We start from the raw sequence: 55,654 nt of genomic DNA, 5'->3' as shown, positions 1-55,654 counted from the left end.
TTGCGGCTGCTGACGCCCAGCTTCGGATAGACCAGGTAGAGGTGGGAACTGACGGTGCGGGGCGACAGTCTCAGCCGCTCGGCGATCTCCTTGTTGCGCAGTCCCTGGGCCGCCAACCGCACGATCTCGCGTTGCTGGCGGCCAACTCCGTCAGCGGGCAGGCCTGGGCAGGCCCGCTGGGCGCGCCGCTGGCCCGCAGCTCCACTTGGGTCTCCTCCGCCAGCGCCGCCGCGCCGAGCCGGGTGAACGACTCCAGCGCTGTGGTCAGGAGAGGACGGGCCTCCCGAGGACGCCGCTTCCTGCGCAGCCACTGCGCGTAGTGCAGCCTGGCCTGCGCCCTGGCCAGCGGCCACTGGTCGGCCGCGGGATTGACGGTGGCGAGCCGGAAGTGGTGCTCGGTCTCCTGGGGGTCGCCGACCAGCGCGTCGGCGTGGTGCAGCAGCAACGTCATACGGGTCGTCGGCCGCGGTCCCGCCGCCGTCCACACCGCTTCGACGACGTGTACGGTCTCCTCCTGTCGGCCCGTCCGCTGGGCGGCCGCGCAGGGCAGCCAGGATTGCCCGGAGCGCCGCGACGTCGATCTCGATGTGTCTCAGTTTGCAGACGGCCGCCAGGGTCGCGGCCTCGTCCAGCTGCTCCTCGGTCTCCGCCCACCGTCCGGAGTCCATCAGCGCCGAGGCCAGCGCGGCCCGCAAGACCCTGGTGGTGCCCACGGAGCCGTACGCGGTGAGCACGGCGCAGGCGCGCTGGTAGTACTTCCACGCAGTGCTCCGACTCGTCCGCGTACCAGGCGAGCCCGCCCATCGCGAGCATGAGAAGCGTGTCTCCCGCCTGTGCGGAGGAGCCATGGGCGGTCGGCCACCGGCTCATCCGCTGCCGCAGCAGTTCGGCTGCCTTGGTCGGGTCCGCCCCGGCCAGGGTCCCGGCCCGCACGGCATCGACCGCGCTGGTCGTCTTCCGTTCGGTGCAGGTCGTGTCACCCGCACAGGTGCCGATCAGATCGGCGAGGGCGACAAGGGGACGTCTGGCCTCGGGCACGCCCGACTGGAAGGCGACGGCGTGGAGCATGGACGTCAACGCCAGCACGGTCGCCGGGTCCTTGGGCGGCTCCGGCTCGAGAGCACTCATCAGCACCTGGAGGCCCTGCCGCTGGTGGCCGAGGAGCGACAGGGCCATACCTGCGCCTTGGGCCACCATGCCCAGCACCTCGCGATTCTCCGTCAGACCGCTGACCATTTCGTACAGCTCCCCGACCCACAGGGGGCCACCGGCGTTGTTCGCGGCGCGCAGCGCCTTCGCGTACCGCCCCGTGCCCGGTCCTCGGCCTCCGGGCTGCACTCAGCGGAGCGCTGCAGCGCTTGTCCGGCGGCGAAGAAGCCACCACGCTGCTCGGCGAGCTCCGCGGTCTCCTCCAGTGCCGCCGCGACGGACTCGTCCTGTCCCAGGCACACGGCGGCCATGTGCCACGCCCGGCGGGCCGGGTCGTCGGCGAGCACCGCCGCCAGGTCACGGTGGGCCCGCTGGCGGAGGTGTGCGGGCGCGCCGTGATAGGAACCCGCGCGGACCAACGGATGCTGGAAGGCCACTCGTCCGTCCACGAGCGTGATGAGACCGGCCTGCTCGGCCGGGGCCCACGCACCGAGATCCGTTCCCACGCCGGCGGCGGCCATGACCGTGGCGACGTCTTCGTACTCCGCTGCCGCCGCGTACAGAACCAGACGGCGGGTCATCTCCGGCAGGTGCCGCAACTGGGAGGCGTACAGCTCCTGAAGCCGTTCGCTCTGCGGCCGGCCACTGCCGGGGAGCACACCCGCACCGCCAGCTCCGGCCGCGCGGCACAGCTCGATGACGGCGAGCGGATTTCCCTCGGCCTGGCGCAACAGCTCGATGCGCGACTGGCCGGTGGGGGATGCGGTTGTGCGTCCAGCAGTTCGGCCGCTGCCTGCGGGGGCAGTGGACCGAGGTGCACGGTCGGCAGGTCCGTCGGAACTCCGTGGGGAGGTGTCCGGCCGCGTGCCGCCCTGGGTCTCCAGGACAAGTGCTCCGCTGTCCCGCGCGTGGCCGACCGCGAGCGACAGCAGCCTCGACTGGCCGGTTCCCTCATCTCCGACCGGCCCTGCGGACGCATGATCGACCAGTCAGCATATCCGGCCAGAACAGCCCATATTTCGCCGCTGAGCGGTCCACTGCCCGGCGGACGGCGGCGGACGGCGGAGGCGGACGGTGCCGCAGGCCCCAACCCCTACGCCTGCGTGTCCGCGCTCCGCCACGGAAGGGGCCGGGCCGGGCCGCCGCGCCGGTGGGACGCAAAAGCGCCCCGCGAGGCCGGACGGTCTTGCGGGGCTCTGTCCGCCGCTCGGGCGACGGCGTCGGAGCGGGGAGAGGCGGCGGTCGGGTCAGTGATCGAAGCGAACGGACCGGGCGGCGCGCAGGATCAGGTCGGCGACCGGCCCGGGATCGCTGACGGACACCGCGTGCGGGGCGCGGACGGTGACGGTGCGGGCGCGGGCACGCTCCGCCATCCACCGCTCGGCGGCCGGCGGGATGTTCCGGTCCTCGCTCGCGACGAGGTACCAGCTCGGGATCTTCTTCCACGCTGCGGCCTTGGCGGGCTCCTGGAGCGCGGCAAGGGTGAGCGGTCGCTGCCCCGCGGCCATGACCTGCGCGGTTCGGACGGGGACGCCGGCCGCGAACTGCTTGCGGAACAGGTCCTTCTTGATGACCAGTTCCTCACCCTGCCCGCCGTCGGGCAGCGGGTAGTACCGGGTGGCAGTGGCCTGTCCCAGAGTGCTGCCGGGGAACATGCCCGTGAGCTGCAGGGCGCTCTCGCCGACCTCGGGCACGAAGGCGGCGATGTAGACCAGGGCCTTGACGTGAGGAGCGTCGGCCGCGGCCTGGCTGATGACCGCCCCGCCATAGGAGTGCCCGACCAGGACGATCGGGCCGGCGACGCTGTCCAGGACGCTGCGGATGTAGGCGGCGTCGCTCGTCAGTCCGCGCAGGGGCAGAGCCGGTGCCAGCACGCGTAGGCCGTGCCTCTGGAGGCGCTCGACCACACCGCTCCAACTGGAGGCGTCGGCGAACGCGCCGTGGATCAGGACGACGGTGGGGCTCTCCGGGTGGTGGTGCGGTCCGCGGGGACGGCCGGCCGCCGTCGCCGGCGCGGGGTTGGTGAGTCCCGTGGCACCCAGTGTGGCGACGCCGGCCAGGAGGGTCGCCGTCACGGCACGGCGTGAGACAAGTGAGTTCATCGTTCGTTCTCTGCGGAGGGGAAGGCCGCCAAGGGACGGCGGGGTGGGCGGGCGTGGTCCGTGGCGGGTGCGTCAGGCGGAGGTGGCCCGGATGGCGTCCTCGATCAGCTCGACGACGCTCTCGGGCCGGGAGAGCATGACCAGGTGCGAGGAGTCGACCTCGACGGTGGTCATGCCGGCGCGCTGGTAGCCGTAGCGCTGAACGTCCGGGTTGATGGTGTGGTCGGAAGAGGCGACCAGTCCCCAGGAGGGCTTCGTCTTCCAGGCGGCGGCCGGGGCGGTGTCCGCGAACGCCTGGGCGGCGAGCGGGCGCTGGGAGACGGCGAGGATCTCGGTCAGGCGGCGGTCGACGTCGGCCGCGAAGATCGGCGGGAACTTGTCGGGCTGAACCGACACGTCGGTGCCGGTCCCCACCGAGCCTTCGAGCGGGAAGGGGGTGTAGACGAGTGCGGCGGCGAGGTCGGAGTCCGGGAAACGACCCTGCAGTTCACCGAGACTCTCGCCCTTCTCCAGGGCGTAACCGGCGAGGTAGACCAGCGCCTGAACGTTGTCCTCGGTGCCGGCGACCGTGATGACGGCGCCTCCGTACGAGTGGCCCACCAGGACGACGGGGCCGGGGATCTGCCGGACGACGGAGGCGATGTAGGCGGCGTCGCCGATCAGGCTCCGGTTGGGAACGGCCGGCGCGACCACGTCCAGGCCGCGGGCGATGAGCCGCGGGATCACCTGCGCGTAGCTGGAGGCGTCGGCGAACGCGCCGTGGACGAGGACGACGGTCGGCTTGGGGGAACGGGACATGGGCGAACTCCTCTTGATGTCATGGTCGGTGTGCGGGGCGGCGGACTTCCGCTTCAGGAGGTGCCGCGCGGGCGCCGGTGCGCCGCGACGACGGGCATGACCGGTCCACGGCCGCCCCGCCGGGGGTACGCGGTCCGCTGCATTTCGTTCGCGGAACACGTAAAGCGATATGCCGCCGGCACACGAGGAACGGTAATGCCGGATGGCAAGGGGCACTTGTCTGTCAGCGCCCTGATCGTGTTCTGTCCGCGCCCGTCAGCCGCGTACAGGGCGGTCGTGTCCGGTCGTGTTTACGGCACAAGTACCCGGCTCTCCGGCGTACGTCGGACAGAAGTGCTTTCCTGGGCAAAGACCCATGCACGCCTCGACAAACCCCCTTGCCACCGCGGCCCTAGGCTCACGATCGGAATACGCGTCCGTACTGTTTCGGGGGGCCATCATGGAACAGAGTCTCAGCGCGGTCGCATGCGCGGTCACGGCATACGTCAGTACCCCGAACGGGCCACGGCTGCCCCTTCCTGCGGAGCTCCACTACGGGGTCTTCGACCCCTATGCCGTCCGGCTTTCCCTCATGCCGCCCGTGCAGCCGCCCGTCACATGGGTCTTCGCCCGTGAACTGCTCACCGAAGGGACCATGCGTCCCACCGGGTCCGGCGATGTCCTCGTGGTTCCCGGGGATGGGCACCATTCCCGCTCCTTGCGCGTCATCCTCAGGAATTCGACCGGAACCGCGCTGATCGATCTGGAGGCCGCGAGGGTTGCCCTATTTCTTCAGCAGACGTTCGCTCTGGTTCCCGTCGGGACGGAGAACAATCATCTGGATCTCGACGGGGCCATTCATGCGCTCACGGGAAGAACCCACTGACCGTCGTTCCGGCCATAGGGCCGGAAAGACCGGCCGCGGCAGGGACGGCTCGGTCTTCCAGGAGTGGTCGCGTGCGTTCCGATGCTCCCGGTCGGCCGCTTTCTCGCTTCCCGAGCCCGACGGCCTCCCCCGGACATCCGTCACCGAGTCCCACCCAGTCCCCTGTCGAAAGGCAGTTCCGTCATGAACCCGCACCCGCTCCCGGAGGACGGCGCCCGAGAACCGGGGGGCGCCATGGCCGTCACCGTCACGGCCAGCTCGGTGATCAGCCGTACCGAGACGGAGCCTGTCGCCCTGCGTTTCTCCTATGACCGCCGACAGCCCTTCACCGTGGTCCTGGACATGCCCGATCCCGCGGATGCGGGCACCGCACGATGGTCCTTCGCCCGGGAGCTCCTCTAGTCGGGCCTGCACCTGCCGTCCGGAGAGGGCGACGTACGCGTCTGGCCGCCGTGCCGCTGCAACAACAGGCCCGACGTACGGCTCCTCCTCGGGGCCGGTACCGGCACGGTTCTGCTGGACGTCCCCGTTCGGCCGCTGAGCGAGTGGCTGATACGCACATGGGAGGCCGTCCCGCCCGGGAAGGAGAGCGCGTGGATCGACTGGGACGCCATCCTGAAGAAGCTCCTCGACGACCGCTGATCTCTCTCCCCTCACCCCCCCGCAGGCAGATCCTGTCGGCCGTACGGATGGATCGACCGAGGTCCCGCTCCGCCAGTGCGCCCCTTGCGGCGCGCAGCGGGCGGGACCTTCGTGGTGCACCATGCCGGCCGCCGGCCCGGCCGGAGACCGTCCACTGCCCCCGCTCGGGGGACGGTGTCCCCCGACGGCTGGAACGGGGAGGCCGCGGCGCCCGTCGAAAGAGGCGCCATCGGGGCCAACGGGCAGAAACTTCTGCCTGTACTTCTGCCTGGGCCCCCTGCCCAAGGGCTGTTTGACTGTTCCTGCGAGCGATAAACCGCAGGTCAGAGCAGCAATACACGACCCGCGTCGTCGACACGGTGCCGACCGGCCCTGTCGGCATCTGCCCCGCTTCTTGGAGAAGCACTGCCCCTCGAGCCTCCTCGCAGACGTCCTCATGACCTGTCCCGAAGGGAGGCCCACGTGAGCGTGGTGCTGTCGACCGACTCCGTGCCCGACGGGGAGAAGGTGGCGTACTGGAACGAGGTGGTGAGCAGGACGCTCGTGCCGATGTCCGTGACTCCTCGGAGCGCCGGACCGTTCGACGGCAGAATCGCCACCCACCGCATCGGATACCTCCAGGTCTCGACCGTGGAAGCCGACGCGAAGCGGGTCAGCCGCACACCGGCGCTCATCACCCCGTCGTCCGAGGCACTGGTGGCGGTGGGAGTCCAGGTGTCGGGCACGGCCACCTTCATGCAGGACGGCCGGATGGCGGAAGTGAGCGAAGGCGACCTGGTGGTGTACGAGACGGCACGGCCGTACTCCTTCGACTACCCGCAGCGGTTCGCCACGCACGTCTTCCAGTTTCCCCGGCGCAGCTTGGCCGTTCCGGACAGCGACATCCGCCGGGTCACGGGCAGCCCCATCGCTACGAGCGGCGGCGTCGGGGCGATGCTCTTCCTCTTCTTGTCCGCGCTGGCCTCATTGGCCGGCGGCCACCCCCCACTCCTCGGGCACAGGCTGGCCGACGATTTCGTCGACCTGCTCAGCACCTTGATCACCGAACAGACGCGACCGAACGGCACGGATCCGAACAGCGGCGGCGAGGCCCTGCTGTCGCGCGTCCGCGAGCACATCGAGCGCAACCTGGGTGACCCTGATCTGTCGCCGGAGAGCATCGCCCAGGCGCACGGCATGTCGGTGCGCTACCTCCACCGCCTCTTCGAATGCGAAGAGGCCACCGTCTGCCGACTCATCCAGCGACGACGCCTGGAGGAATGCAGCCGGGAACTGGCCCGCCGCGGCAGGGCGACCCCCACCGTGGCGGCGGTCGCCCACCGGTGGGGCTTCACCAGCCCCGCCCACTTCAGCCGGGTCTTCCGCGCCGCCTACGGCGTCCCCCCTCGTGAGTGGCGCGCACTGCACACCCCCCAGCGCCAGGGCTTCACGGCGCCGGCCCCGGTGACCGACCGCACGGGACACCTCAGCGGTTCCCAGCTGGAGAGCAAGTGAACGCCCCCTCGCCTCGCCCCCGTCCGGTCCTCGACCGTCCCACCCAGGAGTTCGTGGATCGGTGCTCCCTCTCTTTGGCGCCGTACCCTCTCGAACCGCCGCCTGAGCGGGCGGACTCCGATCTCGACGAGAACGGCACGTTCACAGAGTGGTTCGCGCTGCCTGGCGGCGCCACCGGTCACGTAGAGGTAGAGGTGATCAGGCCCGTGGGTGTCACGGGGCCGATGCCCGTCGTCCTGTTCCTGCACGGCCTGGGCGGCGTCCTGGAGGATGCCGGTGCCCGTACGTCGCCTCGGGCGCCCCACACCGGGCGCCTGGTGCACGCGTTCACGCTGGGCACGGACGCGGCCGTCGTCCTGGTCCACCACGCGAGCGCACCCCAGGCTCCGTACCCGGTCGCCCTCGAGCAGTGCTACGCCGTCGCGAGATGGCTCGCGGAGCGGGGTGGCGAGATCGGGCTGGACGGAAGCCGGATGGCCGCCGTGGGCTATTCGACGGGCGGCAATCTGGTGGCGGCGCTGACCCTCCTCGCGAAGGAACGGGGCGAGGTGCGGCTGGTACAGCAGGTGCTGCTGTGTCCCGTCACGGATGCCGGACTCGACACGCCCTCCCACCGGGAGTTCGCCGAGGGTTACGGCGTCGGTCGCGACGCCCTGCTCCGGTTCTGGGACCGGTACGTCCCCGATGTGCGGCGGCGCGGCCTGGCCACCGCCTCGCCGTTACGGGCGACGCCGGAGCAACTCGCCGGCCTCCCGCCCGCTCTGGTGGTCACCGGTGAAGCCGACGTCGTCCGGGACGAGGGCGAGGCGTACGCGGCCAAGCTCCGCGCGGCAGGCGTGGAGGTGGTCGCGGTGCGGTACCTGGGCACGATCCACGGTTTCATGGTCCTCGACCAGCTCCATCACACGAACTCCGCCCGGGCCGCGCTCACCCAGACACTCGACATCGTGCACACGGCTCTGCACAGCCGTCGCGGCCGGCCCCGCTGAAGCCGTCGCCCGGCCCGAGCGGGTCGCGCGCACCCGTTGCACCACGACCAGCGTCACCCACGTCGACGGCTGAGCGTCAAGCGCCGTCTCTCGCTCGGAAGGGGCTCATTCGGGGCACTGACGCCTTGCCCGTGTTGGAGACCCGGCCACCGGTCCAGGGGACCGAGATCCATTCCGTCTCGTCGGGCGGTGTGACGCGCAGAGCTTCGGGGGTCACGGTGGTGACACCGGTGAGGGCCGGGTTGGCGTACGTCAACGCCGACCAGGCGCTGGCACCAGGAGCGAGCGTCACGATCTGCCGCTCCTCACCGGCAGCCCGTTCAGGATCCGGTGTGACCGCCTCGCCTTCGCCGTTGACGAACGCCACACCGGGGAAGCCGTGGATCGTGCAGGGCCGGCGGGAGGCATTGGTCAGCACGAGGGCGAAGTTCGACTGACCGGCTCCAGGGCGGTCGGGGCCGAGGGACGCCTTCAGTTCGGAGGTGTGGCAGCGGTGCCCTGTCGCAGGTGAGGCAGGGCTCGCCGACGCCGTACCGGCTCCATGGGACGGAATCGAGGCCGGTTCCCCGGATGCGCCGGAGCCGCCGTCGTGGGCAGCCCCGGGAACGGTGGGGCTCGCATGGGGCGACGAAGTGCCGACCGGGGGCGGGCTGCCCGCCGCCGCGCCGTCGGTGTTCCGACCGACGCAGCCGGCCAGCAAGGCGCATCCGAGAAGGACGCCGGGGAGGAGCGGTCTGTGGGTCATATCGCTTTCCAAGGGGAATGGTGCCGCAGCGCGCGTACGCGCGCTGCGGGGGGGGCGTCAGTCGAACCGGAGGTCGGAGAGCTGACGCTCCAGCGCGGTCACTTCGTCCTCGGGCGCCTCCGCCTCCGCGGGCGGACGGGCGGCCATCAGCACGGCGAGCTCGGCGCCCGCCCTCCGTATGCGGGCGGGCAGGCCGTCGGTGTACTCGTCGCCGCCGGCCCCCCAGTCCTCCGAGGCCGCGTAGACCGCGGTGGGCACCACGGCCGCCCTCAGGTAGGCGAAGAGCGGCCGCAGGGCGTGCTCCAGGACCAGCGAGTGGCGGGCCGTGCCGCCGGTCGCCGCGACGAGGACCGGCTTGCCCGTCAGGGCGGCCGGATCGATCAGGTCGAAGAAGGACTTGAACAGCCCGCTGTAGGAGGCGGTGAACACGGGGGTCACGGCGATCAGGCCGTCCGCTCCCGTCACCGTGTCGATGGCGGAGGCGAGTTGCGACGCGGGAAACCCGGTCACGAGGTTGTTGGCGACAGCCAGGGCGAGCTCACGGAGCTCGATGACCTCCACCTCCACCTCGTGCCCCTGGGTGCCGAGGTCGTCGCGGACGGACTCGGCGAGACGGTCGGCGAGCAGACGGGTGGAGGACGGGGTGCTCAGCCCCGCGGACACGGCGACCAGCTTCATGCCACGGCCCCTTCCCGGGCTGCGCGCAGGGACTCGTGGGTGGGGGCGTCCGGCACGTCGGCCGGGCGTCCGACGGCGAACTCCTTCCGCAGCACGGGCACGACTTCCTCACCGAGGATGTCGAGCTGTTCCAGAACGGTCTTCAGCGACAGGCCGGCGTGGTCCATCAGGAACAGCTGCCGCTGGTAGTCGCCGACCGTCTCCCTGAAGGACAGCGTCCGCTCGATCACCTGCTGGGGGGAGCCGACCGTCAGCGGGGTCTGCTCGGTGAACTCCTCCAGCGACGGGCCGTGCCCGTAGACCGGCGCGTTGTCGAAGTACGGGCGGAACTCCCGTACCGCGTCCTGGGAGTTCTTCCGCATGAAGACCTGCCCCCCGAGGCCGACGATGGCGTCCTCCGCCCGACCGTGGCCGTGGAACGCGTACCGCCGCCGGTACAGCTGGACCATCCGTCTGGTGTGGTCGGCCGGCCAGAAGATGTTGTTGTGGAAGAAGCCGTCGCCGTAGAAGGCGGCCTGCTCGGCGATCTCCGGAGACCGGATCGAGCCGTGCCAGACGAACGGCGGGACCCCGTCCAGCGGACGCGGCGTGGACGTGAACCCCTGCAGCGGAGTGCGGAACTTGCCCTCCCAGTCCACGACGTCCTCGCGCCACAGCCGGCGCAACAGCGCGTAGTTCTCCCTCGCGAGGTTGACGCCCTGCCGGATGTCCTGCCCGAACCAGGGGTAGACCGGCCCAGTGTTGCCGCGGCCCATCATCAGGTCCACACGCCCGTCGGCCACGTGCTGGAGCATCCCGTAGTCCTCGGCGATCTTCACCGGGTCGTTGGTGGTGATCAGCGTCGTGGCGGTGGACAGGATCAGCTTCTCGGTGCGGGCGGCGATGTACCCGAGCATCGTGGTGGGCGAGGATGGCACGAACGGTGGATTGTGGTGCTCGCCGGTCGCGAACACGTCGAGTCCGACCTCCTCCGCCTTCAGCGCGATGGCGATCATCGCCTTGATGCGCTCCCGCTCCGAAGGGGTACGACCGTTGGTCGGGTCGGGGGTCGCGTCCCCCACGGAAAAGACTCCGAACTGCATATACGCCTCTTTACTCGTAAACAGGTACTGGTTCCCGAAATCTAGGCTCTTCCAGGTGGCCGTCATGCTCCCGCGCGCAAGGGGTCTTGTCCCTCAGCGCCCGGCCCGGACCTCGGTGGGGACCGCCCGCGGAAAAGGCAACTGCCCGTCCGGACGACCGGACGGGCAGGGGCGCATGCGGGCCCTCCCTCTCGTTGGAAAGGGCGACGGACCGATGGTGGCTACTTCCGCAGGAAGGCCAGGAGAGCCTCGTTGACCTCTTCCGCGTGGGTCCACAGCAGGCCGTGCGGGGCGCCCTCGATCTCGACGTAGTCGGCGGAGGGGAGCGCCTTGTGGAAGGGGCGCGCGGTGCCCTCGGCGGGCAGGATGCGGTCGGCCGTGCCGTGCAGGATCAGGGCGGGTACGTCGACGGCCGGGATGTCGGCGCGGAAGTCGGTGTACCAGGTCGAAGGGGCGGCGGACGCGGCGAAGAAGCCGCCGCCGGCCGCGGTGTTCCAGCTGTTGCGGACGGCCTCCTCACTGATCCGGGAGCCCAGGTTCTCGTCGAGGTTGTAGAAGTCGTTGAAGAAGGCCGTGTAGTAGGCGTAGCGGTCGGCCTTGACGGCGGCGACGATTCCGTCGAAGAACTCCTTCGGGGCGACGCCGGCCGGGTTGTCCTCGGACTTGAGCAGGCAGGGCTCCAGGGAGGCCAGGAAGGCGACCTTGGCGACGCGGGCGGAGCCGTACGTGGACACGTAGCGGGCGACCTCTCCGGTGCCCATGGAGAAGCCGACGAGAACGACGTCGTTCAGGTCGAGGGTCTCCAGCACGGTGTTCAGGTCGGCCGCGAAGGTGTCGTAGTCGTAGCCGGTCGTCGGCTGGGAGGACTGCCCGAAGCCGCGGCGGTCGTACGTGATCACGCGGTAGCCGGCGTCGAGCAGAGCGGCGCTCTGGCGCTCCCAGGAGTGCCCGTCGAGCGGGAAGCCGTGGATGAGGACGACCGGCTGCCCGGCGCCGTGGTCCTCGTAGTAGAGGTCGATGGCGGTGGTGTTCTCCTGGCCCACGCTGATGTACGGCATGGCTTGTCTCCTCGATGCGAATCGCTGCGAAATGGCTGGTCCGCACCTCGGTGCGGTACGGAACGCCTTCACGCTACGGCCGGGGAAGCGCCTCCTCTTGTCGCGCCACGCACTGCGTCTTGCGCATGAGTGCAGCGTTCCGCCGCATGCTGGGCGTGCCGGACAGCGACTGCTCTCCATGTGCTGCCACGGGACGATCCACGGCTTCATGGTGCTCGATCCGCTCCGCGACACGGTCGCCGCCCACGCCGCTCTCGTCCGGGCCCTGGACACCGTGCGCGTCGCCTGCACCGGCACCGCGGCGGAGTCTCCGGCGCCCCGGTGGGCCGTTCACTCGGCGGGGAGCGTGTCCAGGAGCTTCTGTGCGGCCTTCAGCTCCTTGTCGTCGGCCGCGTCGCCGAGAGCGAGGGCCTGGTGCAGGCAGTAGCGGGCTTCCTCGGTCTCTCCTAGTTCGATCAGGGCCTCAGCCAGATGGAGGAGCTGCTCGGCCTCCCTGTGGAATATGCCGATGCGACTCGACTCCGCCTGGGCACGGCGAAAATGGTCGGCGGCCTCCCGCCACTGCCCCAGCGCGGCGTAGTCGAGACCGAGTGCCTGGGTCGCGTGGGTACGGAATATGTCGGCGACGTGCCCGCTCACCGGACAGTCGGGCGCATCGAGGAAGGTGATGATGCGCTGGTGCTGGGTCAGGGCTTCCTCGGCGCGGCCGAGGAGGCGCAAGGAGGTTCCGTAGAGGCGCGTGGCTTGGGGCCAGACCTCGTGATGACCGGTGTCTTCCGACAGGCGGACGGAGGCGAGAGATCTGTCCGCGACCGCCTGGGCCTCCCCGAGTTGAAAGTGCGCGCTTGCCCCGAGCATGAGTGCCGAGGTCTGCTGGTGGACGTCCTGTGCGCGGCGGGCGTGTTCCAGCGCCTCGTCGGCCCATTCGATGGCCTCGCGGAAACGGCGCTCGCACGTGTTCAGGGCCCAGGAGTAGCAGTTGAGATGGAAGGCCCGCATGTACGGGTCGTCAAGTGCGGCAGCGGACTCGGCGGCCAACCAGAAGACTTCGGGCCAGTGCCCCCAGTAGACCCACAGGTCACAGAACCACTCCATGGCATGGGCGGTCTCCACGACCTGGGTGTGCTCACCCCGGTGGGCGGCGCCGCGCAGCGCCGCGAGCCAGGAGGGGGCTTCGATCTGAAGCCAGGAACGGGCCTCTTCGGCGCTCTCCAGCGGGACCAGGGCCTGCCAGGACACCGGACGCGCCTCGTGCTTGGGCTTGTACCAGCGGCCGGCGACCACCGCCGTCTCCAGCAGCCAGGCGCGCAGCCGGTCGTCGGCCGCTTCCCGCTCGCCGGGTTCCTCCTCGCGGGAGAGCCGGGCGCGGGCGAACAGCCGCAGCAGGTCGTGCAACTGGTAGCGGCCGGTGAAGGTGGCCTGCAGCAGCCCGGCCTCGACCAGCTCCTCCATCACGTCCTCGGCCTCGAAGATGTCTGTCGCGGTCAGAGCGGCGCCATAGGCAGCGGTCATGTCCGGGCCTGGCACCAGACTCAGCAGCCGCAGCATCCGCGCGGCCTGGCCGGTCAGCTGACGGTAGGACAGTTCGAAGGCCGCCTCTACCCGCACGTCGCCGGCGGCGAGCGCGCCCAGTCGGCGTTCTTCGTCGGCAAGGCGCCGGACCAGGTGGTCAACGGTCCATCCAGAACGGACTGTCAGCCAGTTTCCCGCCACCCGCAAGGCCAACGGCAGTCGCCCGCACAGCTCCGCCACCTGCGCCACGGCCTCGGCTTCCGCATCCGCCCGCTCCTCGCCCAGGATCCGGCGCAGCAGATCGACTGCCTCGTCCTGCGGCATCTCCGACAGCGCCAGTCGGTCGACGTCCTCAAGGCCGGTCAAGGGCCGTCGGCTGGTGACCAGCACCAGACTCCGCCCGCCCTCGGGCAGCAGCGCACGGACCTGCCCCTCGTCGCGGGCGTTGTCCAAGACCACCAGGCACCGGCGGTCACCCAGCAGCGCCCGCAGCAGCCCCGCGCGGCCCTGTGCGTCCTCGCACACCAGCCTGCGGTCCGACACGCCAAGGGCCTTCAGTAGCTTCAGCAGCGCCTCGCCCGTATCCACGGGGCCATCCACCCCGTGCAGGTCCACCACGAATCGCCCGTCGGGGAACTCCTCCGCCAGATCCGCCGCCGCCTTCAGCGCCAGCGTCGTCTTCCCGCACCCCGGAGGACCCGAGACGACCCACACCGACAGCTCCCCGCCGGCACGGGCCCGCTTCGCGGCCTCCCGCAACAGGGCCAACTCCGGTTCACGCCCCGTGAAGTCCCCCACCGATCGCGGCGGCACTACCGTCCCCGCCACCGCGACCGCGCGCGTCGGACGCGCCGCCCGCCCCGCGGCCAGCAGCGCCTCCCGTTCCGCGTCCGCGAGCCCAAGACCCTCCGCCAGCGCCACGACCGTGCGCCGCTGCGGAACCCGACTGCGCCCCCGCTCCATGTCGCCGATGGCGCGGACACTCACACCCGATGCCTCGGCCAGCTCCTCCATCGTCAAACGGCCTTGCTGCCGCAGACCACGCAGAACGGCCCCGAACGACCTTTCCTCGAACACAACTCCTCTTTCCTCCCACCCCGAGGAAAGAATACGTCGTGTCAATTCGGGCAAAGCCGCAGGTCGGCGGCGTCAAACGCCGTGCCGGGCCCACCCTGAAGGGTGGACCCGGCACGGGCTGTGGGTCAGTGGGCGGTGGACCGGACCGCCTCCTGGATCAGTTCGGCCACGGCCTTGGGCTGGGAGAGCATGACCAGGTGCGAGGAGTCGACCTCGACGGTGGTCATGCCGGCCCGCTCGTAGCCGTAGCGCTCCACGTCGGGGTTGATGGTCCGGTCGGAGGTGGCGACCAGGCCCCACGAGGGCTTGTTCTTCCACGCCGCGACCGGCGCCACCTCCGCGAAGGCCCGTGCGGCCAGGGGGCGCTGGGAGACGGCGAGCACGGCGGCGAGCTCGGGGTCGACGTCCGCCGCGAAGAGAGCGGGGAACTTCTCGACCTCCACCGAGACGTCCGTGCCGGTCTCGGTGGAGCCCGCCACGGGGAACGGGGTGTAGACGAGCGCGTCGGCGAGGCCGGAGTCGGGGAAGCGACCCTGCAGCTCGCCCAGGCTCTCGCCCTCCTCCAGCGCGTATCCCGCGAGGTACACCAGTGCGCGGACGTTGTCCTCCGCGCCGGCGAGGGTGATGACGGCGCCGCCGTAGGAGTGCCCCACCAGGATCACGGGGCCGTCGACGGCACGGATCACCGAGGCGATGTACGCGGCGTCGTCGACCAGGCTGCGGTTGGGCACCGCCGGAGCCACCACCTTCAGGCCGGCAGCGGTCAGTTCGGGGATGACACGGGCGTAGCTGGAGGCATCGGCGAAAGCGCCGTGGACCAGCACGACGGTGGGACGGGCGTGTCGGGACATCGGAGAACTCCTCGGTGGACGGGGCGTGGCGGGGGTGATGAAGGCGGAATCGTGGTGCTTCAGAGCCCGAAGCGGGCGCGGCGCGCCTCGGGCACCAGGTCGGCGTACTCCGGGTGCTTGCCGATCCATCCCCGGATGAAGGGGCAGTACGGCAGGACGCGCAGCCCGCGGGCGCGGGCGTCGTCGAGGGCCCCGCGGGCGAGCAGTCCGCCCAGGCCCTGGCCGGCGAACCGGCTGTCGATCTCGGTGTGGATGAAGGCGATCTCGCCCTCCGAGAGGTGGTACTCGGCGAAGCCCGCGGTCTCGGTGCCGTCGTCGCCGGCGAGGATCTCGTACCGGGACTTTTCAGGCCGGTCCGTCACCTGCGGTTCCATGGGTGCTCCTGTGCGGTCGTGGTGTGACGGGATCGGTGGACGTGATCAGAGCGTGCGGCGCACGCCTGCCTGGCGTTCCAGGTTGCGGAGCTGGACGGCCAGGTCGCCTTCCACGGCGAGGTGGGCGGGGCCGCTGCGGCCGATGGGCAGGACCTGCTCGCTGCGCATGTCCTCCAGCATCAGGGCGAACGCCGTGTACATCGCGACGAGCGCCACCGCGAGGCCGAGCGCACCGGACGTGCGCGTCAGCCATTCGGCTCCGGTGATGCCCGCGAGTCCGGTGGCGGCCCAGCGGGGCAGGGAGACCGCGAGGACGAGCCACAGCGCGCGCTTGGGCCGGGTCACCGCGGTCATCAGCGCTCCGAAGCAGAGGAGCGCCAGGTTGAACACACCGAGGACCTGAAGGCCGTCGGCGGCGCCGCTGAGCATGACGAGCGAGTAGGGCAGCCAGCTGCCGGCGAACACCGCCATCAGCGTCGCCGCGATCACGTCCCGGGCGCCGAAGGCCAGGATGCTCACCAGGAGTTGGAGGACGAAGGCCGGCAGCACGCAGAAGGCGACGGCGGCGCGGGCCTCCTCCCCGAAGATCCCGAGCTGGAGGCAGCCCGTCATCACAGAGGCGATGGCTATCGTGAAGAAGCCGAGCGGCATGGGTGAGGCGATGGGGCGCAGGTTGATCCGGGTCATCGACCGGAGGTCCGGTTCGAAGCGGCGTCCCGGGGGAACGTCCGGCGGCGTTGCCGGGGTGTCACCGCCGTCGGCGGCAGGGGAGGCTGCGGTCATCGGGTGGTTCTCTCTTTCAGTGCTCGAAGCAGGGGTCGACGAAGGACGGCGTCGTCTCGGGAACAGAGCCGCGCGCGACGCGCCACCGGCGGTGCTGCTCGGACTCGGCGACGGCCTCGGCCACGAGCGACGCCTGGCGGGCACCCGACTGGTAGCCGCCGAAGTGGGCCACCGGGCTCCATAGGGGGCTGACCGGTGGGACGGCCTCGTCGAGTCCCTCGTACTCCGCGCTCGCGTAGACGACGCGGCCGCCGACGGCAGTGAGGACGGACTCGATGTCGGGGATGGCGTCCTCGGGCACGGTGAGGTAGTCGTCGGACAGGATCGCGAGGTCGCCGTAAGAGCCTTCTCGCAGGGTTCCCTTGACGTCCTGCTCCCCGGTGAGCCGTGCTCCGCCCCGGGTGTAGAGGCCGAGGGCGGTCTCCCTGTCGATCAGGTTCCCCGCCGGGGTGAGCGCGGTGCCGCCGACGGTGCGTCCGGTCACCAGCCAGTGGAGTGCGACCCACGGGTTGTACGAGGAGACGCGGGTGGCGTCGGTTCCGGCGGCGACGGTCAGGCCCCGGTCGAGCATGGCGCGGACCGGCGGGGCGTGGGCGGCGGCCTCGGCGCCGTAGCGGTCACGGAAAGCGGTGCCCTGGAAGGACATGCGGTTCTGGACGGATACGGCGCCTCCGAGGGCGGCGATCCGGTCCAGGCTGTCGGCCGAGACGGTCTCGGCGTGGTCGAAGAGCCAGCGGTTGCCGCCGGGGAAGAGTCCTTCCGCCGCGAGCTTCTCGAAGACGGTCAGGTCGCGGCGGATCGTCTCGTCGTAGGTCGCGTGGAGCCGGAAGCCCCAGCCGTTCTCCATCAGGAGCCGGACGGCCTGCTCGAACTCGGCCTCGTACCCGGCGGCGAGCTCGGGGCGGGGCTCGGAGAAGTTCTCGAAGTCGGCGGCGGCCCAGGTCAGGTTCTCACCCGCGCCGTTCAGCCGGAGCCACTCGTCGCCGTCCCCGGGCTTGACCATCTCGGTCCAGCGCTTGAGGTCGGCGAGCTCCTGCCCGGCCGTCTGCGGGAAGAGGTGGTAGGCGATCCGCAGGGTCAGCTCCCCCGCCCTGGCGAGGTCGACGACCGTGGCGTAGTTGTCGGGGAAGTTCTGGAACCCGCCGGCGGCGTCGACCGCGGACGTCAGGCCGAAGCGGTTCAGCTCGCGCAGGAAGTGCCGCGTCGACGTCCGCTTGTCGGCCTCGTCGAGGGCCGGTGCCTTGGCCAGGGTCGAGTAGAGGACGAGAGCGCTCGGCGCCGCGAGGAGGACCCCGTTGGGTTCGCCGTCCCTGCCCCGTACGATCTGGCCGCCCCGCGGATCGGGGGTGTCGCGGGTGAATCCGGCGGCCCGTACCGCGGCCCGGTTCATCAGGGCGGACTGGTACAGGTGCAGGACGAACACCGGGGTGTCGGGGGCGGCGGCGTTCAGCTCGGCGACGGTCGGCATCCTGCGTTCGGCGAACTGTTCGGCGGTCCAGCCGCCCACGACCCGGATCCACTGCCCCTTGGGCGTACGGCCGGCCTGCTCGCGCAGCATGGCGAGCGCGTGGCGGAGGCTGCGCACGCCGTCCCAGCGCAGCTCCAGGACATAGTTCAGGCCGCCCCTGATGACGTGCAGGTGCGAGTCGTTCAGGCCGGGGATGACCCGGCGGCCGAGGGCGTCGACGACCTTGGTCCCCGGCCCGACGAGGTGGGCGAGGTCGTGGTCGTCGCCGAGGGCCGCGACCCGGCCGTCGCGGATCGCGACGGCGCGGGCCTCGGGACGGACGGGGTCGCCGGTGAACACCTTCGCGTTGCGGACGAGGAGGTCGGCCTGTATGTGTTCCTGCCGCGGTGCGGGAACGATGCCCGCCACGGGCATGCTCGTCGACGGCCCGGTCATGCGAGGGCCTTGCGCAGGGTGTCGACGGCGAGACCGATGGCGAGTTCCGCGCCCTGCGTCTCGCGCAGCGCGTTCAGCATGACGAAGTCGTGAATGACGCCCTGCACGCGAAGGGCGGTGACGGGGACTCCGGAAGCGCGGAGCTTCGCTGCGTACGCCTCGCCCTCGTCGCGCAGGACGTCGGCCTCCGCGGTGATGACCAGGGCGGGCGGCAAGCCCGTGAGCTGCGCGGTGGTGGCACGCAGCGGCGAGGCGGTGATCTGCGCACGCTCGGCCTCCTCGGTCGTGTACTGGTCCCAGAACCACTTCATGGCTTCGCGGCGCAGGAAGTAGCCCTCGGCGAAGGCGTGGTACGAGTCCGTGTCGAAGCTCGCGTCGGTGACCGGGTAGAAGAGGACCTGGTGGGTGAGGCGGACGTCGCCGCGCTGCTTGGCCATGAGGGTGAGGGCGGCGGTCATGTTGCCGCCGACCGAATCGCCCGCGACGGCGATCCGGGTGCCGTCGAGGTCCTTGTGGTGTCCCTCGCGGGCGATCCACTGGGCGACGCTGTAGTTCTGCTCGATGGCGACGGGGTAGCGGGCCTCGGGCGAGAGGTCGTACTCGGGGAAGACGACGGCCGCACGGGTGCCGACGGCGAGTTCCCGGACGAGCCGGTCGTGGGTATGGGCGTTGCCGAAGACCCAGCCTGCGCCGTGGATGTAGAGGATGACGGGGAGCGGGCCGGTGGCGCCGCGCGGGCGGACGATGCGGGCGCGGACGTCACCGGTCGGGCCGCCGTGGACGGTGACCCATTCTTCGTCGACGGCGGGCAGGGGGACGCCTTCACCGCTCTGAACGCCGTCCACGGCCTTGCGGCCGTCCGCGACGGGGATCTGGTACAGGTACGGCGGCTGGGCGGTGGCGTCGGCGAAGGCCTGGGCGGCGGGTTCGAGAGTCGGTGTGTTCGGCATGAGGGTTCTCCTTCGTAGGACGTACGGGTGGGTGCTCAGCGGATGGCGCGCGCGGCCGCGAGAATCACGTCGGTGACCACCGCCGGGCGGGAGACAGCGACGGCGTGCGACGCGTCCACCTCGGTGGTGCGGGAGCCGGCGCGCCGGGCCATCCATCGCTCGGCGGCCGGCGGGATGTTCTTGTCGGCGGTGGCGATGAGCGCCCAGGACGGGATCGTCTTCCACGCCGCTTCCCCGGCCTGCTCGTCCAGCGCGAGGGTGGAGACCGGGCGCTGGGTCGCGGCCATGACCGCCGCGTCGGCGGCGGGGACGTCGGCGGCGAACTGACGGTGGTACTTGGCCTGGTCGATGACGAGTTCGGTGCCGGTGCCACCGCCGGGCAGCGGGTACGGCTGCGGGTTCACCGTCCCGCCGAGGGTGGAGCCGGGGAACTTCGGGCCAGCTGGGCAGCGCTCTCGCCCTTGTCCGGGGTGAACGCGGCGATGTAGACGAGGGCCTTCACTCGGCTGTCGCCCACGGCGGCACCGCTGATGACGGCGCCACCGTAGGAGTGGCCGACCAGGACGACGGGCCCGTCGACGCCGGCCAGTACGCCACGGAGGTAGGCCGTGTCGTCGGCGAGACCGCGCAGCGGGTTGGCGATGGCGACGACGGGGTAGCCCGCACGGCGCAGACGCTTGATCGTGCCACTCCAGCTGGATGCGTCGGCGAACGCCCCGTGGACGAGGACGATGGTGGGCTTGGGAGCGTGCCGGTCGCTGCCGGCCGCGGGCGAGCTGCTGGTGGGTGCGGCACCGATCAGGGAGGCCAGCGTCGCGGGCAGGGCGAGGGCGAGCGTGAGGGTGCGCTTCGTGGGAAGCATGTGCGGTTCCTTGTCGGGTACTTGTGCCAGTGCGGAGGGACGGGCGGTGGACGCCTCAGAGGCCGTACGCCTCAAGCAGCCGCAGCCAGACCTCGCTGACCGTCGGGAAGGCGGGGACGGCGTGCAACAGACGTTCGAGCGGGACTTCTCCCACGATGGCGACGGTGGCCGTGTGGATGAGTTCGGTCGCCATCGGGCCGGTGAGCGTGCAGCCGACGACGACTCCCCGCGTCTCGTCGACGACGAGCTTGGCGTGACCGCGGTAGTCGTCGGCGTACAGCGCGGCTCCCGCGACGTCGTCGATGCGGTACTCCACCGCGCGTACCGCGATACCCGCTTCGCGTGCGGCGCGTTCGGTGAGACCGACGCTCGCGATCTCGGGATGGGTGAACACGGCCTGCGGGACGGCGACGTGGTCGGCCTCCGCGCTCCAAGCCTGCCAACCGCCGGTGTCGACCGGACGGCCCACGGCCCGCTCGGCGATCGCCGCGGCGCAGGCGCGGGCCTGGTACTTGGCCATGTGGGTGAGCGGCGCACGGTGGTTCACGTCGCCCGCGGCGTAGAGCCAGTCCCCGTCGAGGGCGGTGACGCGGCAGGTGTCGTCGACCGGGAGCCAGTCACCGGCAGGCAGTCCCACGGTCTCCAGGCCGAGGTCCGCGGTGCGCGGACGGCGGCCGACCGCGGCAAGCACCTCGTCGCAGACGAGGGTGGCTCCGTCGTCGGTCTCCACGGTCACGGCGCGGGTGGTCCCGTCACGGGCGACCCGGGTCGCCGAGACCCCGAAGCGGATCGTGACCCCCAGACCGGTCAGACCGCGCGTGACCTCTTCGCCGGCACACGGCTCCCAGCCGGTCAGCAGTGCCTGGTCACGGACCAGCAGAGTGACGGAGGAGCCGAGCGAGCACCACGCGGTGGCCATCTCGCAGGCCACCACTCCCCCACCGATGACGACGAGCCGCTCCGGCACCGCATCGGCCGTGGTGGCCTGCCGGCTGGTCCACACACCGATCCGGTCGATCCCTTCGACCGGCGGCAGAGCGGGTTCCGTGCCGGGGCTGAGAACGACCGCGAGCCGGGCCCGAAGGGTGTGGACCGCACCGTCGGCCCCGGTCACCTCCACCCGGCGCTCTCCGGCGAGGCGTCCATGCCCTCGTACGAGAGGGATGCCGGCGCCGCTCAGCCAGTCGGCCTGACCGGTGTCGTCACCGCGGCCGGTGAACCGGTCGCGGCGGGCCAGGACGCGCGCCGGGTCGAGCGCCCCGGTCACCGACTGCCGTGCCCCGTCGACCGACCGCGCGGCCTCCCGGGCCGCGCCGGGTCGCAACAGGGCCTTGCTCGGCACGCACGCACGGTAGGAACACTCGCCGCCGACCGCCTCGGCCTCGACGACGACGGCAGTCAGTCCTGACCGGACGACCCGGTCGGCGACGACCTCGCCGCCCGGACCGCCACCGACCACGACGACGTCGTACGTGTCCATCAGCCGCGCACCAGAGGGGTGTCCACGAGGTGCTCGGCCAGGAACCACACCTGCGCCTCGCCGGTGCGGATGACATCGGAGACGAGCAGGTCGGCGCTGCCCTCGTCGCCCTCCCCAGAGAGCCGGGCGGCGGCGTCCCGGGCGTCGATCAGGATCCGCTCGTGCGCGTCGAGGAGCCGCGACAGCATGACGGGCACCGGCTCCACACCGTCCGGCGGCCGGGGTATCGCGGTCAGTTCCGCAACGTGGCGCGGGTCTCCGACGGCGACGCCGCCGAGGCTCTGGACCCGCTCGGCCAGCGCGTCAACGATGGCCAGTTGGGCTTCCGCGTGCTTGTCCAGCATCAGGTGGAGCGAGTAGAAGGTCGCCCCGCGCATGAGCCAGTGGTGCTTCTTGTAGAGGGAGTACAGGATCTGCGTGTCGGCGAGTACGCGGTTCAGCCGCTGGCACGCGTACATGCGGGTGTCGTGGCCGAGACCGATCGGCAGCTGCTTGAGCGTGCCGAACGCCTGGGTCTCGGCGCCCTTCTGATGCAGCAGCGGCTGACCGCCGCCGTGCGGGGTCGTGAGGGTGTCCATCGGGTGCTCCTGTTTGAGAGAGAGGGTGGGAAGGGCCCGGCCGCCCGGTCCGGGGTACGCAGGCGGCCGGACTGGTCTGCGCAGCTCGCGCTCAGCGCTCGGCGACCGTCGGGGCGGCGCGCCGGTGTAGGACGAGCCGGGTGAGGAGCCCGCTGCCGAGACCGGCCACGAGCGCGAGGGCGGCCCACCACAGCGGGTACGGCGTGAGGCCGAGGGCCGCGTCGAGGGACCAGGTGCCGGGGCCGGTGGCGGCGAGGGCGGCGGCGGTGCCGATGAGGACGAGCGGGTACTCATATCCGTCGTTCTGCACCCAGAGCCCGTGGCGCCATTTCACGGTGAGCGCGACCGTCATGACCCCGATGGCGCCGGTCGCGGCGAGCGGGGTCAGGAGGCCGACGGCGAGCAGCAGGCCCGATCCGATCTGACCACCGCCCGCCGCCAGGGCGGTGAGGGCACCGCCGCGGAAGCCGTCGGCGCGGAACTCCTCGGTACCGCCCTCGAGTCCCTTGCCGCCCAGGTGCGAACTGATCTTCTGCACCCCGTGGCCGGCGACGAGCAGTCCCACCAGCAGACGCAGGATCAGAATGCCGGTGTCCACAGGGGTCAGCCGGCGGCGTGCGCGCCGATGACGCTCTGCGCGTACACGACACCCAGGCCGTACGCGCCCGCGTGCGCCTTGACGATCTCCATGACCGCGCCGTACGTCTCCTGACGCGCCCAGTCGCGCTGCAGCTCCAGGAGCACCTGGACCCAGGTCACCGGGACGGCGCCGGCGGCGATCATCCGCTGCAGCGCGTGCTCGTGGGCGGCCGGGCTGACGCCACCGGAGGCGTCGGAGACCACGTACACCTCGTAACCCTGCTCCAGGGCGGAGAGCGCGGGCAGCACCAGGCAGACCTCGGTCCACAGGCCGGACAGGATGATCTTCTTGCGGCCGGTCGCCTTGACCGCCGCCACGAGCGCCTCGTCCTCCCAGGCGTTCATGGTCGTACGGTCGATGACCTCCTGCTTGGGGAACACCTCGGCAAGCTGCGGCAGCAGGGGCCCGGAGAACGACTCGGCGGCCACCGTGGTCAGGACGGCCGGCACATCGAACGCCTGCGCCGCCTTGGCGAGACCCACGGTGCTGTTGATGATCGCGGCGCGATCGCCGCTCCCGGTGCCGAAGAACATCTGCGGCTGGTGGTCCACGAAGAGCATGACCGCGTTGTCGGGGGTGAGCAGATCCTTGCTCGGGGCGGCCTGCACCTTGGTGATGTCGAACATGAGGGGTCCTTTCGGAGCGATCGGTATCGCGCCCGCAGCGTTCACGGCCGGGCACACCTCGAAAGTACGACCGGCACAACCGGCCGACTTTGCTCCCTGTGCCCGGGAGTTGGCACGACAGCGCACTACCCCCACAGTCCTACTCGATCGCACCAAGGCCTCGATCACCTCGCAGAGCAAGATCCGGACCATTCTCGGACCAGGCCGCAAGCCCGAAGCCCAACAGATTGTTTCTGCTGGTCAACGGCTTGCCGTTCTTGTACCACCAGCAGACGGAGAACCTGCTGGCCAGCTACTCGCCGAAGAAGCTCGGATGTGAACCGCCGCGGCCCACCCCGGCCATGTGGCCGCCGTCGCCGCGTTCCACGGCCCCATGGGGGTCGACGGCCCCGACCTCTTCACCGGACTCACCGCCCAGGTCCACCTCGGCCATGCCGAAGGAGACTTGACGTCCGAGCCACATCTGACCTACGCAGCCCCTCCGGGCCCGCCGACCGGCGACGGGTTCCAGGCCCGGCACATCGGCCCTGGAACGTACGCCCCTCTCCTGCCTGTCCACCGCGTGAGCACGTGCCGACCACATGTGCGTCAACCTGGCGGCTCATGATTCAACCTTCCAGGTGGCGTGTGAACGCCAGAGAGCCATGTCATCCGGTCAGTGCGGGAGGTACGCGCGAGAGCGGTGGGCCCGAGGTGTCCGACGGGGTCACCGGTGGGGCCGAACAAGGGTCGGCGAGGCCGTCAGGCGCGCGAGGGGGCGGGTAAACCCTCGGTTCGGTGCTGGCCGGGACACCTCCGCCACGGCTGTACCCGGGGCGGAGGGGGCGCTGAGCTACGGGGTGTTCCGACCCCCTCGCCCCGTGTCCGGGGGCTGCGGGGTCTCTCGCGCACCGTCGAACGATCGGAGATGGCACCATGAGCACACCTCCTTCCGTCCCGCTGCGGGTCGCTCTCGTGAACGGGAGTTTCGAACAGCCGGCCGTGACCGACATGGCGTTTCTGCCGGACGCGTCGCAGACGCAGGCGCCGCGGCATGTTCCGGGCTGGCTGACCACAGCCACGGACCACATGGTCGAGCTGTGGCATTCGGGATTCAACGGCGTGCCGTCCGCGGAGGGCGAGCAGTTCGCCGAGCTGAACGCCAATCAGGTGTCCACGCTCTACCAGGACCTGCCGACCACGCCGGGCACGAAGCTGTACTGGCGGCTCTACCACCGGGGCCGGCAGGGGCAGGACACGATGGCGCTGGACATCGGGGCGCCGGGGAGCCTGGTCGAGCAGCGCTCCTTCACGGACGGGAACACGGCGTGGGGGTACTACACGGGCACGTACACGGTGCCGGCCGGGCAGGGCACCACGCGTTTCGCGTTCCGGTCGGTGTCGGCGGCCGGGGGCAACCGGGGGATCGGCAACTTCCTGGACGGCGTGTTCTTCGGTACGGCTCCGCTCGTGGTGCTCACCAAGACCGCGGTGCCGGAAGGGCCGTTGGACGTCGGTGATGTCGTGACGTACCGAATCACGGCCAGGAACGAGGGGGGTGGGGCCGCCGAGCGGCTGACGCTGACGGACGTGCTGCCGCCGGGGACGACGTACGTGCCCGATTCCCTCCGGGTCGTCGACGGGCCGAACGCCGGCGTGAAGACCGATCGTGCGGGTGACGACCAGGCCGCGTACGACTCCGAGAGCGACACGGTCGTCTTCCGGCTCGGGACCGGAGCCTCCGCGTCCCAGGGTGGCAGTCTGGCCAACACGGCCGCGCTGCCGGAGGGGACCACCGTCGAGTACCGGGTGGTCCTCGGCCTGGAGACGGCGGGCACGCGGGTGGTCAACACCGCCGTCGCCGCGTACGAGAACCGGCTCGGCACCACCCCCGAGCCGCTGACGTCCACGTCCGACGAGGCCGTGACCGAGGTCAGGCCGGCGGCCGACCTGGACGTGGTCAAGGCGGCCGACGCAACCACCGTGACCGTCGGGCAGACCGTGACCTACCGGCTGACCGTCCACAACGCCGGTCCCAGCCCGGCGACCGGTGTGACCGTCGCCGACCGGCTCCCGAACGGGCTCGTCTTCCTGTCCGCCGACGCGAGCGCCGGTGCCCACGTTCCGGAGACCGGGCAGTGGTCCGTCGGCGAACTGGCCGTCGGGGCCCGCGCCACCCTCGTCCTGCGGGCGAAGGCCACCAGGGCCGCCCGTCTGACCAACACGGCCACCGTCACGGCCGTCGAGAAGGACCCTGACCCGTCCGACAACACCGATTCCGTCGTCGTCTGCGTCGAGCCCGCACCGGCCTGCTGCGCCCCCTGCGTGCCCCGTTCCTGAGGAGACGGGGGGGGAGGAGACCGGCGTACAGCACGGGAAGCGGCGGCCGTGCCGGCCTTGCGGCACGGCCGTCGCCACTCATCCGCGTACCTCCCCGCCGCGGCGGGGAGGTACGTATACGGGAGAGCGGGGCCGCGGCGTCCGCGTGCGGTTCCGTCAGGCTCGGGGCGGAGCCGCGTCGGGCGTGCCGGACGCCTCGGCAGGGGCCGTCGAGAGGGGCTCGGCGATGTCCTCCAGGGAGCGGCGTTCCGCCTTGACCGCGAGGAAGGCCGCCACGATTCCGGCCGCGCACATGAGGCCGGCGCCGATCTGGAAGGCTAGGACGGTCTCCGACGGGATGCCGGACTCGGTGAGCTTGGCGAAGATCAGCGGGCCGCTGATGCCGCCGGCCGCGGTGCCGATCGCGTAGAAGAAGGCGATGGCCATGGCGCGGGTCTCCATCGGGAAGACCTCGGAGACGGTGAGGTAGGCGCTGGACGCGCCGGCGGACGCGAAGAACAGCACGACGCACCAGCAGGCCGTGAGCGTGGTGGCGCTGAGGACGCCGCTGCCGAACAGCCATGCCGTGCCGAAGAGCAGGAGACCGGACAGGAGGTAGGTGGACGAGATCATGACGCGGCGTCCGACCGTGTCGAAGAGCCTGCCGAGGAATAGCGGGCCGAGGAAGTTGCCCGCGGCGATGACGGCGAAGTAGTAGCCCGTCCGGCCCGTGGGGACGTCGAAGAAGGTGGAGAGGATGGTGCCGAAACCGAAGGTGATGGCGTTGTAGAGGAACGCCTGGCCGATGAAGAGGGAGAGGCCGAGGACGGCGCGGCGCGGGTAGCGGCGGAAGACGGTCTTCGCGATGAGTCCGAAGCCGATGCCGCGTCGCTGGTGGATGGTGATCTCGCCGGCGGGCTCCGGCAGCGGGCGGCCGTGTTCCTCCTCGACCTCGCGCTCGACGGTGGAGACCAGTTCCTCGGCCTCCTCTCCGCGTCCGTGGATGAACTGCCATCGTGGACTCTCGGGGACGTGCCGTCGGACCAGGAGGATCACCAGACCGAGGACGACGCCGAGGGCGAAGCTGAGCCGCCAGCCCATGTCGAGGGCGAAGATGTCGGTGTCCAGCATGACGATGGAGAGCAGGGCTCCGCCGATGGCTCCGAGCCAGTAGCTGCCGTTGATGATGAGGTCGACGCGGCCCCGGTAGAGGGAGGGGATCAGTTCGTCGATCGCCGAGTTGATGGCCGCGTACTCGCCGCCGATCCCGAAGCCCGTCAAGAAGCGGAAGAGGAAGAACCACCAGGATTCCATCGACAGGGCGGTGAGGGCGGTGGCTCCCAGGTAGACGGCCAGCGTCACCATGAAGAGCTTCTTGCGGCCGTAGCGGTCGGTCAGCCGGCCGAAGAAGAGTGCTCCGGAGCAGGCGCCGGCGACGTACAGCGCGGCGGCCGTTCCGGTCACCTGGGCGGCGGTGATGTCCAGGCCGCTGCCGCTCTCGGCGAGACGGCCGGCGATGTTGCCGACGATGGTGACTTCGAGGCCGTCCAGGATCCAGACGGTCCCGAGGCCGATCACGATCATCCAGTGCCAGCGCGACCAGGGCAGGCGGTCCAGTCGGGCCGGTACGGCCGTGGTCACGGTTCCTGTGGCTGCGGGTACGGACGTGCCCCGCCTCGTGTCTTCGGTCATGACTCCCTCTCTTCGGGCGCCTTCCTCCGGGTGCCCCGCTCCGGAGGGGTCATGCCTGCGGGATCCGGACGCCTTCTCCGGTACGGGGGCGCGCGGGGCAGCGGTCCACGGGAACACCCGTGATCCGGGAGGCCCCGCGCCCGGAATCGGGCCCTGGTGAGGGCTGTCCGGATGACGGACGGCCGGTTGTAGGGTGTCCGCCATGCCCTGCGTACTCGTGGTCGAAGACGACCCCAGCATCCGTGCCTCGCTGATGGAGATCCTCGCGGAGCACGGCCATGCGGTGCGCAGCACGGGCGACGGGTTCGGCGCGCTGCGCGAGGTCACGCAGGGCTCGCTGGACGCGGTGGTGCTGGACCTCGGCCTGCCCGATCTCGACGGCGGCGACGCGCTGCGCATGATCCGCGGGATATCGAACGTGCCCGTGGTGGTCGCGACCGCCCGCGACGACGAGAGCGAGATCGTCAAGCTCCTGAACGCGGGCGCCGACGACTACCTCGTCAAGCCGTTCTCCGGGGCACAGCTCCTGGCCCGGCTCTCGGCGGTGCTGCGGCGCACCGCGGTGCCCGCCGCAGTCGCCGGACAGGCCCCGCCCGCCGATCCGTCGAGTCTGGTGACGGTCGGTGAGCTGACCGTGGATCCGCCGGCGCGTTCGGCCTATCTGGCGGGGCGTGAACTGGTTCTCACGCGCCGGGAGTTCGACCTGCTGGCCTTTCTCGCCCGGCACGCCGGCACGGTGGTGTCCCGGCACCGGCTGCTCGCGGAGGTCTGGCAGGAAGCCTACATCGAGGACCAGACCATCGACGTGCACGTGTCCGCGCTGCGCCGCAAGCTCGGTGAGCGGGCCTCGGCACCGCGCTATCTGCGCACCGTGCGCGGGGTGGGCATCAAGCTGGTGGCGCCGCACTGAGGAGGGGCTCAGGAGGGGGTGCCGAAGTCCTGGGTCCACCAGGGGCCTCCGTCGGTGCTGACGCCGACGCCGATCTCGGTGAAGCCGCAGTTGAGGATGTTGGCCCGGTGGCCGGGGCTGTGCATCCAGGCGTCCATGACGGCGGCCGCGTCGACCTGTCCCTTGGCTATGTTCTCGCCGGATCGTGACCAGGTGTATCCGGCCGCCTCGATGCGGTCCTGCGGCTGGGAGCCGTCGGTTCCCGTGTGGGAGAAGTTGCCGGTGGCGGCCATGTCGTCGGTGTAGTCCTGAGCCGCCTCGGTGAGGTCCGCGTCGACCGTCAGGGCCTTGCAACCCGCCGCTGCGCGCTCGACGTTCACGAGGCGTACGACCTCCTCGGCCTCGTCGCCGCCCGCCGGGCGCGTACCGCTGTCGGGCTCGGTGGCCGGCGGCTTCTCGGTGGCCGGGGGCGCGGACCTGGGCTTCTGCGCGCCCGGGGACGCGGAAGGTCTGGCCGCCCTGGCGGTGGCCGAGGACGGTGGGGTGGCCGAGGGGGCCGTCGGCGTGGTGGAGAGGGTCGTCAGGGTGTGCGGGGCGGCCGACGGGGACGTCGGTGCGGTCGACGGTGCGGTGGTCGGCGGTCCGGTGGTCGGCGTCGGGTCGGGCGGGCCGCCGCCCAGGGCGACGGATTCGGCCTTGTCGTGCGCGGAGCCGACGAGCTCGACGCCTGCCAGGCAGACGGCGGCGACGGCCAGGGTACCGAGGCCCGCCACGGCGGCTGTGACGCGCGGGCGACGCGGGGCGCGGTGTCCACGACGTCCGTGGGCGGCTCGGGGACTCATCTCGGTTTCCTCCAGGGGGTGTACGGGTGCGGTGGCGGGGCCGGCCCAGGTCCGTGTCGGCTCGGGCGGGTTCCGTGCGGCGGAGAGGGTCCGCCGGCGCCGAGACGGGAGCGTAGGCGTGCCGAAGCTGCGAGAACGCCGTCTGAGGGATGCGCTCAGGAGGACCTAAGCAACGGCTCAGGTTCGGGACCGGCTCGGGGCGGTCGCGCCAGGTCGGGCCGCCGGTCGCGTCGGCCCGTACGGGACACGTGCGCCTCTCCGTGAACGAGGGCGGGGTGGGTGGTGCGGTGGGCGTCGGCCACACTGATGCGGTGCCACGCCTCCTGCGCTATCTCCTCATATGGCTGTCGTGCACCGCGGCCAGCGTCACCGCGGTGATGCTCACGGTGTACTTCGTCATCGGCCTGACCCGACCGACCCCGCCCGCCGCGCGGTCGGTCCAGGCGGTGTACCCCTCCCCGTCCGTCCTCGTGGGGGTGCCGGCCTCGTCCGTCGCGACCACGCCGAAGGCTCCCACCACCACGCCCGCGTCCCCCTCGTCACCGCAGCCGACCACCCGTACGCCCTCGCCGTCGCCCTCGGCCACGCGGGCGCCCGTCACGTCCACGCCCCGGCCGTCGGCCTCGAAGTGCAGCGGCGGCCCCGGGCTGCACACGGTTCCCTCCGAGGGGGGCAAGGTCACCGTCCAGTACGGCCGCGACAGCGTGTGCTTCGTCTCGGCTGTTCCCGATCCGGGTTTCCGCACGAGCACCGGTCAGAGCGATCCCGGCACGCTGGTGGTCGTCTTCACCAGCGACGACCACCGTTCGCAGATCACGGCGACCGTCGTGCCGGCGGCGCAGGCCAGCGTGCGCGAGACCCGGTTGTGAGTCCTCGGGCAGGCGCCGCGGACGGCCGGAGAACCCCTGGTGAAGGGCTTGCGGTCGCGAACCTGAGCAGTTCCTTAAGCGTGCCTGATGGGTGGCATCAGGACGGTCCGGGACGCGTTTTCGGCACCTAAGCTCACGGTCGGTCAGGACGATCGCTCCGGCCCCGGCGGACAGGACGCCGGGCCGCGTCCTGCGCCCGCTCCGGCATCGGCCGCCTCAAGGCCCCGGAGAGCTCACCGACACAAGGGGTTGATCCGTCATGGCCGCACACCGGCGCAAACAACGCACCGCCGGCATCCAGGGCCTCGTCCGCTTCTCGGCCGTCTCCCTCACGGTCGCCTCCGCCGCCGTCGCCACGGCCTGCGGAGTGGGCGGCTCGAAGAACGACGCGGCGCAGAACGTGTCCGTGGCGGCGGCCCCGGACGCGCCCGCCGACCAGGGAACCGGCGCCCCGGCGTCCATGGGGGCGGCGACGGCATCCTCCTCCCCCACCGCCGCGGCGACGTCGGTCCCGCCGACGACCCGGCCGAGCCCTTCCGCCTCCTCGCCCGTGGTCAAGCGCCCCGCGGCGACGACCAAGGCCGCCCCTCGCCCCGCCAGGACGACGGCCGCTCCCGCCCCGACCAAGCCCGCCGTGAAGAAGAGCGCTCCCGTCTCCGGCTCCTCGGGCTTCACCAGCGGCTACCCGACCGGTGCGGACGCCCGTGGGGCCGTCGAGGCCGCGGTCGCCGCCGCCAAGGCCGACGGCAAGAAGGTGCTGATCGACTTCGGCGCCAACTGGTGCGGCAACTGCAAGGCCGCCGACCGGGTGTTCGCCACGAGCGGCGTGGGGGCGCTCCTGGACGCCTCGTACCACGTGGTCAAGGTCGACATCGGCAGCCAGGACTCCTCGGCCTTCGACCTCCTGCGCGACTACTGCTCCGGCGAGGGCGCGTACAAGATGCCCGTCCTGGTCGTCCTCGACGGCAACGGCAAGGTGGTGACCGAGACGCACTCGACCGGCAACCCCGAGCTGACCGAGACGGGCCTCGGCGCGTTCCTGCGGAAGTGGGCCTGATGACGGCCCGCGGCCACAGACGCGGCGCGTCGGCGACGGTCGCCCTGTTCCTCCTCGCCCTCGCGGCCACCGGCTGCGGCGGGGGCGCCGTGGCGGGGGCGGACGGCGGCGCGCCGGGAGCGGGCACCGTCGAGACCGCGGCGGTGCTGCCGGTCGCCGAACGCCCTTCCGCGCCCGACACCTCCGGCCGGGACCTCACGGGCCGGGACCTGGCGCTGCGCTCGTACCGCGGCAAGGTCGTCGTCCTGAACGTGTGGGGTTCCTGGTGCGCCCCCTGCCGCGCCGAGGCCGCCGACCTGGAGGCGCTGCGCGGTGCGGCGGCGCCGCGCGGCGTGGAGCTCCTGGGCGTCAACGTCCGCGACCGTTCCACCGGGCCGGCCCGGGAGTTCGAGAGGACCTACGGTCTGCGGTACCCGAGCATCCACGATCCCGACGGAAAGCTGCTGCTGGCCTTCCCGCCCGCGCTGCTCAACCCGCAGGCCGTCCCGTCCACGCTGGTCATCGACCGGCAGGGCCGGATCGCCGTCGCCGTCTCCGGTCCGGTCACCCGCGCGCGGCTGGAGCCCCTCGTGGACCGGGTCGCCGGGGAGGACGCATGACCGGCCCCACGTGGGCGGCGCTCGCCGCCGGGCCGGCCGCCGGCGCGGTGTCGGGCACCCTGCTCCTCGCCGTGCCGGTGGCCGTGGCCGCGGGCCTGGTGTCCTTCCTCTCCCCGTGCGTCCTGCCGCTCGTGCCGGGCTACCTGAGCTACGTCACCAGCCTGTCGGTGTCCGACCTCGCCGAGGCGGACGGCGGGCGGCGCGGGCGGATGGTCGCCGGAGCGGCGCTGTTCGTCCTGGGTTTCAGCGGCGTCCTGGTGTCCGGGGGCGCCCTGTTCGGCTTCGTCGGGCGCAACCTGCTCGCCTACCAGGACGGCATCACGCTGGTCCTGGGCCTGTTCACCATCGTCATGGGCCTCGCGTTCGCGGGCTGGCTGCCCGGCTTCACCCAGCGCGAGCTGCGCAGCAGTCGCCGGCCCTCCTTCGGCCTGGCCGGCGCGCCCCTGCTGGGCGTCGTCTTCGGCGTGGGCTGGACCCCCTGCATCGGGCCGACCCTGGCCGCCGTGCAGGCCCTGGCCTGGAACGAGGCCAGCGCCGGGCGCGGCGCCCTCCTCATGGTCTGCTACTGCGTGGGGCTGGGCGCGCCCTTCCTGCTCACCGCACTCGCCTTCCAGCGGGCCCTGCGCGCCTTCCGCTGGGTCAGGAACCACCACGGGACCGTCATGCGGGCCGGCGGCGCACTTCTGGTCCTCGTCGGCGTCCTGCTGGTCACCGGCCTGTGGACCGACCTGGTGTACGCGTTGCAGGTAAGGCTGCAGGGAACGACCGCGCCCCTGTGAGCGCCGGTACCCGAGTACCGGCGCCACGTGCCCGGAAGGGCTCGACTCCCCCTGCGCACCGGACGGCTCCACTCCCCCGTACCCAAGAGGGCCGGTCGCGCCCCCGGCGTGCGGCCCACCTCCCCGAAACACGAGAAGGACCCGGAAAGACGACATGAGACGCCCCATGACCTCTCCCCACCCGGCCCCCCGCCTCCCCCGCGCCGCGCGCACGCGCCTCGCCTGGGCCGCGGCCGCACTGCTGGCCGCCGTCTCGCTGACCGGCTGCGGCCAGGAGTCCGCGCCGTCGCACGCCGTCGCCTTGACGGAGTTCAACGAGAACGGCGTCACCGTCCGGCTGAGCGTGGCCGACTGGAAGTCCGGCGCGGGGACCCTGGTCGCCACGTTCACGCCCGACGAAGCCGGCTTCCACCTCTACAGCACCGCGCTCCCCGCCGAGGGCGTCGAGGGGGTGGGGCGGCCGACCGAGGTCCGTGCCGTCGGTTCGGTCGCCACCGCCGGTGAGATGACGGTGGACAAGCCGGTCAAGAGCATCACGGTGCCGGGCGTGCGCGCCGCCGTACCGGTCTACCCCGACGGCCCCGTCACGGTGACGCTGCCGATCCGGGCGACCGATCCGGGCGAGGCGAAGGTGCTGATCGGCTATGCGAGCTGCAGTTCGACCAAGGGGTGTACGATCCCGGTGGCCGACCGGGCGGTGTCCCTGCGCACCGGCGAGCACGGCCTGTCGTTCGGCGCCTCCTGACGGCCCGTCGTCCCTGATCACGGGGTCGGTGACGGCATACGCCACTCCCGGAGGACGTCGTACCGGGAGACCCTCCGGCGGCCCGTCGCCCGGGCCCCGGACCCGAATCCCCGACCGTGGCGCTGGGCGCACGGCTACCCGTTGGAGCGCTGCACCCGTGAACCGAGGGCCCCGAAGACGCCGCGCCGAGCCCGGGGCCCCGCGGTGAGGCGCTCCCTGGCGGGGGTGGCCCTGGCCGTCACCTCCATGGTGGCGCTGTCGTTCCTGATCCCGCTGGGGCTGCTCGTGATGTCGCTCGCCCGCGAGCAGAGCATCACGGCGGCCGAGCAGAGCGCGGCTGCGATGGCGCCGATCCTGGCCCTCACCACGGACGCGGCCGAGCTGCGCGAGGCGGGGGCGGGGCTGCGCGCGGCCGAGCACATGGTCATCCATCTGCCGGACCACAGCACGGTCGGCGGCACGGGGCACGCTCCGCCGGATCTGCTGGGCCGGGCCGAGGAGGAACGCGAGTCCATCTCCCGGGACGTGCCCGGCGGCTGGATCTACCTGCAGCCGGTGATCCTGCCCCAGGACCGGGTCGCGGTGGTGGAGAACTTCGTCCCTGACGACGACCTGACCCGCGGCGTCGTCCTGTCGTGGAGCGTCATGGCCGGTCTGGCGGTCGTCCTGCTCGGCGGCTCCGTCCTGGTCGCCGACCGCCTCGGCTCGGCCGTCGTCACGGCGGCGAAGCGGCTGGCCGAGGCGTCACGCCGGCTCGGCACGGGCAACCTCGACACCCGCGTCCAGCCGAAGGGGCCGCCGGAACTGAAGGAGGCGGGCGCGGCCTTCAACACCATGGCCGACCGCATGACGGACCTGCTCGCCGTCGAACGGGAACTGGTCGCGGACCTGTCCCACCGGCTCCGCACCCCCCTGACCGCCCTGCACCTGGCGGTCGAGCGGATCGCGCCGAGCGCCGACACCGGACGCATCCAGACGGCCGTCGCCGAACTGGAGCGGGAGCTCAACGCGATCATCGCCGAGGCTCGCACGCCGCTCGCCGTCGGCCCGATGGGCCGGGCCCTGCGGGGCGAGGAATCGCCCGACGGGCCGCGGGAGGGCGGGGACCACTGCGAGGTCGCCGACGTCGTCCGTCGGCGCGCGGCCTTCTGGGCCGTGCTCGCGGGTCAGCAGGACCGTCCCTGCACACTGCAGATCACGGACGAGACGACCCCCGTCTGCCTCCCCGAAGCGGACATCACGGCCGTCGTGGACGCGCTCGTGGGCAACGTCTTCCGGTACACCTCCCGGGGCACCGCCCTGGAGGTCTCCGTGTGCCGCACCGCCCACACCGTGGAACTGACCGTTCACGACGCCGGTCCCGGCATCGCCGACCCGGACGGTGCCCTCGCCCGCGGCGGGAGTACGGGCTCGACCGGCCTCGGGCTCGACATCGCCCGTCGCGCGGCCCTCGCCGCCCGGGGCGCCGTCCGCATCACGCGCGGCCCCCTGGGCGGTGCCCGCGTGGCGGTCACGTTCCAGCTGTCGACGGGCACGGCGCCGGGGCGCCCGCGCTCGCGCCGCAGGGGTCGGAGGACGGCCGCGGCCCGGACGGCGCCGGGTGCGGCGGGCGACTGACAGCCCAGGGAGTCCGGCGTCCGAGGTCGACGGCTACCGTCCGGGCGCCTGCCGGCGGGGTGCGAGCCCTGGGCGGTGACACGCTGATCGGACAGGTCTGCTTCACCTGCTCGCCGCCGGAGGGCAAGCTTCGCCGGAGCACGGCAGGATGCCGCCACTCGACAGAAGGCGCACAGTGCCTGCGGTGACGGGAGCACTGCCGATCGCCTCACCGGCTGCCGTCTTGTCAGGTCAGCGTGGGATCCCCCGCTGTACCACCAACAGACGAAGAACCCATGGAACCGGTGAGCAGAACCTCAGGGCGCGTGTGGGGGAACTGCTGGAAGGCGTACGTCGCCGAACAGGTCGGCAGGACGTACTCGGCGAGCACCTCGCCGGTGATCAGGCCGAGTGCACGGCAGAGGCCGCCGCCTCCTGGCCCGCCGTACTCATCGCGGCATTGGTCCTCGCCGCATGCGCCCACCAGGCCGCATGCTCAGCGGCACCCGCGCAAGCACCCTCGCCGTCAACGCCGTACGAGCAGTCCTGTCCGGCTGGTTGAGGCTGACCGGGACGGACGTCCCCGCAGCCCAACCGGACGGACACCTGTGGCTCCCGGCGACCTGTCGCCATCAGCCCCTGGCCATGGCCCTGTTGAACGCTGTCGCCGGCCTCGCCCTGATCCTCGTCCTGCGCAACACAGCCGGTCTGCCCGCCCGCCCGACGTGTGCGGCGGCCGGCACCGCACGCCACTGGTGGACGTACCTGCCGTACGCCGTCGGGCTCACCCTCCGCCGCGCGGTCCAGCCCATGTCAAGCCACGACGTGCGCCCCGACCCGCCGCCGCTCTGCCGCGACCGCACGCACTCAAGGCGCTGTTGCATCGCGCCCATCCCCGCGCCTCCTGACTCCCCGGCAGCACTCCACCCCACCATGCCCTCACGCGCGCCGACGACTTCGGCGTGCCCTCACCGACACCGGAGTGTCTGCTGTGTCTGCCGTACTGACCGTGCCCGCATGCCACGAACACGCGGTACCGAACCCGGCTCCGCCTCTGTACGAGGCGTACGCCCAACCCGCCGACGACGGGTTCGTCGATCCTCTCCGAACAGCCCGGATCGCCTTCGTCGCGACCTCAGGGCGGAGCGCCGCAAGACAGCTCCCCGCCCGGCTGTGGCCGGGCACCGAAAGTGGACACGGCCTGGGAGGACACGCGTGATGAAGGCGGCAGGAAAGGGAACAGCGGTGCTGAAGTCAGGGATCAAGCGGCGCATGGCGCGTACGGGATTCGACATCGTGCGCAGCACCGACAGCCGAGGCGGAGTGGACGATTTCATTCCCTTCGAGGCACCATGCGGGCTGCGCGGGCGGCCGGTCCGCCAGTCGGTGACTACATCGACGAGGTCATGAACAGCACACCCGGCGCCATCCAGTCCACCATCGACCGACTCCGCGCTCTCGGAGTCTTCGCCGCGGATCCGAGCACGGTCCTTGAGACCGGCCGCCATGCCTCGCCAGGCGTGCGTGGACCTCTTCGAGGCCCTCGGCCGCAGCCTGGGAGCCGGCTTCCCGGCCCCCATGGGCTTCGCCTCCACTGAGGTGCTTGTCTTCGGAAAGGGGAGTTGAGGTCCCCGTCCGGCCCGAGGCGATGGCCTCCCGCTCCGCTTCCTCGACCTGCCGCCGGGCCACGAGGCGTCGTGGGGCGTGCGCGAGCAGGGACGACGTCGGGGCGGGCGCCCTCGCTCCTGCGCATGCACGCGGGAGCGAGCGTCTATACGATGAAGGCGCAGGTCTCGCTGTTCTGTCCGATTCGACGGGAGCGAGGGGAACATGGCCGCAGGAGATGCCGCGCCCGCCGGGCGGCCCGTCGGTTTGAAGGCCAACGCCATCGGGTTCGTCGACGCCCTGGTCATCGGGCTCAACGCCACCTCTCCCGCCTATTCCCTGGCGGCCGTGATCGGCCCCGTGGTCGCACTGGTCGGGATCTACGCACCCGGCGTCATGGTCGCCTCCTTCGTGCCGATGCTGCTCATAGCATCGGCGTTCTACTACCTGAACAAGGTCGACCAGGACTGCGGCACGACGTTCTCCTGGGTGACGCGCGCCATGGGCCCGTGGGCCGGCTGGCTCGGCGGATGGGCGATAACGATGACCGGAGTCCTGGTCGTCGGCTCGCTCGCCGACGTGGCCGTCAGCTTCGCGCTGCTCGCCTTCGGCCTGGACGGCTGGGTGGACAACACCTTCGTCCGCCAGCTGCTCACCGTGCTGCTCATCCTCGTGATGACGGCCGTGTGCGTCATCGGCACCGAGCTGTCGGCCAAGGTGCAGAACGTCCTGATCCTGGCCCAGGTCGCCTGTCTGCTGATCTTCGTGGGCGTGGCGCTGTACAGCGTCTACGGCGGCACGAGCAAGTACGACGCGGTGGAACCCTCCCTCAGCTGGCTGAATCCGTTCGGTGCCGGTGGTGCCGCACTCACGGGTGGGCTGCTGCTCGGCGTCTTCATCTACTGGGGCTGGGAGTCGGCGGTCAATCTCACCGAAGAGGTGGAAGACTCCGCGACCGCCCCCGGCAAGGCAGGGCTCTGGTCGACCGTCATCCTCCTGGTGACCTACGTGTCCGTGGGCTTCGCCGTCGTGGCGTACGCCGGTCCCGCCTTCCTCGCAGAGAACGCGGACGAGGAGGAGTTCGTCTTCGCCCAGCTCGCCACGGACGTCCTCGGCGGCTGGGACTGGATCCTGCTGCTCGCCGTCTCCACCTCCGCCATCGCCTCCACCCAGACGACGATCATCCCGGCCTCGCGTACGGCGCTCTCCATGGCCCGCCGCCGGGCGCTGCCCGCCCCGTACGGCCGCATCAACCCGCGCTTCCGGACCCCCGACGTGAGTACGTGGTGGGTCGCCGGCATCGCCATCACCTGGTACCTCACGGTGAGCCAGATCAGCTCCAACGCCCTCTTCGACTCGCTCACCGCGCTCTCGCTGCTCATCGCCTTCTACTACGCGCTCACGGGCATCGCCTGCGTGGTCTACTACCGTCGCCACCTCTTCGCGAGCGTCCACAACTTCCTCTTCATCGGGCTCGGCCCGCTGATCGGTTCCGGACTGCTCACGTGGCTCCTGGTGCGGTCGGTCGCCGACATATCCGATCCGGAGAACTCCTACAGCGGCACCTCGTGGTTCGGCCTCGGCCCGCCACTCGTGATCGGCATCGGCATCGCCCTCGTCGGTGTGGTCGTCATGCTCGTGTGGCGGCTGCGAGCCCCCGCGTTCTGGCGGGAGCGCCCGAGCGTGGCCGACCCCGACCTGGTCCACTCCCACGGCCTCGGCAAGGAGTCCTGAGATGTCGGTCGTCCTGGGCTACGACGAATCCCCCGGCGCGGCCCGGGCGCTGCGCATCGCGGTCGAGGTGGCCGCGGCCTTCCACGAGCGGCTCGTGCTCGTCTACGGGGCAGCGGCCCCCGGCCCGGTCGGCGAGGAGTACGCGTCCCACTACGAGGCCATCCGTCAGACCGGCCGCACCGGTCTGGAGCACGCGGTCACCGAGGCCGATCGGGCGGGCGTACCGACCGTCGTCGAGGTGATCGACGACAAGCCCGCCCATGCCCTCATCGACGCGGCGACCCGCCACGCCGCGCGCGTCATCGTGGTCGGCAGCTGGGCCGAGAGCCCGATGCGCGGGGCGCTCCTGGGCTCGACCCCTCACAAGCTCCTGCACATGTCCACCGTCCCCGTGCTGTGCGTGCCTCCTGAGGAAGGGGGGTGAGGCGCGGCCGCGCGGGACCCGGGGGCGCATGGGTGCCCCGGGCGCTATCTCGTCCCCGTCAGGGTCGCGTAGACCACTGTGTTGGCCTGATAGCCGGTGTCGCTCGCCCAGTCGCCGCCACAGGTGATCAGCCGCAGCTCCGGGCGGCCCGAACTGCCGTAGACCTTGTTGTCGGGGAACCGCTTCTTGGGATGGACCTCCACCGCGTCGACGGTGAAGCGGGCCGTACGGCCGTCGTCGCGATCGATCTCGATGGCGGCGCCCCGGGAGAGGGTGCCGAGCCGGTGGAAGACGGCGGGGCCCAGCGGGGTGTCGACGTGTCCCGCCACGACGGCCGTGCCCGGCGCCCCGGGGGCGGTGCCGTCGGCGTACCAGCCGGCCACGGTGGGGTCCGCCGCCGGCGGGGGGCGCAGTGCTCCGGCGCCGTCCAGCTCGAGGGCGACGAGGGAAGCGTCGATCCCGATGGCCGGAATCCTGATCCGCGCCGCGTCGGAGGCGGGCAGCGGCCGGGGTCCGGAGCGGACCCCGGCGGCCCCGGCGGCGGGCCCTGCGAGCAGCCGTGCGGCCTGCGCCGTCGTCGGTGGCCGCGAGGCCCCGCCGTCCGGTGCGTGCAAGAGCAGGACGACGCCTACGAGGGCCGTCCAGGCGAGTACCCCGACCGAGGGAACGCGCCCGGACGGCGCTCTGCCGGGCTTCGGCCCGGAGCCGTGCTTCATGCGGATCGTGCCTTTGCTGGACGGCGTACCGGATCTCTTCACGGAACCGGAACCGGAGCCGTGGGCGTGGGCGTGGGCTCAGGCGGTGTTCCGGGCGGCGGTGACGCGGCGGCGCGTCCTGATCAGGACGCCCGCGGCGGCGCCGCCGAGGAGCAACGTGCCGAGGGCGTACTGGCTGCCGCTGCCTCCCCCGTCCGCACCTGCGCCTGCGCCTGCGGCCCAGCCGAAGCCCGCTTCCACTGCGCCGACCGGCTGGCCGGAGATCTGGTAGGTGACGGTCTGCTTGATGCGAGGCGGGCACTTGAGGGTCACTGTGTCCGTGCCGGAGACGGCGTCCGACGGAACCGTGAACTTACCCACCAGGACGCCCTTCCGGTCGCCGGGCAGGAGGTGGAACTTCCCGCCCGCCTCCGACTCGCCCTTGCCGTACGTCTCCTTGCCGCAGGCGGTCGTGCTGACGGTGACGGTGGTCCCGGGGGCCGCCTTCCCCGGATTGACCCGGACGTCACCGTCGGGTGCCGCGACGGCGGGGGATGCGGACAGGACGAGGGCGCCCAGGACCAGGGCGAGCTGGGGACCCGTACGTGCGAGACGCATGCTTCTTCTCTCCTTCGGCGGAGCTTTCCTGGCCGGCTGGGCAGCGCGGCGCCTGTGCTGTGCTCCGTGCACGAGAAGAACCCCGACCGGTGAGCACCGCAACGCGAGATTCGCGCGCGCTGTCCCCCGGTCGGGGTCTTGATCTGCCCTGCTGGTGATCATTTCCGCAGGTCGGAGCGGCTCGTTCGGTTCTCGGGATCGGACGGCGTCCTGCGCGCGAACGGGCTAGCCGCAGGGATCACGAGCGTCGTCGGTGCTGCCTGGTCCTGTTCATGGCGAAGACTTCCAGCCCTGCCGTGCCGGCCGCGAGGAAGCGGTCAGTCCCGGCCCAGGATCGCCGTGAGGGCTTGCCGCAACGCCGCTCCGGGATCCGCCGACGCTCCTTCGGACCGCCACGCGACGAACCCGTCGGGGCGGACCAGCACCGCGCCGTCCGGCGTGACGCCGTGCGCCTCCGCCCAGTCCGTGTCGCTCGCGGGGGAGAGCTCCGCGTCGGGCCCGGCGCCGATCCGGTACGAGTCGAGCGGCACCGACAGCTGCCGCGCGACGCGTGTCGCCGCGGCGTGCCAGTCGCCGTCTTCGGAACTCAGGAGTACCAGGGACCGCTCGTACAGATCGAGGGTGGAGACCCGGGTACCGGCGCGGTTCAGCCACATGTGGGGGGCCCGGCTTCCGGGTTCGCCCGTCAGGCGCAGTCCGTCGGACACGACCGGCATCGTCGGGTCGGTGCCCAGGACGGCACCCTGCGGATAACGGTAGCCGAGCACCTCGTTGAGGATGCCGCCCTTCTTCCCCTGGGGGCCGCCGGATCCGGGGCCGGGGGCGTACCCGGGGTGGCTGTGTTCGACCGACCGCGCCGCAGCCCGGGCGCTCGTCGTCTCCGCGACCGGCCGGCGCTCCGCGCCGTAGGAGGCGAGCAGGCCGGGGCCGGCCCAGCCGCCCAGTACGGCCGCGAGCTTCCAGGCGAGGTTGTGCGCGTCCTGGATACCGGTGTTGGAGCCGAACGCCCCGGTGGGCGGCATCTCGTGGGCGGAGTCGCCGACGAGGAACACCCGGCCGTCCACGTACCGTTCGGCGATCCTCTGCGCCGCGTGCCAGGGAGCTCTGTCCGTGATCTCCACATCGAGGTCCGGCACCCCCACGGCCCGCCGGATGTGTTCAATGCACCGCTCGTCGGTGAACTCCTCCAGTGTCTCGCCGTGTTCGGGGTGCCAGGGAGCGTGGAACACCCAGTGCTCCCGGTTGTCGACCGGCAACAGGGCGCCGTCGGCCTCCGGGTTCGTCAGGTAGCAGACGATGAACTTCCGGTCGCCGACGACGTCCGCGAGGCCGCGGGAGACGAAGGTGATGCTCACGTTGTGGAAGAGGTCGCCCGGACCGCTCTGCCCGATGCCGAGTTGCTCGCGAATCGGGCTGCGCGGGCCGTCCGCCGCGACGAGGTAGTCCGCGCGGATGGTGGTGTGTTCACCGGTGCCGCGGCTCTTGACCTGTGCGGTCACCCCTTCGGCGTCCTGCTCGAAGGACATCAGCTCGGTCGCGAACCGCAGGTCTCCGCCGAGCTCCCCGGCGTGCTTCAGCAGCACCGGTTCGAGATCGTTCTGGCTGCACAGACACCACCCGGCGGGGCTGAAGCGGGCGACCCCGCCGCCGGGGTCGATGTTCTTGAACAGCCACTCGCCGGCATCGCCCACCAGGCTCGGCGTCTGCAGGATCCCGTTGTTGACCGCCAGGACCGACGCGGCCTCCTGGATGGGCCGTGTCATTCCGGCGCTGCGGAACAGCTCCATCGTGCGCACGTTGTTGCCGCGGCCACGCGGGTGGATCGAAGTGCCGGCATGGCGCTCGACCAACGTGTGCGGCACTCCGAGACGCCCCAGGAACAGCGAGGTGGACAGGCCCACCAACGAGCCGCCGACGATGAGTACGGGCGTGCGGTGACCGGTTGCTTCCCCGGCCGGGTCGAATCGGTTCATTGCTCGTCTCCGGCGTCGCCTGCGACGCGAGTTGGGGATGGGATGCAGATTCATGCCCTTCGGGGACGGGTTCACGTGCCCGGGGCACCCGGATGACACGCGGTTCACTCGTCCGCTTCACGCGGCTCGCGCGCTGTCGGCGCTCCTGTCAAGGATCGACACATGCCGGCCTCGGCACATCGGCCAGGCAGGTCGTCTCCCCCACCCCCACCGAGAAGAGAAGAGGTGTGCCGGATGGCCCCCTCGGGACGCATCTCGCAGTCTGTGTTCGACGGCTCCAGGCTGCGGGTGATCCTCCTGCTCGACCTGTACGAAGGAGCGCAGCAGCAGTTCCTGGACGCGTACGAACTCATGCGCAAGCAGGTCGCCTCCGTTCCCGGCCACATCAGTGACCAGCTCTGCCAGTCCATCGAGAACCCCTCGCAGTGGCTCATCACCAGCGAGTGGGAGAGCGCCCCGCCGTTCCTCGCGTGGGTGAACAGCGAGGAGCACGTCGAAACCGTCAAGCCGATGCACAGCTGCGTCCGGGACACCCGGTCGATGCGCTACAGCATCCTGCGGGAGACCAGCCCCGGTCAGTCGGCCTCGCGGACCGCGGCATCGGCCGACGTGCAGGTGGAGCCCCGCGTGGGCGACGGTGTGGCACGCCATGCCCTCACCTTCACCGTCAAGCCGGGTTCCGAGTCGAAGGTGGCGGAGATCCTGGCCGGGTACGAGTCGCCCCAGGCCCAGGTCGACGAGACCACACGGCTGCGCCGCACCTCCCTCTTCATGCACGGCAACCGCGTCGTGCGTGCCGTGGAGGTGGAGGGCGACCTGCTCGTGGCGCTGCGGCACGTCGCCCGGCAGCCCCAGGTGCGAGCGGTCGAGGAGGCCATCAACCCGTACCTCGAGCAGGACCGGGACCTGGCCGACCCCGAGTCGGCACGTGTGTTCTTCACCCGGGCCGCGCTGCCGGCCGTCCACCATGTGGTGTCCGACCGGCCTGCTCCGGCCGACCTGCGACGGCACGCGCTGTACTACCCGGCCAAGGAAGGCCAGGGGATGGCGCTCGCCCGGCTGCTCTCCCATCAGGACCGGGCCGCCGCGGACGATCCGGACAGCCCGGTGCACAGCAGCACCGTGTTCCAGCGCGACGACATCGTGGTGCGCCTCGTCGACGTCACGGGCGACCTCGACCTCGATCCCGTCGCCTCCCTCGGGCTCAAGGGCCCTGGGAAAGCCGCGGAGTTGGAACGCCTCCTCGACGGCGCCGCGGTCGGCGTCGAGGGCTCTCTGGAGACGGAGCGCAACATCAACCGGCTTCTGTCGCACGCGGACATGCTGCCCGTCACGGACCGTTCGGCGCACTCCTGACGGCCGGTCGCGGCTCGCACCGCGGTCGGTCCCCAGCACGTCACTGTCACATCTGGAGGTAGCAACCATGCTCAAGCAGCGTCCACGCATCGTGAACCTGAGCGACACGGAACCCAACCGCAGGCGGGGAGGTGACCTGCGGGCCATGCTCACGCCGGCCACCGTGGGTTCCACCAGCGGCTTCATGGGCCTGGCCATCGTGCAGCCCGGCGAGCGCATCGGCGAGCACTACCACCCGTACTCCGAGGAGTTCGTGTACGTGGTCTCGGGCGCGCTGGAGGTGGATCTGGATGGCGACACGTACGCGCTCCAGCCCGATCAGGGCCTCCTGATCCCGATCGACGTACGGCACCGCTTCCGCAACGTGGGCGATGTGGAGGCCCGCATGGTCTTCCATCTGGGCCCGCTCGCCCCCCGGCCGAGCCTCGGCCACGTCGACACGGAGATCACCGACGAGGCCGAGCTCGCCGCCGCGGGCCCGCACCTGACCGTGCACGACCCGGGACGGGTGTCCGAGCGAAGCGGGGCCATCGAGTGACCCGGCGAGTGGCCGTCACCGGCATCGGTGTGGTCGCTCCAGGCGGCACCGGGGCGAAGGCGTTCTGGGACCTGCTTGCCGCCGGCCGTACCGCGACCCGCGGCATCACCCTGTTCGACCCGGTCGGGCTGCGCTCCCGCATAGCCGCCGAGTGCGACTTCGACCCGGCGGACCACGGACTGGATCCGGACCTGAGCCGCCACGCAGACCGGTACATCCAGTTCGCCGTCGTCGCCGCCGGGGAAGCCGTCCGCGACTCCGGACTCGACACCGACGCCGAGGACCCCTGGCGCGTCGCCGTCTCCCTGGGCAGCGCCGTCGGCGGCACCACCCGGCTCGAACACGACTACGTCCTGGTCAGCGAGGGCGGGCGGCGGTGGGACGTGGACCACCGCGCGGCCGGCCCCAAGCTGCACATGGCGTTCTCGCCGAGCACGCTCTCCTCCGTCGTGGCCGAGCAGTTCGGCGCCCGCGGCCCGGTGCAGACGGTCTCCACCGGCTGCACCTCCGGCCTCGACGCCGTGGGCTACGCCTTCCACACCATCGCGGAAGGCCGGGCGGACGTCTGCATCTCAGGTGCGTCGGACTCCCCCATCTCCCCCATCACCATGGCCTGCTTCGACGCCATCAAGGCCACGTCGCCCGACAACGACGACCCGGAGCACGCCTCCCGGCCCTTCGACAACAACCGCAACGGTTTCGTCATGGGAGAAGGCGCGGCCGTCCTCGTCCTGGAGGAGTACGAGCACGCCAGGGCACGAGGTGCGCACATCTACTGCGAGATCGGCGGCTACGCCACCTTCGGCAACGCGTACCACATGACCGGTCTGACCGGCGAGGGGCTGGAGATGTCCCGGGCGATCGACTCCACGCTCGACCAGGCCCGGCTCGACCCCACGCTGATCGACTACGTCAACGCGCACGGCTCGGGCACCCGGCAGAACGACCGGCACGAGACCGCCGCGGTGAAGCGGTCCCTGGGCGCGCACGCCTACGACACCCCCATGAGCTCCATCAAATCCATGGTGGGGCACTCGCTGGGCGCGATCGGTGCGATCGAAGTGGCCGCCTGCGTACTCGCGATGAAGCACCAGGTGGTACCCCCGACGGCGAACTACGAGACCCCCGATCCCGAGTGCGACCTGGACTACGTGCCGCGCACCGCCCGCCCCCGGAAACTCAGGAACGTGCTTTCCGTGGGCAGCGGATTCGGCGGCTTCCAGTCCGCGGTCCTCCTGACGCGATCGGGTGGGAGGACACGATGAGCACTGAGCGCCCACGGCGCGCGGTCGTCACCGGGATCGGCGTGATCGCCCCCAACGGACTGCGCGCCGACGCGTACTGGAAGTCCGTCCGGGAGGGGCTCGGCGTACTGGACCGGATCACCCGTGAGGGATGCGAGGACCTGCCTCTCAAGGTCGCGGGCGAGGTCCGCGGCTTCGACGCCTCCACCCTGATCGAGGACCGTTTCCTCGTCCAGACCGACCGCTTCAGCCACTACACCATGGCCGCGGCCCAACTCGCCCTCGACGACGCCGGCCTCCCCCGGGAGAACCCCGAGGAGCCCTTCGAGATCGGCGTGGTCACCGCGGCCGGGTCAGGAGGCGGCGAGTTCGGCCAGCGAGAGCTGCAGAAGCTCTGGGGCCAGGGATCCAAGTTCGTCGGCCCGTACCAGTCGATCGCCTGGTTCTACGCCGCGAGCACCGGCCAGATCTCCATCCGGAGCGGCCTCAAGGGGCCGTGCGGCGTGGTCGCGAGCGACGAGGCGGGCGGCCTGGACGCCATCGCCCACGCCGCTCGGGGCGTACGACGCGGCACGGGGGCGGTGCTCGTCGGCGCCGCGGAGGCGCCCCTCGCCCCGTACTCGATGGTGTGCCAGCTCGGCTACCCCGAGCTCAGCACCGTCGAGGACCCGGACCGCGCCTACCGGCCCTTCACCGCCGGAGCCTGCGGCTTCGTCCCGGCGGAGGGCGGCGCGATGCTCGTCGTGGAGGACGAGTCCCGCGCCCGCGACCGGGGAGCGGCCGTCCGGGCCGTGGTGGCCGGCCACGGCGCCACTTTCACCGGCGCCTCCCGATGGGAGGAGTCCCGGGAGGGACTCGCCCGCGCCATCCGTGTCGCCCTCGACGAGGCCGGGTGCGCCCCCGAGGAGGTCGACGTCGTCTTCGCCGACGCCCTGGGCGTACCGGAGGCGGACCGTGCCGAGGCGCTGGCGATCGCCGACGCCCTCGGAGCGCACGCCACCCGCGTCCCCGTCACGGCACCGAAGACGGGCATCGGCCGCGCCTACTGCGGAGCGCCCGTCCTGGACACCGCCGCCGCGGTGTTCGCGATGGAGCACGGCGTGGTGCCGCCCACTCCCCACGTGTTCGACATCTGCCACGACCTCGATCTGGTGATGTCCCGCGCTCGGCCCGCCGAGCTGCGCACGGCCCTCGTCCTCAGCCGGGGACTCATGGGATCCAACGCGGCGCTGGTCGTGCGCCGCGGCGACGACTCCGCCTGGTAGGACCGGGCGGGAAGGAGAGCACACATGATCACCACCGCACTGACCTTCGACGAACTCTCCACGCTGATGAAGCAGGCGGCCGGCGTCACCGTCGACGCCCGGGAGCTGGAGAAGGCGCCGGACGCGCCGTTCACCACCCTCGGCCTCGACTCGCTCGGCCTGCTCGGCATCGTCGGCGAGCTGGAGAACCGGTACAGCGTGGCGCTGCCCACCGACGCCGAGCGCTGCAAGACGCCGGCCGAGTTCGTCGGCCTGGTGAACAACGCCCTCAGGACTGGAGTCTGACGTGGCCGGTCACACCGACAACAGCATCACGGTCGACGCCCCGCTCGACCTCGTCTGGGACATCACCAACGACATCGAGAAGTGGCCCGACCTCTTCAGCGAGTACGCCTCCCTGGAAGTCCTCTCCCGCGAGGGCGACTCCACGACCTTCCGCCTGACCATGCACCCGGACGAGTCCGGGAAGGTCTGGAGCTGGGTGTCGGAGCGCACCGTGGACCGCCCCGGGCGGACCGTTCGCGCCCGCCGCGTCGAGACCGGCCCGTTCGACCACATGAACATCCGGTGGGAGTACGAGGAGACCCCGGCCGGCGTCCACATGCGCTGGGTGCAGGACTTCGCGATGAAGCCCGACGCCCCGGTCGACGACGCCTGGATGACCGACAACATCAACCGCAACTCCCGCACGCAGATGGCCCTCATCCGGGACCGCATCGAGCAGGTCGCCCGCGACCGCCGGAGCGCCCCGGTCCTGCCCGGCTGACCGAACCCTGCCGCGGACACCCGCACACCCGCACCCTGGAAGGACGCTCGATGCACCACGCCCTGATCGTCGCCCGCATGGCGCCCGGCTCGGCCCCGGCGATCGCCGACGTGTTCGCCGCCTCCGACCGTGGGGAACTCCCCCACCTGGTCGGCGTCACGCGGCGTCGCCTGTTCCAGTTCGGCGACGTGTACCTGCACCTCATCGAGTCGGACCAGGACCCGGGGCCGGCCATCGCGAAGCTGACCGGACACCCCGAGTTCCGCGACGCCAGCGAGAAGCTGTCGGCGTACGTCAGCGCGTACGACCCCCAGACGTGGCGGAGCCCCAAGGACGCCATGGCGCAGTGCTTCTACAGCTGGGAGCGCGACGCAGGTTCCTGATCCCCGAGGTACGCACGGCAGGGAAACCCGAGGCCGCCCGCCCCGCGAACGACGCGGGGCGGGCGGCCTCGGATGTTCCTCCTTCCTCCCCGTCAGGCGGGCACGGTGCACTCGAACGCATGGAGGTACGCGTTGACCGGGCGGATCTCGCCGATGACGAGCCCCGCGTCCGTCAGCCGGTCGACCATGCTCTGCCGGGTGTGCTTCGCACCGCCGACGTTGAGGAGCAGCAGCAGGTCCATGGCGGTGGTGAACCTCATCGAGGGCGTGTCGTCGACGAGGTTCTCGATCACGACGACCCGGGCGCCGGGGCGCGCCGCCTTGCGGACGTTGGCGAGCGCCCTGCGGGTGCTGTCGTCGTCCCACTCCAGGATGTTCTTGATGATGTACACGTCCGCCCGGATCGGGATGTCCTCGCGGCAGTCGCCGGCCACCACACGGACCCGGGAGCTGAGCGACCCGCCGTCCCGCAGACGCGGGTCGGCGTTCTCGACCACTCCCGGCAGGTCGAGCAGCGCGCCGTTCAGGGAGGGGTGCTTCTCCAGCAGACTCGCCAGGACGTGTCCCTGTCCGCCGCCGATGTCCGCGACGGAGGACACGTCCCCGAGGTCGAGGAGGTCCGCGACGTCCTGTGCCGACTGCTTGCTCGACGTCGTCATGGCCCGGTTGAAGACGTGGGCGGACTCGGGCGCGTCTTCGTTGAGGTACGTGAAGAACTCCCTTTCGTACACGTCCTCGAAGACGTTCCGACCGGAGCGCACCGCCTCGTCGAGCTTCGGCCAGACGTCCCACGTCCACGGTTCGGTGCACCACAGTGCGATGTACCGCAGGCTGTGCGGATCGTCCTCGCGCAGCAGCCGGGACATCTCCGTGTGGGCGAAGGTGCCGTCGGGCTGCTCGGTGAAGACCCCTTGGCAGGACAGCGCGCGCAGCAGGCGACGCAGTGTCCGCGGCTGGGTCTTCACCGCAGCGGCGAGGTCTTCCACGGTCATGGGCGTGTCGCCCAGGGCGTCGGCCACGCCCAGGCGGGCGGCCGCGCGTACGGCGGCGGCGCACGCCGCCCCGAAGACGAGTTCCCTCAACCGCATCGGCGGGGCGGGAGCCGGATCAACCGTTGTCATGTGTTCGCCTTGTCCTTGGTGCGTGCCGTGGGAGATGTGGGGGGACCCGGTGGGTCAGCACATTCCGGCGGGTTCCGAGAGGGTGCAGGTGTTGCGGGTGAAGGTGTTTCCCTGACCGGTGTCCCGGTCGGCCAGATCGGCGGGGCTGTTGCGCATCACCACGTTGTCGCGGATCGCGTTCTGCTCGTTCGGGGCGCCCACGAAGCTCTTGAACAGCACGATGCCGCCCGAGAGCGGCGAGGCGCCCACGTTGCCGACGACCCTGTTCTTCTCCACCACCGTCTCCTCGGCGCCGGTGAGGACGATGCCGGAGCCTTGCAGGAAGGGCAGACGGGGGGTCTTCGGGCAGTACTTGTTGTTGGCGTGGATGTCGTTCCGGCGCAGGGTCATCGCTCCGGCACGCGGCTTGGACTCGTCGCCCACCACGAACACCGCAGCGCAGTTCCCGGTCGCCTCGTTGTGGTCGACGGTCACGTTCCGCAGGCGCCGCACGGTGAGGCCGATCCGGTTGCCGGAAAGGCTGTTGCGGGTGACCCGGGTCCCCTCGGTGTCCGTGGCGCCTGCCTCCGTGTCGGTGGTGTTGGCCAGGAACAGGCCGGCGTCGGCGTTGTTCCGGGCGATGTTGTGGCTGAAGACACCACGCGTGGATCTCTCCTGGGCGATGCCCCACTTCCCGTTCTTCTCGGCGAGCACCTTGCGGACCGTCAGCCGGTCGGTCCGGGAGGCCCACAGGCCGTTGGCGGTGAAGCCCCTGAGCGCGAGCGAGCGCACGGTGACGCCCTCGACGGGGTCGCTGTCCGTCCCGGTCACGCAGATGCCGTGACCGGCTTTGGCGCACGCGTCGGCGGCGGTGGCGTCGCCGGGCACGAGGACGGTGGAAGCGGAGCCCGAGCCGAGCAGGGTCAGGCCCGAGGTGGTGATGCGGACGCTCTCGCGGTAGGTGCCGGGTGCCAGGACGATGGTGTCCCCCGGCTTCGCGGCGTCCACGGCCTTCTGGATCGATTCGCCGGGCTTCACCAGGTGCACCGTCCGGCTCACGGCACTGGGCGCGGCCGCACCCAGCCCCGAGGCAGTGAGGGCCACGGTGCAGGCCAGCAGGGCGATCTGTCGTTTGGTCATGTGCCGAAGCTAAGAGCGCGTATTCCGGCCTGCCACCGGTGATCCCCCAGGCGGACCTAGGCATACCTCCCTGCGGTCCACGCTCCGGCGTGGCGGGCGGGTCCTCACGGGAATCGCCGCTCCTCCGTGGATCATGGGGGGCCGCCGGGGGCACGTCTTCGGTGCGGCGGGCAGCGAAGGGGTTCGGATGCGCAAGTGGTGGCCCTTGGCCGCGATCTGTCTGGGCACGTTCATGCTCCTGCTGGACGTCACGATCGTGACGGTGGCGCTGCCCGCCATGGCGACGGACCTCGGCACCACGCTCTCCGAGCTGGAGTGGGTGGTCGACACGTACGCGCTGGCGCTGGCGTCGCTGCTGCTCGGTGTCGGTTCCCGCGCCGACCGGATCGGCCACAGGAAGGTGTACCTGGTCGGGCTGATCGTCTTCACCGCGGCGTCGGTGGCGTGTGCGGTCGCCCCGAACGCGGGTGTGCTGATCGGCGCCCGCGCGGTGCAGGGGATCGGTGCCGCCGGGATGTTCGGTACGACGATCGCCCTGCTCGGCACGCACTACAGCGGCCGGGAGCGGGGTGTGGCCTTCGCCGTGTGGGGCGCCACCAACTCGGTCGCCGCAGCGGCCGGCCCGGTGGTCGGCGGACTCCTCACCCAGTACCTGGACTGGCGATGGATCTTCTTCGTCAACCTGCCGGTCTGTCTGGCCGCGGTCGTGATGACCCTGCGTTCCGTGCGGGAGGCCAGGGGCCGGGGCCGGCAGCGTGCGGACGTCCTCGGCGCGGTCGCCTTCACGGTGGCGAGCGGCGCCCTCACGTTCGGGCTGATCCGCGCCCATTCCGACGGCTGGACGACACCCCTCACCCTCGGCCTGTTCACCACTGCGGCCGTCGCCCTCGCCCTGTTCGTCGTGGCCGAGACGAGGCACGAGCACCCCGTGCTCGACCTGTCCCTGTTCCGCAGACCGTCGTTCGCCGGCATCATGATCAGCGCCCTGTTCCTGCAAGGAGCCGCGTTCGCCTACTTGTTGTACGAGTCCCTGTGGATGCAGTCCGTCCTGGGGTACGAGCCCGTCGAAGCGGGTCTGTACATCCTGCCCATGTGCGCCTCCGCGTTCCTCGCGTCCGTGCTCGCGGGCCGCTTCGGCCCCTGGCCGCCACGGGCGACCATCGGAGGAGGGCTGGCACTCATCGCCCTGGGCTCCGGCATGCAGGCCACCCTCGACGCGGGTTCCTCGGGCAGCAGCCTCGTGGCGGGACTCGTCGTCGCCGGTCTGGGCGTCGGACTCGTGACACCCAGCCTGTCGGCGGCTGCCCTGGCCACGGTGCCGCCGGAGCGCGGAGGCATGGTGGGCGGTGCGGTCAACACCTTCCGCCAGTTGGGCTTCGCCTTGGGCATCGCCGTGTTCGGCGTCATCTTCCAGTCGCGGATCGAGGGTGTGCTGAAGACCGACGGCGGCATCCCCGACCCGCACGAGGCGGCCGTCGTTCTCAGCGGCGGACACGCCCGGTCGTTCGTCGCCGGCTGGCCGGAGGACGAGCGCGCCGAGATGGCCCACCTGGTGCGCGAGGCGTTCGCGTCCGGCCTGAACGCGGTGCTGGTCGTGGCGGCGGCGCTGGGGGCGGCTGCCTCACTGATCGTCGTCGCGACGGTACGCGTCCCCACGGCCGGCGCCGGCCACCAGCCGGAAGCGGACACGATCCCCGGCGGGCAGGAGACGCGAGCGGACGCCGCCCTGTAACGCCGGGCACCCATGGCGTGAGACGTCGCACCCCGGGTGGCGGATGACGTCGCGGACCTCTGGGACGAGCTCGAGTTCCCCCGCGTGACGTGAACACCGTCCCGAGTCGGTCACCCACAAGGACGGACCGCGTCACTCCTTGGTGGCGGCGGTGATCACTCCGGCCCCAGGACCTCCTACGGTCGGCACAAGCCCAACGGAAGGAGCACCCCGTGCGTCCGGTTCCCAGCCTCCGGCCTCTCTTGGCCGCCGCCGTCCTCGTCTGCGCCACGGTCATGGTCACCGCCACCCCCGCCAACGCCGCCACCTGCCCCCACCGCGACTCGCCGAAGATCCCCGCCGGGGAGGCCGACTGGACCCTGACGTGCCGCCAGGTCGAAGGTCAGTCCGCGCTCTACGTCGACGGATGGGTGGAGGACACCCGGCGCGACACCCTGTGCGCGGTCGTTCGCATCACCCCGGAAGGGCAGAACCACCCGGATGAGGTGCGGGCCTGCGGCTACGGCGAGCGCGTGCAGATCCACGAGTTCTACAAGGGCCGCAGCGCCATCGTGAGGCTCGCCGGCAGCCGGTGACGCCGAGCGCGTCGGCCGGCCAGGTGCTTCACCCCACCCCGCCGGCCGACGCGCTCCACGCCACCTGCCGCGCGCACCCTGCCGTTCGGTCGCCGAGCCCTGCGTGCTGCACCCTGAGCGGGTCGTCATCCACCCGTACGCCGGATCGCTGCCGGCCGGGCTGGGAGCCAGGCCGCTGGGTGTCCGCGAGCCTGACGCAGCGAACAGGACGCTCCTGGCACTCGGTGACACCGTCTGTGAGCTTCCTGTTCCTACGAGTCGGTGACGAATCACGCGGTCGCGCCCTCGCGGGCCGGCAGGCGTGCGCTGTCACACGCGGAGCGCACTCGTCACATCGCTGAGCGGGCGCCTCGCGGATACGCTGGGATTCATGATCGAGTCCGGAGGGCCGCGGCTCCGTCGGAGCTTCGGCTACGGCAGGCTCGTGCGGCTGTCGCCGGTGATTCTGACGGTCGTGATCGCCAGCCTGGCCTACGCCACTCCGCCGGAGATGGCCTTCAGCCGCCTCCTGCCCGCGGCTCCGGCTCTGGCCGCCTCCATGTGGCCGGTCCTCCCGACCGTCCTTCTCGGGACCGTCTGCCTCCTGCTGATGATCGGCCTCAGCCTCGTCTTCCCCGATCTCGGGACGTGGTGGACGTGCGGGGGGATCATCGCGGTCACCGTGGCCGCCGCATACGGAAGCCATGTCCGGCTTCAACGGGAGCGCACGCTCTTTCAGGTACGGCTCGTCGCCGACGCGGCCCAGCAGGTGGTGTTGCGGCCCCTGCCGCACCGATTCCGGAACGTCGAGATCGAATCGCTGTACCTCGCGGCCGCCGCGGAGGCCCGCATCGGAGGGGACTTCTACGAGGTGGTGGACACTCCGTACGGGGTACGGCTGCTCATCGGCGACGTGCGGGGCAAAGGCCTGCCGGCAGTGGGGGCGGCCGCGGCGATCGTCAACGCCTTCCGGGAGGCGGCACACGGCGAGGCCTCCATGGCCGACGTCGCCCGCAGGCTCGACGCCAGCTGTGCCCGACACAATGCCGCCCATCCGCCCGAGGCACCGATGGAACGCTTCGCCACCGCGCTGCTCGTCGAGATCCCGCATCAGGGCAGCCGCATCACCATCGTCAACTGCGGACATCCCCCGCCCTTGATCCACAGCCTGAAGAGCGTGCGCGTTCTCGAGCCGTCCGTCCCCTCGCCCCTGCTCAGCCTCGCCGAATTGATCGGCGACCAGTACCGTACGGACGCCTTCGACTTCTCCCCCGGCGAACTCCTCCTCCTCTATACGGACGGGATCGCCGAGACCCGCGCCCGGGACGGCGAGTTCTTCCCGTTGACGGCGTGGATGCGTCGACAGCCCCCCACACCTCCCCGTGATCTGCTCACGGCCCTGCACCACGACCTCCTCCGCCACAGCAGAGGCAGCCTCGACGACGACATCGCCGCCTTGGCCGTACGCCTGCACGCGCCATGAGTCGGCAGGCCCGCGGGAACTCCTCCGCCCACGGCGGGCGGCGCGTGGCCGTCAAGGCGCGGGCAAGGCCTGTTCCGCCCAGATCGTCTTGCCCGTCGGCATGTAACGCGTACCCCAGTGCTCGGTGAGCTGGGCGACCATGAACAGTCCGCGTCCGCCCTCCTCGTCGTTGCCGGCGTAACGGGCATGCGGTGAGGTGTGCTGCGAGTCGGAGACCTCGCAGATGAGAGAACGGTCCCGGATCAGGCGCAGACCGATCGGGCCGGAGGCGTGACGGATCGCGTTGGTGACCAGTTCGCTGACCACCAGTTCCGTGGTGAAGGCCAGATCGTCCAGTCCCCACCGCCCGAGCTGTTCCGCGGCCATCGCACGGGCGCGTGCGACGAGCGCGGGGTCCGAGGGCAGCTCCCAGGCCGCCACCTGGCGTGCGTCCAACGCACGGGTGCGCACGACAAGGAGTGTCGCGTCGTCCCGCACTTCGTCCGACGCCAGCTCCGCGACGATCCGGGCGCACAACAGGTCGGACGACGACCCCCGCTGCTCCTCGAGTACAGCCGCCAAGCGGCCCAGCCCCACGTCGACGCCTTGCCCCCGGGCCTCCACGAGGCCGTCGGTGAACAGGACGACCAGGCTTCCCGCGGGGAGCGCCACTTCCGCGCCCTCGTACGGAAGCCGTCCCACGCCCAGAGGAGGCCCCGGTGGCAGACCAAGGAAGCCGACGGGGCCGTGCGGCTGCACCACAGCCGGCGGCAGGTGTCCCGCGGCCGCCCAGGTGCTCGTCCCGGAAGCCGGATCGTAGATCCCGTAGACGCACGTCGCTCCGACTGCCCCACTGCCGTCCGAGCCCTTCACGTTCTGGTCCGACGCGTCCTTGCCGACTTGATCGTTCAGCCGGGCCAGGAGTTCGTCGGGCGCGAGGTCCAGCTCGGCCAGGGTGCGCACCATCGCGCGCAAGCGCCCCATGGTGGCAGCGGCTCCCAGCCCGTGGCCGACGACGTCCCCCACGACGAGTCCGACACGTGCGCCGGACAGCGGAATGACGTCGAACCAGTCGCCGCCGGCGCCGAGGTGGCTGTCGGCGGGCAGATAGCGGCTCGCCGCCTCGACCGCGCTCAGTTCGGGCAGCGACCGTGGCAGCAGACTGCGCTGGAGCATGAACGCGGCGGTGCGCTCCCGTCGGTACCGCCGGGCGTTGTCGATGCACACGGCGGTCCGCGACGCCAGCTCCTCCGCCACGGCCCGATCGCCGTCGTCGAAGGGTTCCGAGTCCTCGCCCCGCACGAAGGTGACAAGGCCCAATGGCGTCCCCCGCACGATCAGCGGGACGTACAGTCGTGTCGGCGCGACCACGGCGTCCGAGGTCACACGGCCCCCGGCCAGGCTCTCGGCCTGCGACGATCCGGCGGCGTACGCGACCCGCTCCCCCACCCGGGAGGGTTCTCCGTCGGAATCGGCCACGCGCACCAGGTCCCATGCCGTGACGGGCTTCGGTTCCTCTCCCTCGAGCACCTCTGCCGCCACGTCGACCAGTACGGCGTCGGCGTACTGCGGCACGGCGATCTTGGCGAGCTCCGCTGCCGTTCCGGACGGGTCGAGCGTCGCCCCGATCCGTGCACCGGCCTCCGCGAGGAGCGCCAGGCGCTGCTGAGCACGGTAGTGGTCGGTGACGTCAATGGACTGTTCGCACACGCCCACCGGCTCTCCCCGGCCGTCCAGCAGTCGGAAGTAGGACGAGGACCAGACGCGCTCACGCCGTGGGTCGGCCGGGGCGCGCCCCCGGAAATGCACGTCGATGACCGGCTCACCGGTCTCGAGGATCTGTTGGACGAAGTCCTCGGGCGGCGCCAGATGCTGGGTGGTGAGGACATCGCCGGGAAAGAGTTCGGTCATGGAGCGGCCCAGCGATGCCGTGAGGTCGCCGCCGAGCTCCCGGACACTGGACGCGTTGGCCCACAGGAGGCGCGCGCCGGGGCCGTAGATGGTCAGTGTCACCGGCGACTGGGTCACGAGCCCCTGCAGCATCGCCTGTCGGGTCTCCCACCAGCGAAGCCCCTCCAGCTCGGCCGCCATGAGGACGGCGGAGGGGGCCCGGCCGGTGGGGTCCCCGTCGGGGGCGGGGGTGAGGGGACGCAGAGTCACTGCCGCGCGCACGGTGTGTCCGCTGCGGTGGCGCACGTCCACGACGGCACTGCGTGTCCCACCGAACCGCAGCCGCTGATCCGGCCGCCGCTCTTCCGATCCGTCGCGATCGGCGTGCGGGGTCACGAGCAGGTCCGCCGCCCGGCGTCCCAGTACCTCCGAAGCGGGATATCCCAGCAGGGCCTCGGCCTCACGACTCCACCCGACGAGCACTCCGTCTGCGGCGAGCAGGGCGAAAGCGGCCGGGGGCGGACCCAGGTGCCCACCTTCGTCCACCCCGGCGGGAGGAGTGAAAGGTAGC

General features: G+C 71.4%; 53 protein-coding genes and 2 pseudogenes (2 of these 55 cut by a window edge). 27 read left to right on the top strand and 28 right to left on the bottom strand.

Annotation, left to right across the window (positions count from 1 at the left end; all coding sequences use genetic code 11):
• Positions 1-116 carry the 5' portion of a response regulator transcription factor gene (locus OO54_RS47280; protein ID WP_157856454.1) on the bottom strand. The gene continues 31 nt to the left of window position 1, outside the view, so the window shows 116 of its 147 coding nt (coding positions 1-116); the start codon lies at positions 114-116; its stop codon lies beyond the left edge, outside the window.
• Positions 71-451: a hypothetical protein gene (locus OO54_RS47275; protein WP_051786828.1), complete on the bottom strand. Its 381-nt coding sequence runs from the start codon at positions 449-451 to the stop codon at positions 71-73. The genes OO54_RS47280 and OO54_RS47275 overlap by 46 nt, the downstream gene beginning before the upstream one ends.
• A 134-nt stretch (positions 452-585) precedes the next feature.
• On the opposite strand from OO54_RS47275, the gene OO54_RS47270 reads away from it, so the two are divergent.
• Positions 586-753 carry a hypothetical protein gene (locus tag OO54_RS47270; protein ID WP_157856453.1) on the top strand — a complete coding sequence of 56 codons (168 nt, stop codon included), beginning with the start codon at positions 586-588 and terminating at the stop codon, positions 751-753.
• Positions 754-1,220: 467 nt separating this feature from the next.
• Here the strand turns inward: OO54_RS47270 and OO54_RS10270 are convergent, their stop codons facing one another.
• The 3 genes from OO54_RS10270 to OO54_RS10260 form a co-directional block, all read right to left on the bottom strand.
• Positions 1,221-1,880 carry a hypothetical protein gene (locus OO54_RS10270; RefSeq protein WP_157856452.1) on the bottom strand — a complete coding sequence of 220 codons (660 nt, stop codon included), beginning with the start codon at positions 1,878-1,880 and terminating at the stop codon, positions 1,221-1,223.
• A gap of 516 nt (positions 1,881-2,396) precedes the next feature.
• Positions 2,397-3,251 carry an alpha/beta fold hydrolase gene (locus OO54_RS10265; RefSeq protein WP_033202528.1) on the bottom strand — a complete coding sequence of 285 codons (855 nt, stop codon included), beginning with the start codon at positions 3,249-3,251 and terminating at the stop codon, positions 2,397-2,399.
• Positions 3,252-3,323: 72 nt separating this feature from the next.
• Positions 3,324-4,049, bottom strand: a complete 726-nt coding sequence (locus tag OO54_RS10260) for an alpha/beta fold hydrolase (RefSeq protein WP_033202527.1) — start codon at positions 4,047-4,049, stop codon at positions 3,324-3,326.
• Positions 4,050-4,488: 439 nt separating this feature from the next.
• Here OO54_RS10260 and OO54_RS10255 point away from each other — a divergent pair, with 439 nt between their 5' ends.
• From OO54_RS10255 to OO54_RS10240, 5 genes are all read left to right on the top strand, one after another.
• Positions 4,489-4,914, top strand: coding sequence for an SsgA family sporulation/cell division regulator (locus OO54_RS10255; protein WP_078905127.1), 426 nt, complete (start codon positions 4,489-4,491; stop codon positions 4,912-4,914).
• 183 nt (positions 4,915-5,097) lie between these two features.
• On the top strand, positions 5,098-5,316 hold the full coding sequence (locus OO54_RS10250; protein ID WP_033202526.1) for a hypothetical protein: 219 nt from the start codon (positions 5,098-5,100) through the stop codon (positions 5,314-5,316).
• Between the two features lie 6 nt (positions 5,317-5,322).
• Entirely contained in the window at positions 5,323-5,556 is a 234-nt protein-coding gene (locus OO54_RS48735; protein WP_106969999.1) for an SsgA family sporulation/cell division regulator, read from the top strand.
• A 462-nt stretch (positions 5,557-6,018) separates the two neighbouring features.
• Positions 6,019-7,050, top strand: a complete 1,032-nt coding sequence (locus OO54_RS10245) for an AraC-like ligand-binding domain-containing protein (protein ID WP_063738262.1) — start codon at positions 6,019-6,021, stop codon at positions 7,048-7,050.
• 206 nt (positions 7,051-7,256) lie between these two features.
• Positions 7,257-8,039, top strand: coding sequence for an alpha/beta hydrolase (locus OO54_RS10240; protein ID WP_157856451.1), 783 nt, complete (start codon positions 7,257-7,259; stop codon positions 8,037-8,039).
• A 76-nt stretch (positions 8,040-8,115) separates the two neighbouring features.
• Here the strand turns inward: OO54_RS10240 and OO54_RS10235 are convergent, their stop codons facing one another.
• The 15 genes and pseudogenes from OO54_RS10235 to OO54_RS10165 form a co-directional block, all read right to left on the bottom strand.
• The gene (locus tag OO54_RS10235; RefSeq protein WP_033202524.1) at positions 8,116-8,784 is read right to left on the bottom strand and encodes a DUF4232 domain-containing protein; all 669 of its coding nucleotides are present in this window, start codon (positions 8,782-8,784) and stop codon (positions 8,116-8,118) included.
• Between the two features lie 57 nt (positions 8,785-8,841).
• Positions 8,842-9,462, bottom strand: a complete 621-nt coding sequence (locus tag OO54_RS10230) for an FMN reductase (protein WP_033202523.1) — start codon at positions 9,460-9,462, stop codon at positions 8,842-8,844.
• Positions 9,459-10,544, bottom strand: a complete 1,086-nt coding sequence (locus OO54_RS10225) for an LLM class flavin-dependent oxidoreductase (protein WP_033202522.1) — start codon at positions 10,542-10,544, stop codon at positions 9,459-9,461. The genes OO54_RS10230 and OO54_RS10225 overlap by 4 nt, the downstream gene beginning before the upstream one ends.
• A 221-nt stretch (positions 10,545-10,765) precedes the next feature.
• Positions 10,766-11,602, bottom strand: a complete 837-nt coding sequence (locus OO54_RS10220) for an alpha/beta fold hydrolase (RefSeq protein WP_033202521.1) — start codon at positions 11,600-11,602, stop codon at positions 10,766-10,768.
• A gap of 330 nt (positions 11,603-11,932) precedes the next feature.
• Positions 11,933-14,191 (bottom strand): helix-turn-helix domain-containing protein, encoded by a 2,259-nt coding sequence (locus tag OO54_RS10215; RefSeq protein ID WP_033202520.1) that lies wholly within the window; start codon positions 14,189-14,191, stop codon positions 11,933-11,935.
• Between the two features lie 125 nt (positions 14,192-14,316).
• Entirely contained in the window at positions 14,317-15,042 is a 726-nt protein-coding gene (locus tag OO54_RS10210; protein ID WP_033202519.1) for an alpha/beta fold hydrolase, read from the bottom strand.
• Between the two features lie 59 nt (positions 15,043-15,101).
• A complete protein-coding gene (locus OO54_RS10205; RefSeq protein ID WP_033202518.1) occupies positions 15,102-15,416 on the bottom strand; it encodes a GNAT family N-acetyltransferase in 315 nt (104 codons plus the stop codon).
• 45 nt (positions 15,417-15,461) lie between these two features.
• Complete coding sequence (locus tag OO54_RS10200; RefSeq protein WP_033202517.1) at positions 15,462-16,199, bottom strand: GPR1/FUN34/YaaH family transporter; 738 nt, start codon at positions 16,197-16,199, stop codon at positions 15,462-15,464.
• A gap of 16 nt (positions 16,200-16,215) precedes the next feature.
• On the bottom strand, positions 16,216-18,102 hold the full coding sequence (locus tag OO54_RS10195; protein ID WP_033202516.1) for an amidohydrolase: 1,887 nt from the start codon (positions 18,100-18,102) through the stop codon (positions 16,216-16,218).
• Positions 18,099-19,052 (bottom strand): alpha/beta hydrolase, encoded by a 954-nt coding sequence (locus OO54_RS10190; RefSeq protein WP_033202515.1) that lies wholly within the window; start codon positions 19,050-19,052, stop codon positions 18,099-18,101. The genes OO54_RS10195 and OO54_RS10190 overlap by 4 nt, the downstream gene beginning before the upstream one ends.
• Before the next feature lie 35 nt (positions 19,053-19,087).
• A pseudogene (locus OO54_RS41425) lies at positions 19,088-19,914 on the bottom strand (alpha/beta fold hydrolase).
• Between the two features lie 55 nt (positions 19,915-19,969).
• Positions 19,970-21,394, bottom strand: coding sequence for a dihydrolipoyl dehydrogenase family protein (locus OO54_RS10180; protein ID WP_033202514.1), 1,425 nt, complete (start codon positions 21,392-21,394; stop codon positions 19,970-19,972).
• Entirely contained in the window at positions 21,394-21,972 is a 579-nt protein-coding gene (locus tag OO54_RS10175) for a Dps family protein (RefSeq protein WP_033202513.1), read from the bottom strand. Before OO54_RS10175 ends, OO54_RS10180 begins: the two co-directional genes overlap by 1 nt.
• Positions 21,973-22,063: 91 nt before the next feature.
• Complete coding sequence (locus OO54_RS10170) at positions 22,064-22,570, bottom strand: DoxX family protein (protein ID WP_033202512.1); 507 nt, start codon at positions 22,568-22,570, stop codon at positions 22,064-22,066.
• Positions 22,571-22,575: 5 nt separating this feature from the next.
• Positions 22,576-23,238, bottom strand: a complete 663-nt coding sequence (locus tag OO54_RS10165) for a hydrolase (protein ID WP_033202511.1) — start codon at positions 23,236-23,238, stop codon at positions 22,576-22,578.
• Positions 23,239-23,557: 319 nt separating this feature from the next.
• Here OO54_RS10165 and OO54_RS47265 point away from each other — a divergent pair.
• Positions 23,558-23,695 (top strand): annotated as a pseudogene (locus OO54_RS47265) (dienelactone hydrolase family protein); the annotation flags it as partial.
• A gap of 458 nt (positions 23,696-24,153) precedes the next feature.
• Complete coding sequence (locus OO54_RS10160) at positions 24,154-25,557, top strand: DUF7507 domain-containing protein (RefSeq protein ID WP_200146759.1); 1,404 nt, start codon at positions 24,154-24,156, stop codon at positions 25,555-25,557.
• Between the two features lie 156 nt (positions 25,558-25,713).
• On the opposite strand, the gene OO54_RS10155 is transcribed toward OO54_RS10160, so the two are convergent.
• Positions 25,714-27,228, bottom strand: a complete 1,515-nt coding sequence (locus tag OO54_RS10155; protein ID WP_033202510.1) for an MFS transporter — start codon at positions 27,226-27,228, stop codon at positions 25,714-25,716.
• Between the two features lie 202 nt (positions 27,229-27,430).
• Here OO54_RS10155 and OO54_RS10150 point away from each other — a divergent pair, with 202 nt between their 5' ends.
• Positions 27,431-28,138 (top strand): response regulator transcription factor, encoded by a 708-nt coding sequence (locus tag OO54_RS10150; RefSeq protein ID WP_033202596.1) that lies wholly within the window; start codon positions 27,431-27,433, stop codon positions 28,136-28,138.
• 8 nt (positions 28,139-28,146) lie between these two features.
• On the opposite strand, the gene OO54_RS10145 is transcribed toward OO54_RS10150, so the two are convergent.
• The gene (locus tag OO54_RS10145; protein WP_157856449.1) at positions 28,147-28,959 is read right to left on the bottom strand and encodes a CAP domain-containing protein; all 813 of its coding nucleotides are present in this window, start codon (positions 28,957-28,959) and stop codon (positions 28,147-28,149) included.
• Between the two features lie 311 nt (positions 28,960-29,270).
• Between OO54_RS10145 and OO54_RS47260 the strand changes: the two genes are divergently transcribed.
• The 8 genes from OO54_RS47260 to OO54_RS10095 all read left to right on the top strand — a co-directional run bounded on the left by OO54_RS47260 (position 29,271) and on the right by OO54_RS10095 (position 38,367).
• Positions 29,271-29,828: a hypothetical protein gene (locus OO54_RS47260; RefSeq protein ID WP_234439539.1), complete on the top strand. Its 558-nt coding sequence runs from the start codon at positions 29,271-29,273 to the stop codon at positions 29,826-29,828.
• A gap of 259 nt (positions 29,829-30,087) precedes the next feature.
• Positions 30,088-30,885: a thioredoxin family protein gene (locus OO54_RS10130; RefSeq protein ID WP_033202509.1), complete on the top strand. Its 798-nt coding sequence runs from the start codon at positions 30,088-30,090 to the stop codon at positions 30,883-30,885.
• On the top strand, positions 30,885-31,484 hold the full coding sequence (locus OO54_RS10125) for a TlpA family protein disulfide reductase (protein ID WP_167348128.1): 600 nt from the start codon (positions 30,885-30,887) through the stop codon (positions 31,482-31,484). Before OO54_RS10130 ends, OO54_RS10125 begins: the two co-directional genes overlap by 1 nt.
• Positions 31,481-32,263: a cytochrome c biogenesis CcdA family protein gene (locus tag OO54_RS10120; RefSeq protein WP_033202508.1), complete on the top strand. Its 783-nt coding sequence runs from the start codon at positions 31,481-31,483 to the stop codon at positions 32,261-32,263. The genes OO54_RS10125 and OO54_RS10120 overlap by 4 nt, the downstream gene beginning before the upstream one ends.
• Before the next feature lie 166 nt (positions 32,264-32,429).
• Positions 32,430-33,008, top strand: a complete 579-nt coding sequence (locus OO54_RS10115) for a protein-disulfide reductase DsbD family protein (protein WP_033202507.1) — start codon at positions 32,430-32,432, stop codon at positions 33,006-33,008.
• Positions 33,009-33,212: 204 nt separating this feature from the next.
• A complete protein-coding gene (locus tag OO54_RS10110) occupies positions 33,213-34,625 on the top strand; it encodes a HAMP domain-containing sensor histidine kinase (protein WP_033202506.1) in 1,413 nt (470 codons plus the stop codon).
• A 1,809-nt stretch (positions 34,626-36,434) separates the two neighbouring features.
• The gene (locus OO54_RS10100; protein WP_033202504.1) at positions 36,435-37,943 is read left to right on the top strand and encodes an APC family permease; all 1,509 of its coding nucleotides are present in this window, start codon (positions 36,435-36,437) and stop codon (positions 37,941-37,943) included.
• A gap of 1 nt (position 37,944) precedes the next feature.
• Positions 37,945-38,367, top strand: a complete 423-nt coding sequence (locus OO54_RS10095; protein ID WP_017237468.1) for a universal stress protein — start codon at positions 37,945-37,947, stop codon at positions 38,365-38,367.
• A 44-nt stretch (positions 38,368-38,411) separates the two neighbouring features.
• Here the strand turns inward: OO54_RS10095 and OO54_RS10090 are convergent, their stop codons facing one another.
• From OO54_RS10090 to OO54_RS10080, 3 genes are all read right to left on the bottom strand, one after another.
• Entirely contained in the window at positions 38,412-39,083 is a 672-nt protein-coding gene (locus tag OO54_RS10090) for a class F sortase (RefSeq protein WP_033202503.1), read from the bottom strand.
• Positions 39,084-39,161: 78 nt separating this feature from the next.
• Positions 39,162-39,680, bottom strand: a complete 519-nt coding sequence (locus OO54_RS10085; RefSeq protein ID WP_033202502.1) for a hypothetical protein — start codon at positions 39,678-39,680, stop codon at positions 39,162-39,164.
• Positions 39,681-39,997: 317 nt separating this feature from the next.
• The gene (locus OO54_RS10080; protein WP_033202501.1) at positions 39,998-41,653 is read right to left on the bottom strand and encodes an FAD-dependent oxidoreductase; all 1,656 of its coding nucleotides are present in this window, start codon (positions 41,651-41,653) and stop codon (positions 39,998-40,000) included.
• Between the two features lie 234 nt (positions 41,654-41,887).
• Here OO54_RS10080 and OO54_RS10075 point away from each other — a divergent pair, with 234 nt between their 5' ends.
• From OO54_RS10075 to OO54_RS10045, 7 genes are all read left to right on the top strand, one after another.
• Positions 41,888-43,009, top strand: coding sequence for a SchA/CurD-like domain-containing protein (locus OO54_RS10075; RefSeq protein ID WP_033202500.1), 1,122 nt, complete (start codon positions 41,888-41,890; stop codon positions 43,007-43,009).
• Between the two features lie 67 nt (positions 43,010-43,076).
• Positions 43,077-43,547 carry a cupin domain-containing protein gene (locus tag OO54_RS10070; protein WP_033202499.1) on the top strand — a complete coding sequence of 157 codons (471 nt, stop codon included), beginning with the start codon at positions 43,077-43,079 and terminating at the stop codon, positions 43,545-43,547.
• Entirely contained in the window at positions 43,544-44,812 is a 1,269-nt protein-coding gene (locus tag OO54_RS10065; RefSeq protein WP_033202498.1) for a beta-ketoacyl-[acyl-carrier-protein] synthase family protein, read from the top strand. The genes OO54_RS10070 and OO54_RS10065 overlap by 4 nt, the downstream gene beginning before the upstream one ends.
• Positions 44,809-46,056, top strand: a complete 1,248-nt coding sequence (locus tag OO54_RS10060; RefSeq protein ID WP_033202497.1) for a ketosynthase chain-length factor — start codon at positions 44,809-44,811, stop codon at positions 46,054-46,056. The genes OO54_RS10065 and OO54_RS10060 overlap by 4 nt, the downstream gene beginning before the upstream one ends.
• 24 nt (positions 46,057-46,080) lie before the next feature.
• The gene (locus tag OO54_RS10055) at positions 46,081-46,341 is read left to right on the top strand and encodes a phosphopantetheine-binding protein (RefSeq protein WP_017237475.1); all 261 of its coding nucleotides are present in this window, start codon (positions 46,081-46,083) and stop codon (positions 46,339-46,341) included.
• 1 nt (position 46,342) lies between these two features.
• Positions 46,343-46,822: an SRPBCC family protein gene (locus tag OO54_RS10050; RefSeq protein WP_033202496.1), complete on the top strand. Its 480-nt coding sequence runs from the start codon at positions 46,343-46,345 to the stop codon at positions 46,820-46,822.
• A 50-nt stretch (positions 46,823-46,872) separates the two neighbouring features.
• Positions 46,873-47,205, top strand: coding sequence for a TcmI family type II polyketide cyclase (locus tag OO54_RS10045; protein ID WP_017237477.1), 333 nt, complete (start codon positions 46,873-46,875; stop codon positions 47,203-47,205).
• A gap of 92 nt (positions 47,206-47,297) precedes the next feature.
• Here OO54_RS10045 and OO54_RS10040 read toward each other — a convergent pair whose 3' ends face one another.
• Both OO54_RS10040 and OO54_RS10035 read right to left on the bottom strand, forming a co-directional pair.
• Positions 47,298-48,326, bottom strand: a complete 1,029-nt coding sequence (locus tag OO54_RS10040) for a methyltransferase (RefSeq protein ID WP_033202495.1) — start codon at positions 48,324-48,326, stop codon at positions 47,298-47,300.
• Positions 48,327-48,380: 54 nt separating this feature from the next.
• A complete protein-coding gene (locus tag OO54_RS10035; RefSeq protein ID WP_033202494.1) occupies positions 48,381-49,445 on the bottom strand; it encodes a right-handed parallel beta-helix repeat-containing protein in 1,065 nt (354 codons plus the stop codon).
• A gap of 187 nt (positions 49,446-49,632) precedes the next feature.
• On the opposite strand from OO54_RS10035, the gene OO54_RS10030 reads away from it, so the two are divergent.
• The 3 genes from OO54_RS10030 to OO54_RS10020 all read left to right on the top strand — a co-directional run bounded on the left by OO54_RS10030 (position 49,633) and on the right by OO54_RS10020 (position 53,214).
• Positions 49,633-51,177 carry an MFS transporter gene (locus OO54_RS10030; RefSeq protein ID WP_033202493.1) on the top strand — a complete coding sequence of 515 codons (1,545 nt, stop codon included), beginning with the start codon at positions 49,633-49,635 and terminating at the stop codon, positions 51,175-51,177.
• A 212-nt stretch (positions 51,178-51,389) separates the two neighbouring features.
• Positions 51,390-51,752, top strand: a complete 363-nt coding sequence (locus tag OO54_RS10025) for a hypothetical protein (protein ID WP_033202492.1) — start codon at positions 51,390-51,392, stop codon at positions 51,750-51,752.
• Between the two features lie 370 nt (positions 51,753-52,122).
• Entirely contained in the window at positions 52,123-53,214 is a 1,092-nt protein-coding gene (locus tag OO54_RS10020; RefSeq protein WP_051786823.1) for a PP2C family protein-serine/threonine phosphatase, read from the top strand.
• Between the two features lie 51 nt (positions 53,215-53,265).
• Here OO54_RS10020 and OO54_RS10015 read toward each other — a convergent pair whose 3' ends face one another.
• Positions 53,266-55,654 carry the 3' portion of a SpoIIE family protein phosphatase gene (locus tag OO54_RS10015; RefSeq protein ID WP_200146760.1) on the bottom strand. Its footprint extends 8 nt past the window's final position, so the window shows 2,389 of its 2,397 coding nt (coding positions 9-2,397); its start codon lies beyond the right edge, outside the window; the stop codon is at positions 53,266-53,268.

The sequence above is a fragment of the Streptomyces wedmorensis genome (genome assembly GCF_000716445.1).
Taxonomy (GTDB): Bacteria; Actinomycetota; Actinomycetes; order Streptomycetales; family Streptomycetaceae; genus Streptomyces; species Streptomyces wedmorensis.
This window is presented reverse-complemented; position numbering and strand designations above follow the sequence as displayed.

What these genes read in the sequence shown, in the direction of transcription:
- OO54_RS10030 (WP_033202493.1), top strand. Translation starts at nt 49,633, where the DNA reads ATGCGCAAGTGGTGGCCCTTGGCCGCGATCTGTCTGGGCACGTTCATG.
- OO54_RS10085 (WP_033202502.1), bottom strand. Translation starts at nt 39,680, where the DNA reads ATGCGTCTCGCACGTACGGGTCCCCAGCTCGCCCTGGTCCTGGGCGCC.
- OO54_RS10220 (WP_033202521.1), bottom strand. Translation starts at nt 11,602, where the DNA reads ATGCCGTACATCAGCGTGGGCCAGGAGAACACCACCGCCATCGACCTC.
- OO54_RS10115 (WP_033202507.1), top strand. Translation starts at nt 32,430, where the DNA reads ATGACCTCTCCCCACCCGGCCCCCCGCCTCCCCCGCGCCGCGCGCACG.
- OO54_RS10190 (WP_033202515.1), bottom strand. Translation starts at nt 19,052, where the DNA reads ATGCCGAACACACCGACTCTCGAACCCGCCGCCCAGGCCTTCGCCGAC.
- OO54_RS10225 (WP_033202522.1), bottom strand. Translation starts at nt 10,544, where the DNA reads ATGCAGTTCGGAGTCTTTTCCGTGGGGGACGCGACCCCCGACCCGACC.
- OO54_RS47275 (WP_051786828.1), bottom strand. Translation starts at nt 451, where the DNA reads ATGACGTTGCTGCTGCACCACGCCGACGCGCTGGTCGGCGACCCCCAG.
- OO54_RS10175 (WP_033202513.1), bottom strand. Translation starts at nt 21,972, where the DNA reads ATGGACACCCTCACGACCCCGCACGGCGGCGGTCAGCCGCTGCTGCAT.
- OO54_RS10150 (WP_033202596.1), top strand. Translation starts at nt 27,431, where the DNA reads ATGCCCTGCGTACTCGTGGTCGAAGACGACCCCAGCATCCGTGCCTCG.
- OO54_RS10180 (WP_033202514.1), bottom strand. Translation starts at nt 21,394, where the DNA reads ATGGACACGTACGACGTCGTCGTGGTCGGTGGCGGTCCGGGCGGCGAG.
- OO54_RS10130 (WP_033202509.1), top strand. Translation starts at nt 30,088, where the DNA reads ATGGCCGCACACCGGCGCAAACAACGCACCGCCGGCATCCAGGGCCTC.
- OO54_RS10255 (WP_078905127.1), top strand. Translation starts at nt 4,489, where the DNA reads ATGGAACAGAGTCTCAGCGCGGTCGCATGCGCGGTCACGGCATACGTC.
- OO54_RS10020 (WP_051786823.1), top strand. Translation starts at nt 52,123, where the DNA reads ATGATCGAGTCCGGAGGGCCGCGGCTCCGTCGGAGCTTCGGCTACGGC.
- OO54_RS10145 (WP_157856449.1), bottom strand. Translation starts at nt 28,959, where the DNA reads ATGAGTCCCCGAGCCGCCCACGGACGTCGTGGACACCGCGCCCCGCGT.
- OO54_RS10040 (WP_033202495.1), bottom strand. Translation starts at nt 48,326, where the DNA reads ATGACAACGGTTGATCCGGCTCCCGCCCCGCCGATGCGGTTGAGGGAA.
- OO54_RS10060 (WP_033202497.1), top strand. Translation starts at nt 44,809, where the DNA reads ATGAGCACTGAGCGCCCACGGCGCGCGGTCGTCACCGGGATCGGCGTG.
- OO54_RS10100 (WP_033202504.1), top strand. Translation starts at nt 36,435, where the DNA reads ATGGCCGCAGGAGATGCCGCGCCCGCCGGGCGGCCCGTCGGTTTGAAG.
- OO54_RS10125 (WP_167348128.1), top strand. Translation starts at nt 30,885, where the DNA reads ATGACGGCCCGCGGCCACAGACGCGGCGCGTCGGCGACGGTCGCCCTG.
- OO54_RS10075 (WP_033202500.1), top strand. Translation starts at nt 41,888, where the DNA reads ATGGCCCCCTCGGGACGCATCTCGCAGTCTGTGTTCGACGGCTCCAGG.
- OO54_RS10210 (WP_033202519.1), bottom strand. Translation starts at nt 15,042, where the DNA reads ATGTCCCGACACGCCCGTCCCACCGTCGTGCTGGTCCACGGCGCTTTC.
- OO54_RS10250 (WP_033202526.1), top strand. Translation starts at nt 5,098, where the DNA reads ATGAACCCGCACCCGCTCCCGGAGGACGGCGCCCGAGAACCGGGGGGC.
- OO54_RS10120 (WP_033202508.1), top strand. Translation starts at nt 31,481, where the DNA reads ATGACCGGCCCCACGTGGGCGGCGCTCGCCGCCGGGCCGGCCGCCGGC.
- OO54_RS47270 (WP_157856453.1), top strand. Translation starts at nt 586, where the DNA reads ATGTGTCTCAGTTTGCAGACGGCCGCCAGGGTCGCGGCCTCGTCCAGC.
- OO54_RS10035 (WP_033202494.1), bottom strand. Translation starts at nt 49,445, where the DNA reads ATGACCAAACGACAGATCGCCCTGCTGGCCTGCACCGTGGCCCTCACT.
- OO54_RS10070 (WP_033202499.1), top strand. Translation starts at nt 43,077, where the DNA reads ATGCTCAAGCAGCGTCCACGCATCGTGAACCTGAGCGACACGGAACCC.
- OO54_RS10155 (WP_033202510.1), bottom strand. Translation starts at nt 27,228, where the DNA reads ATGACCGAAGACACGAGGCGGGGCACGTCCGTACCCGCAGCCACAGGA.
- OO54_RS10235 (WP_033202524.1), bottom strand. Translation starts at nt 8,784, where the DNA reads ATGACCCACAGACCGCTCCTCCCCGGCGTCCTTCTCGGATGCGCCTTG.
- OO54_RS10230 (WP_033202523.1), bottom strand. Translation starts at nt 9,462, where the DNA reads ATGAAGCTGGTCGCCGTGTCCGCGGGGCTGAGCACCCCGTCCTCCACC.
- OO54_RS10090 (WP_033202503.1), bottom strand. Translation starts at nt 39,083, where the DNA reads ATGAAGCACGGCTCCGGGCCGAAGCCCGGCAGAGCGCCGTCCGGGCGC.
- OO54_RS10265 (WP_033202528.1), bottom strand. Translation starts at nt 3,251, where the DNA reads ATGAACTCACTTGTCTCACGCCGTGCCGTGACGGCGACCCTCCTGGCC.
- OO54_RS10195 (WP_033202516.1), bottom strand. Translation starts at nt 18,102, where the DNA reads ATGACCGGGCCGTCGACGAGCATGCCCGTGGCGGGCATCGTTCCCGCA.
- OO54_RS10080 (WP_033202501.1), bottom strand. Translation starts at nt 41,653, where the DNA reads ATGAACCGATTCGACCCGGCCGGGGAAGCAACCGGTCACCGCACGCCC.
- OO54_RS10045 (WP_017237477.1), top strand. Translation starts at nt 46,873, where the DNA reads ATGCACCACGCCCTGATCGTCGCCCGCATGGCGCCCGGCTCGGCCCCG.
- OO54_RS10260 (WP_033202527.1), bottom strand. Translation starts at nt 4,049, where the DNA reads ATGTCCCGTTCCCCCAAGCCGACCGTCGTCCTCGTCCACGGCGCGTTC.
- OO54_RS10160 (WP_200146759.1), top strand. Translation starts at nt 24,154, where the DNA reads ATGAGCACACCTCCTTCCGTCCCGCTGCGGGTCGCTCTCGTGAACGGG.
- OO54_RS10200 (WP_033202517.1), bottom strand. Translation starts at nt 16,199, where the DNA reads ATGACCGCAGCCTCCCCTGCCGCCGACGGCGGTGACACCCCGGCAACG.
- OO54_RS10055 (WP_017237475.1), top strand. Translation starts at nt 46,081, where the DNA reads ATGATCACCACCGCACTGACCTTCGACGAACTCTCCACGCTGATGAAG.
- OO54_RS10165 (WP_033202511.1), bottom strand. Translation starts at nt 23,238, where the DNA reads ATGTTCGACATCACCAAGGTGCAGGCCGCCCCGAGCAAGGATCTGCTC.
- OO54_RS10095 (WP_017237468.1), top strand. Translation starts at nt 37,945, where the DNA reads ATGTCGGTCGTCCTGGGCTACGACGAATCCCCCGGCGCGGCCCGGGCG.
- OO54_RS10205 (WP_033202518.1), bottom strand. Translation starts at nt 15,416, where the DNA reads ATGGAACCGCAGGTGACGGACCGGCCTGAAAAGTCCCGGTACGAGATC.